The sequence below is a fragment of the Paenibacillus sp. J31P316 genome (assembly GCF_056269105.1).
Map to the genome: position 1 here is coordinate 230,686 of NZ_JBWDNI010000002.1, position 57,671 is coordinate 288,356.

General features: G+C 54.9%; 42 protein-coding genes and 1 pseudogene (2 of these 43 only partly in view). 5 read left to right on the forward strand and 38 right to left on the reverse strand.

All coding sequences use genetic code 11. The features are described from left to right. The 6 genes from AC0YNU_RS06440 to AC0YNU_RS06465 all read right to left on the reverse strand — a co-directional run. Window positions 1-1,649, reverse strand: partial view of an adenosylcobalamin-dependent ribonucleoside-diphosphate reductase gene (locus AC0YNU_RS06440; protein ID WP_475754419.1) — the 5' portion only. Its footprint begins 940 nt before the window's first position; 1,649 of the gene's 2,589 nt are visible here — the first part of the coding sequence; the start codon lies at window positions 1,647-1,649; its stop codon lies off the left edge, out of view. A 354-nt stretch (window positions 1,650-2,003) separates the two neighbouring features. Continuing rightward, the gene (locus tag AC0YNU_RS06445) at window positions 2,004-2,756 is read right to left on the reverse strand and encodes an SDR family oxidoreductase (RefSeq protein ID WP_475754421.1); all 753 of its coding nucleotides are present in this window, start codon (window positions 2,754-2,756) and stop codon (window positions 2,004-2,006) included. Between the two features lie 148 nt (window positions 2,757-2,904). Beyond that, window positions 2,905-3,981: a Ger(x)C family spore germination protein gene (locus tag AC0YNU_RS06450; RefSeq protein ID WP_475754423.1), complete on the reverse strand. Its 1,077-nt coding sequence runs from the start codon at window positions 3,979-3,981 to the stop codon at window positions 2,905-2,907. Continuing rightward, the gene (locus AC0YNU_RS06455) at window positions 3,978-5,072 is read right to left on the reverse strand and encodes a GerAB/ArcD/ProY family transporter (protein ID WP_475754425.1); all 1,095 of its coding nucleotides are present in this window, start codon (window positions 5,070-5,072) and stop codon (window positions 3,978-3,980) included. The genes AC0YNU_RS06450 and AC0YNU_RS06455 overlap by 4 nt, the downstream gene beginning before the upstream one ends. A 23-nt stretch (window positions 5,073-5,095) precedes the next feature. Further along, on the reverse strand, window positions 5,096-6,550 hold the full coding sequence (locus tag AC0YNU_RS06460; RefSeq protein WP_475754427.1) for a spore germination protein: 1,455 nt from the start codon (window positions 6,548-6,550) through the stop codon (window positions 5,096-5,098). A gap of 265 nt (window positions 6,551-6,815) precedes the next feature. Then, window positions 6,816-8,255 carry a PAS domain S-box protein gene (locus AC0YNU_RS06465; protein WP_475754429.1) on the reverse strand — a complete coding sequence of 480 codons (1,440 nt, stop codon included), beginning with the start codon at window positions 8,253-8,255 and terminating at the stop codon, window positions 6,816-6,818. A gap of 260 nt (window positions 8,256-8,515) precedes the next feature. On the opposite strand from AC0YNU_RS06465, the gene AC0YNU_RS06470 reads away from it, so the two are divergent. Both AC0YNU_RS06470 and AC0YNU_RS06475 read left to right on the forward strand, forming a co-directional pair. Beyond that, a complete protein-coding gene (locus tag AC0YNU_RS06470) occupies window positions 8,516-9,751 on the forward strand; it encodes an outer membrane protein assembly factor BamB family protein (protein ID WP_475754431.1) in 1,236 nt (411 codons plus the stop codon). Between the two features lie 150 nt (window positions 9,752-9,901). Further along, entirely contained in the window at window positions 9,902-10,588 is a 687-nt protein-coding gene (locus AC0YNU_RS06475) for an MBL fold metallo-hydrolase (RefSeq protein WP_475754433.1), read from the forward strand. An 83-nt stretch (window positions 10,589-10,671) separates the two neighbouring features. Here AC0YNU_RS06475 and AC0YNU_RS06480 read toward each other — a convergent pair whose 3' ends face one another. The 9 genes from AC0YNU_RS06480 to AC0YNU_RS06520 form a co-directional block, all read right to left on the reverse strand. Next, on the reverse strand, window positions 10,672-11,577 hold the full coding sequence (locus AC0YNU_RS06480) for an alpha/beta fold hydrolase (protein ID WP_475754435.1): 906 nt from the start codon (window positions 11,575-11,577) through the stop codon (window positions 10,672-10,674). A 228-nt stretch (window positions 11,578-11,805) separates the two neighbouring features. After that, window positions 11,806-12,795: a phage baseplate protein gene (locus tag AC0YNU_RS06485; RefSeq protein WP_475754437.1), complete on the reverse strand. Its 990-nt coding sequence runs from the start codon at window positions 12,793-12,795 to the stop codon at window positions 11,806-11,808. A gap of 132 nt (window positions 12,796-12,927) precedes the next feature. Further along, window positions 12,928-14,697, reverse strand: coding sequence for a ribosomal protection-like ABC-F family protein (abc-f, locus tag AC0YNU_RS06490; RefSeq protein WP_475754439.1), 1,770 nt, complete (start codon window positions 14,695-14,697; stop codon window positions 12,928-12,930). Between the two features lie 369 nt (window positions 14,698-15,066). Next, the gene (locus tag AC0YNU_RS06495) at window positions 15,067-15,705 is read right to left on the reverse strand and encodes an HD domain-containing protein (RefSeq protein ID WP_475754441.1); all 639 of its coding nucleotides are present in this window, start codon (window positions 15,703-15,705) and stop codon (window positions 15,067-15,069) included. A gap of 87 nt (window positions 15,706-15,792) precedes the next feature. Continuing rightward, on the reverse strand, window positions 15,793-16,695 hold the full coding sequence (gene sigJ, locus AC0YNU_RS06500; protein ID WP_475754443.1) for an RNA polymerase sigma factor SigJ: 903 nt from the start codon (window positions 16,693-16,695) through the stop codon (window positions 15,793-15,795). A 148-nt stretch (window positions 16,696-16,843) separates the two neighbouring features. Continuing rightward, the gene (locus AC0YNU_RS06505) at window positions 16,844-17,401 is read right to left on the reverse strand and encodes an NADPH-dependent FMN reductase (protein ID WP_475754445.1); all 558 of its coding nucleotides are present in this window, start codon (window positions 17,399-17,401) and stop codon (window positions 16,844-16,846) included. A 317-nt stretch (window positions 17,402-17,718) separates the two neighbouring features. Next, window positions 17,719-18,255, reverse strand: a complete 537-nt coding sequence (locus tag AC0YNU_RS06510; protein ID WP_475754447.1) for a GNAT family N-acetyltransferase — start codon at window positions 18,253-18,255, stop codon at window positions 17,719-17,721. Window positions 18,256-18,276: 21 nt separating this feature from the next. Beyond that, a complete protein-coding gene (locus tag AC0YNU_RS06515) occupies window positions 18,277-18,933 on the reverse strand; it encodes an SDR family NAD(P)-dependent oxidoreductase (RefSeq protein WP_475754449.1) in 657 nt (218 codons plus the stop codon). A gap of 50 nt (window positions 18,934-18,983) precedes the next feature. Beyond that, complete coding sequence (locus AC0YNU_RS06520) at window positions 18,984-20,318, reverse strand: LLM class flavin-dependent oxidoreductase (RefSeq protein ID WP_475754451.1); 1,335 nt, start codon at window positions 20,316-20,318, stop codon at window positions 18,984-18,986. 217 nt (window positions 20,319-20,535) lie between these two features. Between AC0YNU_RS06520 and AC0YNU_RS06525 the strand changes: the two genes are divergently transcribed. Beyond that, window positions 20,536-21,375 carry an amidohydrolase family protein gene (locus tag AC0YNU_RS06525; RefSeq protein ID WP_475754453.1) on the forward strand — a complete coding sequence of 280 codons (840 nt, stop codon included), beginning with the start codon at window positions 20,536-20,538 and terminating at the stop codon, window positions 21,373-21,375. Between the two features lie 297 nt (window positions 21,376-21,672). Here AC0YNU_RS06525 and AC0YNU_RS06530 read toward each other — a convergent pair whose 3' ends face one another. The 5 genes from AC0YNU_RS06530 to AC0YNU_RS06550 all read right to left on the reverse strand — a co-directional run bounded on the left by AC0YNU_RS06530 (window position 21,673) and on the right by AC0YNU_RS06550 (window position 25,118). Further along, window positions 21,673-21,822: a hypothetical protein gene (locus tag AC0YNU_RS06530; RefSeq protein ID WP_475754455.1), complete on the reverse strand. Its 150-nt coding sequence runs from the start codon at window positions 21,820-21,822 to the stop codon at window positions 21,673-21,675. Between the two features lie 17 nt (window positions 21,823-21,839). After that, the gene (locus AC0YNU_RS06535) at window positions 21,840-22,829 is read right to left on the reverse strand and encodes an SDR family NAD(P)-dependent oxidoreductase (RefSeq protein ID WP_475754457.1); all 990 of its coding nucleotides are present in this window, start codon (window positions 22,827-22,829) and stop codon (window positions 21,840-21,842) included. A 61-nt stretch (window positions 22,830-22,890) separates the two neighbouring features. Further along, window positions 22,891-23,274, reverse strand: a complete 384-nt coding sequence (locus AC0YNU_RS06540) for a VOC family protein (RefSeq protein WP_475754459.1) — start codon at window positions 23,272-23,274, stop codon at window positions 22,891-22,893. Window positions 23,275-23,370: 96 nt separating this feature from the next. Continuing rightward, window positions 23,371-24,111, reverse strand: a complete 741-nt coding sequence (locus AC0YNU_RS06545; protein WP_475754461.1) for an MBL fold metallo-hydrolase — start codon at window positions 24,109-24,111, stop codon at window positions 23,371-23,373. Window positions 24,112-24,212: 101 nt separating this feature from the next. After that, window positions 24,213-25,118: a pyridoxamine 5'-phosphate oxidase family protein gene (locus tag AC0YNU_RS06550; protein WP_475754463.1), complete on the reverse strand. Its 906-nt coding sequence runs from the start codon at window positions 25,116-25,118 to the stop codon at window positions 24,213-24,215. A gap of 230 nt (window positions 25,119-25,348) precedes the next feature. Between AC0YNU_RS06550 and AC0YNU_RS06555 the strand changes: the two genes are divergently transcribed. Further along, entirely contained in the window at window positions 25,349-26,338 is a 990-nt protein-coding gene (locus AC0YNU_RS06555; protein WP_475754466.1) for a GntR family transcriptional regulator, read from the forward strand. 67 nt (window positions 26,339-26,405) lie between these two features. Then, window positions 26,406-26,618 carry a small, acid-soluble spore protein, alpha/beta type gene (locus tag AC0YNU_RS06560; RefSeq protein ID WP_475754468.1) on the forward strand — a complete coding sequence of 71 codons (213 nt, stop codon included), beginning with the start codon at window positions 26,406-26,408 and terminating at the stop codon, window positions 26,616-26,618. 142 nt (window positions 26,619-26,760) lie between these two features. On the opposite strand, the gene AC0YNU_RS06565 is transcribed toward AC0YNU_RS06560, so the two are convergent. The 18 genes and pseudogenes from AC0YNU_RS06565 to AC0YNU_RS06650 form a co-directional block, all read right to left on the reverse strand. Continuing rightward, complete coding sequence (locus tag AC0YNU_RS06565) at window positions 26,761-27,036, reverse strand: LexA family protein (RefSeq protein ID WP_475754470.1); 276 nt, start codon at window positions 27,034-27,036, stop codon at window positions 26,761-26,763. A 213-nt stretch (window positions 27,037-27,249) separates the two neighbouring features. Beyond that, window positions 27,250-35,550 carry a GH36-type glycosyl hydrolase domain-containing protein gene (locus tag AC0YNU_RS06570; RefSeq protein ID WP_475754472.1) on the reverse strand — a complete coding sequence of 2,767 codons (8,301 nt, stop codon included), beginning with the start codon at window positions 35,548-35,550 and terminating at the stop codon, window positions 27,250-27,252. Window positions 35,551-36,481: 931 nt separating this feature from the next. Next, window positions 36,482-37,378 carry an aldo/keto reductase gene (locus AC0YNU_RS06575; RefSeq protein ID WP_475754474.1) on the reverse strand — a complete coding sequence of 299 codons (897 nt, stop codon included), beginning with the start codon at window positions 37,376-37,378 and terminating at the stop codon, window positions 36,482-36,484. A gap of 195 nt (window positions 37,379-37,573) precedes the next feature. Then, window positions 37,574-37,950: pseudogene (locus tag AC0YNU_RS06580) on the reverse strand (YciI family protein). 137 nt (window positions 37,951-38,087) lie between these two features. Continuing rightward, window positions 38,088-39,833, reverse strand: a complete 1,746-nt coding sequence (locus AC0YNU_RS06585; protein WP_475754476.1) for an ABC transporter ATP-binding protein — start codon at window positions 39,831-39,833, stop codon at window positions 38,088-38,090. A gap of 326 nt (window positions 39,834-40,159) precedes the next feature. Then, complete coding sequence (locus AC0YNU_RS06590; protein WP_475754478.1) at window positions 40,160-40,828, reverse strand: PspA/IM30 family protein; 669 nt, start codon at window positions 40,826-40,828, stop codon at window positions 40,160-40,162. A gap of 1 nt (window position 40,829) precedes the next feature. Continuing rightward, window positions 40,830-41,312 (reverse strand): hypothetical protein, encoded by a 483-nt coding sequence (locus AC0YNU_RS06595; protein ID WP_475754480.1) that lies wholly within the window; start codon window positions 41,310-41,312, stop codon window positions 40,830-40,832. A 132-nt stretch (window positions 41,313-41,444) separates the two neighbouring features. Then, complete coding sequence (locus AC0YNU_RS06600) at window positions 41,445-42,764, reverse strand: sensor histidine kinase (RefSeq protein WP_475754482.1); 1,320 nt, start codon at window positions 42,762-42,764, stop codon at window positions 41,445-41,447. Continuing rightward, window positions 42,748-43,428, reverse strand: coding sequence for a response regulator transcription factor (locus AC0YNU_RS06605; protein ID WP_475754484.1), 681 nt, complete (start codon window positions 43,426-43,428; stop codon window positions 42,748-42,750). Before AC0YNU_RS06605 ends, AC0YNU_RS06600 begins: the two co-directional genes overlap by 17 nt. 142 nt (window positions 43,429-43,570) lie before the next feature. Continuing rightward, a complete protein-coding gene (locus AC0YNU_RS06610) occupies window positions 43,571-44,710 on the reverse strand; it encodes a GAF domain-containing sensor histidine kinase (protein WP_475754486.1) in 1,140 nt (379 codons plus the stop codon). Window positions 44,711-45,091: 381 nt separating this feature from the next. After that, the gene (locus AC0YNU_RS06615; RefSeq protein ID WP_475754488.1) at window positions 45,092-46,771 is read right to left on the reverse strand and encodes an extracellular solute-binding protein; all 1,680 of its coding nucleotides are present in this window, start codon (window positions 46,769-46,771) and stop codon (window positions 45,092-45,094) included. Between the two features lie 15 nt (window positions 46,772-46,786). After that, the gene (locus AC0YNU_RS06620; RefSeq protein WP_475754490.1) at window positions 46,787-49,120 is read right to left on the reverse strand and encodes a helix-turn-helix domain-containing protein; all 2,334 of its coding nucleotides are present in this window, start codon (window positions 49,118-49,120) and stop codon (window positions 46,787-46,789) included. Window positions 49,121-49,386: 266 nt separating this feature from the next. Beyond that, a complete protein-coding gene (locus AC0YNU_RS06625; protein ID WP_475754492.1) occupies window positions 49,387-50,517 on the reverse strand; it encodes a glycoside hydrolase family 88 protein in 1,131 nt (376 codons plus the stop codon). A gap of 84 nt (window positions 50,518-50,601) precedes the next feature. Further along, on the reverse strand, window positions 50,602-51,483 hold the full coding sequence (locus tag AC0YNU_RS06630) for a carbohydrate ABC transporter permease (RefSeq protein ID WP_475754494.1): 882 nt from the start codon (window positions 51,481-51,483) through the stop codon (window positions 50,602-50,604). A gap of 10 nt (window positions 51,484-51,493) precedes the next feature. Beyond that, a complete protein-coding gene (locus tag AC0YNU_RS06635; RefSeq protein WP_475754496.1) occupies window positions 51,494-52,417 on the reverse strand; it encodes an ABC transporter permease in 924 nt (307 codons plus the stop codon). Window positions 52,418-52,477: 60 nt separating this feature from the next. Then, complete coding sequence (locus AC0YNU_RS06640) at window positions 52,478-54,142, reverse strand: type 2 periplasmic-binding domain-containing protein (protein WP_475754498.1); 1,665 nt, start codon at window positions 54,140-54,142, stop codon at window positions 52,478-52,480. Between the two features lie 594 nt (window positions 54,143-54,736). Then, on the reverse strand, window positions 54,737-56,605 hold the full coding sequence (locus tag AC0YNU_RS06645; RefSeq protein WP_475754500.1) for an ABC transporter ATP-binding protein: 1,869 nt from the start codon (window positions 56,603-56,605) through the stop codon (window positions 54,737-54,739). Then, window positions 56,602-57,671: the 3' portion of an ABC transporter ATP-binding protein gene (locus AC0YNU_RS06650; RefSeq protein ID WP_475754502.1), read on the reverse strand. Its footprint extends 745 nt past the window's final position; only the last 1,070 of its 1,815 coding nucleotides appear in the window; its start codon lies off the right edge, out of view; it ends in the stop codon at window positions 56,602-56,604. Before AC0YNU_RS06650 ends, AC0YNU_RS06645 begins: the two co-directional genes overlap by 4 nt.

A 57,671-nucleotide genomic window follows, 5' to 3' on the forward strand; every position in this document is an offset into this window, starting at 1 on the left:
GGCACCAGCTGCTTGTCGAAGCCAAGGCGGCTTTGGCGGAAGTATTCGAAGGCGAAATACGGCTCGATCCCCGTCGAAGTGCCTACCATCGTCCCCGTGCTGCCCGTAGGCGCCTGCGTAATAACGGTAACGTTGCGGATGCCTTTGGCCAGCACCGCTTCCCCTACTTCGGGGAACTCCGAGACCAAGTTCTTCATAAAGCCGCTTTGCAGGAATTTCTCCGCATCGAATGCGTCGAACGAGCCTTTCTCTGCGGCAATATCCGCGGAAGCCAGATAAGCTTCGCGCGCCATGAAACCATATATTTTATCGAGGAACAGAAGCGATTCCGGACTGCCGTAACGGATGCGCAGCTTGATCATCAATTCAGCGAGACCCATCGTGCCGAGACCTACGCGGCGCTCGCGCTTCTGGTTCCTCTCGTTCTCTTCAAAGTGATAAGGCGTGGTATCGATGACATTGTCGAGGAAACGTACCGACCATTGCGTTACCTTCGCCAATTCTACCCAATCAACATCATGGTTGTCTTCATCATAGAATTTGGACAGGTTAATCGCCGACAGGTTGCAGACGCCCCAGCCCGGAAGCCCTTGCTCGCCACATGGATTCGTCGCGATGATCGGGTTGAAATACCAACTGTTCGACATCTGATTGTAATATTCCATGAAGACGACGCCAGGCTCCGCCGATTTCCATGCGGATTCAATGATCGTATGCCATACTTCGCGCGCGCGAACGGTTTTGTAGGGCACCGCCCGTTTGCCGAGCTTCTTCCAAGCGTCAAGATCGCCGGTCCACAGCTCGTCATATTCAGGGTCCTTCGTATCCGGGAACACAAGCTCCCATTCCAGATCTTCCTTTACGGCTTTCATGAAGGCGTTGCTGACGCAAACCGACAGGTTCGCGTTGGTCACTTGGCCCATGGTCTGCTTCACCGTTATGAAGTCGAGAACGTCCGGATGCCAGTCATTGATCATGAGCATAAGCGCGCCTCTGCGGCTGCCGCCCTGTTCGATCAAGCCAGTCGTATAGCTGAACAGTCCGCCCCAGGACACTGCTCCGCTCGAAGATCCGTTAACGCCGGCCACGATCGCGCGGCGAGGACGCAGCGAAGACAAGTTAATCCCTACGCCGCCCCCGCGGGCCATAATTTCCGTCATTTCTGTTAATGTCGTCATAATCCCGCCGCGGCTGTCCTTAGGCGATGGAATAACGTAGCAATTGAACAACGTTAATTCTTCGCTCGCACCGGCGCCTGCGGCAATCCGGCCGCCCGGCACCAGCTTCCAGTCATCCAGAATGTAGCGGAATCGCTCTGTCCACGTCTGCTGCTTCTCTCCGTCCTTCTCCGCGCCTGCCATCGCATTGGCGAGGCGGTCCCACATTTCCTCCGGCGTCTTCTCTATCGTAAGCGTCAGCTTCTCCACGCTGCTTGTCACCGTATCCCCGCTTCTAAGCCTCACGGTTACTTCGGCGCCGCTCCGCCCGATCACTTCGCCAACCTCTTTGGCCGGGAATTTCGGATCGTCCTTCGTCAGGACCAGGACAACGTCTCCTACTGCCGTATTGCTCGTATCCGCATTCTTCCGAGCATAGCGGTCCAAAAATATTTTCTCGCTCAGACCTTCCAATTTCCGCGTCACTACCATCCGATTGGCCCTTCCTCTCCTGTACCTTTAAATCGCGTGCACATTTGTTACCGATGTTACGGCAACTATATATTGTGTGTACTCCTCATTATACTATACTACATATAGGTTTCCACGCCTAATTCCACCTGTTTCGGCGTTATTCTTCGCTTACATCGCCCATTCTCGAACGATTGCTTGTCCTTTCGCCAATTTTGCTCGTTTTTAACGTATAGGAACGTTTTCGTTTTCAGGTTACAGGGTCGGTCATCCAATAACACTCGGATCGTATTCATCGCTTTGTCAAACGCAAAACCGCCGATCCATTAAGCGATCGGCGGGATTTTCTTGCATGAGTCGGTCGTTTAGCGCGGCTTACGCCGAACCCACGAGCCAGTCCGTGAAGCGCGTCGGAGCAATCCGAGCCTTTGCATTGTCTTCCGGAACAAGCGACTCCGCTTCCAGCACGGAGCCGTAGTATCGTGCTCCGTTATCCGTGACGACCTGACGCGGGTCGCCTTTGGATTCCAAATACAGCCGGACAAGCTCGTCGAAACGCATCCGATCCGGACCGGCCACTTCGACGATTCCGTTCGCCGGAGCCTCTACCGCGCAATCGGTCAGCGCGGCTGCGACGTCGCCCGAGACGATCGGCTGGAACGAGACGGACGGCACGCGGACCGCGTTTCCTTCCGTGAACGAAGCAGCGATGCCGTCGACGAATTCAAAAAACTGCGTCGCGCGAAGAATCGTATACGGGATTCCGGAAGCTTCGATCAAACGCTCTTGCGCAAGCTTCGCGCGGAAGTACCCGTTCTCGGGCAGGCGGTCGGTGCCCACGATGGACAAGGCGACGTGATGCTTCACGCCGGCGGCCGCTTCGGCAGCAAGCAGATTGCGGCTGGACGTTTCGAAGAATTCAAGCACGGCTTGGTCTTCCCAAGACGGCGCGTTCGCCACATCGACAACAACCTGCGCGCCTCTCAGCGCTTCGGCCAGCCCTTCCCCGGTAATGGCGTTGACTCCTCTGGATGGCGATGCCGCCACGGCTTCATGCCCAAGTCCGCTAAGGTTTTGGACGAGTTTGGATCCAATTAATCCGGTACCGCCGATCACTACGATTTTCATCTTCATTTCCTCCCTTATATTCCGCCTCGTGCGAGGCGCTTCGTTGTTTCTTGGCTTGCTTTTCAATACTTCGCACATAGAACGATGAAGGAAACCGTATTGTGACAACGCGCGAATAGGAAATTTCAGGCGTTTGCCTGATAAGTCTTTATTTCCTGATTCCAGTTTCCAATAATTGCACGTGCACCTGCAGAATCACGTTTGCCGTTGGATATTCACGCTTCCACGCCGCTTCGTTCCAGTTCCTCGTCTTGCTCCTTACGATATCGCCTAGTCCGAGCGGATCGATCCCTTTGCTTTGAAATTGCTTGATAAGCGTTCTGCCTGTCTCGGCCAGCTCTTTCTCCAAGCCGTCTTTTATCCGCTGCTGCTCATGGCTGGTCAGCTGGAATCCGCGGGTATCGACGACTTCCCCTTTGAACCGGAGTGTTATCGTCAGCTTCGGACCGCTCGGATCATGACCGACATGATACTTCACGTTTGATCCGACATTCTTGACGGCGGCATACGTTCCGTTATCCAGCTGCGCTTCGAGTATCCCATACTTCGTGTTTTCACGCAGAAGCTTCATCACTTTCATCTGCTTCTCGTTCAGCGATGCGACAAGCCGGTCGTCTTGGAATAACGCCAATCCGGAAATCAGGACATGTCCGTCGTGCAAGGCGAGAATCGGCAAAAAAGGATCCATGCCTTTTCCGAGATAGGCATATTCGAAATCGTTCAGATTTTGGCGGGGCAAAAAGCCGGTCCGGACGTTCGATTTAAGCAAATCGAACAAATACATGCCTTTCTCCACGTTCGAGCTGAAATGGGCATGCAGGAGCTTCTTCGCTTTTCCATCGACAACGGCCAGATAGAGTTTGCGCGAAGCGAGCGCGTCGCGCAAAATCACATCCAGTTCGTCTGCCAATCCCTTTTCCGCCAACGCTTTTTCGAATAAGATCACCGAGATTTTTCCCGTTTTGATAGGACGGTTTAATTGCATGTCCATTAATTCCGCGATGTTTTTGCTTGTATGGCCGGTGTTGGAGATTAGAATATTGCTCACCGAATCCGATTTGCCCGCTTGGAATTTCGGCGGTGCCAGCGTCAATTCGATTTGATCGTCCGGCGCCTCGTCGAAAGCGCCGACGAACGAAATCGTGGATTTCTCCAGAATCTCCTGCTTGACGCACCCCGTCAACAGAACGCTTAGAAGCAGAAACCCGATGAAAAAACGTTTCATGTGGCCGTTCTCACTTTCGTTCTGACCAAGACAACGAGATACAAGAACGGAATGTACGCGTAGATCATGTAAAATCCGAAGCCGGCTAACAGATCTTGAATGTCTTCCACGCGGCTGCGGTCCGGAATGATACAGACGGCAGCAAAGACGATCAATAATAAGAACGGCAGCACCGCCGTTTGCCTTACCTGGAGCATGACTTTGCCTATTCGGCTTGCGGCCCACAGACAGAAGCAGACGATGGGAATGATCCACAAAATCTGCGAGGTGGCGCCGATATATTCGAACCGATCGATAAAAGGAAATTGGATGAATTTGTATTTGGTTAATTGCGGCCAGATTTCAAACGATAATTGTTCGGGTTTGAACAACAATAGGGAGAAGAATAGAATCAACAGATACGATACGGTCGTAAGCAAGTTCGCCCAATGCGCCCATTTTTGCGACGTTTCCGGCGATTTGATAAAGGTGTAACAGAACAGCAGCGACTCCACCCCCATAAAGGGAAAGGTCAATGCCTTGCTCGCTTGAAGGATCTCGCCTGGCGAATGATCGAATACCGGAGATAAATTGTTGAAGTGAAAATAAACCGCCGGAAAAAACATGGCCAGTATGGTGACATAGCGGACCAGGCTGAACATGCAAATCCCCACGACTACGCGAAAGCCACCGGAAACGATGTAATGCACCAGCAGCAGCAGCACCAATGCCAATGACCACGTGGTTAAGTCCGAAAACAGCCATACTTGGATAACTTCAATGAATAACCGCAGTTGGTAAGTGGCAAGGAGCAGAAAATAAACGATAAACGCAAGGTTAAGCCCGCTGCCCCCCCATCTTCCGAATAATTGATGATGAATATGGATAAGATCCGTCCCGCTTCGGTTGAGGATTTGGTACATCAACCAAATAATCACGTGGAGGCTGAGGCCGGAGAGGATGACCGAGATCCAGACATCTTGGCCGGCCCACTGAATGGGCTTGAGCGACATGGAAACATACTCGGGACCGAATTGCATCGCATGAATCAACACGAACACGAGAAAGGACGATATGGTTAAACGCGGATGCTCCGCTGCATTCAGCTTCAATTCTTCTCACTCCCAAAGCGCGTTCATTCGTCGATGTCTTTTTTGGCCGCGGCTTTCTTTTTTCTTTCGAATCTTACGGGGTTCGGCGATCTGAAAAAGGTGAATCGATGATGGAATTTCGAATAAGGCGGACGAATCACCGAATCGTACAAGTCGGCCGTGCGGAACGGATAAATAGGAACCAGGTAAGGCATGCCGAGAGACGTCAATCGCAGCAAGTGGGCAACCAGCGCCAGGGTACAGATGACGATCCCTAGCAGCCCCCAAATTTGCGCGGCGAAAATAAACGGAAATCGAAGGATGCGTATGGTGGCGCTCATGCGAAAGATAGGCGTCGTGAACGAAGCCAACGCCGACAAGGCAACGATGATCAACAAGAAGTTGCTCGTTAGGGCGGCTTCGACGGCAGCCGTACCGAGCACGATACCGCCGACGATGCCGATCGTCTGTCCGATTTTCGTAGGCAATCGGGCGCCCGCTTCCCGCAATAATTCAATGACTAGCTCCATGATGAGCACTTCCACGACCGGCGGAAACGGTACATTGATTCGCGAAGAAACGATCGTAGGCAGAAAGACGTTGGATATGCCTTGACCGTGGTACGTAATGACGGCAACGTATAACGGCGACGCATAGACCGAGAACAGCACGGAGAACATCCGGATCAACCGCAGCAAAGAAGCGATGATCCAGGGCAAATAATAATCTTCGTAAGTAATGAAGAACAACCCCAGATTGACCGGTGCGAAAACCGCAGTCGGGGATCCGTCCTTCAAGACGCATATTTGCCCCGAACAAACGGCCCAAGCCACGTAATCGGGCCTTTCGGTCCCGATCGTCTGCGGAAAGATGGAGTTCGGATTATCCTCGATCATTTGCTGCAGCAGCGTGCTGTCCGTAATTTGATCGAAACGGACATCCTCGATCCGCTGAATGCACGTATTCAGATATTGTTCGTTCGTGATTCCCTTGATGTACACGACCGCGATTCTGGACTTGGAGATACTTCCGACCGCGAGCTCTTTGATCCGCAAATCCGGGTGAGGAACTCGCTGGCGAATCAAGTTCAGATTGGTATCCAATGACTCCACGAAGCCTTCTTTCGGACCTTCCACGGTGAATTCGACTTCCGGAATCGTGACGCTGCGTCCCTTGGATGCAGCAGCATTGATCAGCATCCACCGTTGGCCATCGAGACCAGGCTGAATCGCGACATACCCGCGGTAAATTTTGTCCTGCGTCCGGTCCCAATCCTCGCTTATTTCTTTCTCCGCCACAGGGATGAGCTGGTATAGTTCCTCGAAGCCTGCGTTCGGATTGTCGCTCAGACAGTCAAGAATCTGACGCTGCAGCACTTCCGTCTCCGTGAGTGTTTTGATGTAGCCGATGAACAACGGAACGGCGCTCAAGCGATGTTCGCAGCATACGAAATCCGCGGATTCATAAAGCTCCTTCCATAAGGGAGGGACTGCACTCACATCTGATCACTCTTTCCATTCCTAATTCTTCCGTTCATTTTCCCCTGAAACGAAGAAAACATACGGAGCGCGAAGGGGCCGAGTTTTGATCACGAAGGACCCGAGTTTGAGCACGAAGGAGCCGAGTTTCGAGCTTCGAGCTTCAATTAATCGTAGGTTCCTTTTTATTCGACTACACGAATTTACGCAAAAGAAAAAGGGGCCATTAGCCCCTTTTACATGGTTCCCGTTGATTTTAACTCCATGCTTGTCCGTCTACGGAATCCTACTTCTTAACGATTGGCAACTCAACTTCCACTGTCGTCCCTTTCCCGACTTCGCTTTCGATTCGCATCGTCCCCTTATGATTTTGGATGATCCGCATGGAGACCATTAATCCTAACCCTGTTCCTGTTTCTTTTGTCGTAAAGAAAGGATTGCCGAGCTTGGTAATCTGCTCTTGCGGGATTCCATGCCCAGCGTCTTGAATGCGAATGCAAAGTTTATCGTTCAATTGCTTGGCTTGTAGGATCACTTCTCCGCCTTTAGGCATCGATTCAATGGCATTCTTCAATACATTGACGAAGACTTGATTGATGCTGCTTTGACACGGAATGAACGGTAAATTGGCATCCAGGTCTTTCTTGATTCGGACGTTATACAGGTCGGCTTGTCCTGCGAATAATCGGGTAACGTGATTTAAAATATGTACCACGTCCCTTAGCTCATAGCACTCATTTGAAGGTTTGGCCAGAACCAGAAGCTCGCTTACGATTTCATTGATTCGATCGATTTCCGATATCATGACGTCATTTCGCAATTTCCTTGTGCCATCCCAATCCTCTTTCGCATACATTTGCATAAATCCCCGCAGGCTAGTCAATGGATTTCTGATTTCATGGGCAATCCCGGCCGCGAGTTGACCGACTAAGGAAAGTTTCTCCGATCTGCGGATTAATTCTTCGGATTGTATTCGTTCCGTGATATCCCGTCCCATGCTGATGACATGTTGAATATCCCCTGCCGTATTTCTTATTTTTTTGGAATGCGCTTCTTGCCATATGTAGTGACCGTTTTTATGCCGAATGCGATAAACGTAAATCCTGCTATCCGAATGATCGACGTTCCCCCGCCTTAACCAGCCGCCGTTCCTATCCTCCGGATGCCAATATTCATAAGCATATTTCCCGATAAGTTCGTCTGGCTCATATCCGAGTTGGTTACGGACGGCGGGCGAGACATAAGAGATCATGCCCTCTGGAGTCAGACGCAAGATAACGTCCTGCGAATGATCGGCAATAAGCTTGTGCAGTTCTTCAATCTTCTTGAACTCTTCTTCCTTCTTTTTTTGTTCGGTGATATCTACGATTTGGGAGATGAAAATGTCGTTTCCATGGCTTCCCTGACTGTCCCTCTCTACCGTAACATTCAGAAGCCCCCACATAATGGTCCCCGATTTATGAATATACCTTTTCTCGATTTGATAACCATCCATTTCACCGTGTATCAATTTACGCCATAATTTGAGATCCGCTTCCAAATCTTCCGGATAGGTGCCGGATTCAACGCCGAGATCTATTAATTCACATTCGCTATAGCCTAACATTGCGCATAAAGACGGATTCGCCTTCAAGAAATTGCCGTCAAACGATAACAAAGCCATTCCTATCGGAGATTTCTCGAATGCGCGTAAAAAAAGACTATGGTCATTGAAATGAGACACCATGAGTTCCTCCATTTAAAGCAGTTAAATGATAAATTTGATGATCCTCAATCAGGCATTATAACGCCGTAACGTTTACCATTTCGTTTTCATAGTAACACATATTGGAACTATTCTACCCGTTCGAATCTTTAAATAGGTCGCCAGCACTTATTGGTCGATCTCTTACGTCTTCGTAACGATAATGTGCCTTTAACGGGTTCCAACCGCAGCTTGTCAGCGTATGCTGAAGTTGGACAACACTTCCGTAAAGGAGAATGCGAATGAACCGACGCTTCAAGACGCTGCTTATGCTGTCGTTAACGATTATCATGTGCTTCACTTTCAGCGCCCCCGCTTCGGCGGACACGAAGATTATCCACCTTCCGGTCATACAGATTCCGTGGCTAACGCTGTCTGCGCCATACTTGGCTTGGAAGCAGCCGATCGGAACAGGATCAATCATCGGTCCTGTAGACGCGCAAAACCATTTATTCCTGGCTTCGTCGGACACGAGGAACGGCAATCATGTGTATGCAATGGAGATGTATCCGGATGACAACCGGAATGTTCAGCAGTTTGACTTTGATGAGCCGATTACTTCGCTATCCACTGGCCCGTACGGTACATTATTCGTCGGTACGCTGAACAAGCTATATGCCTATCAACTCCACTACTCCTACGGGGTTAACCCACCGCCGACCCTTCTATGGACGTTATCGATCGGCAATACGATCGACCATGCCGTGTTCGATTCATACGACAATATGTACGTCCTCTCGAATGCGGATGTATACAGTAAATTGACTGCCATCAACCGAAGCGGCAAAGTGCTGTGGACGTATAGGTTCGCCGACTATTTCGGTACTCCCCCTGCCATCGATGAACATAATATCGTCTATGCAGGCTCGCTCTCGGGCAAACTTTATGCAATCAGTACGCGCAACGCCGTGGGAATCCAAGTCCCTGGCACCCATACAATCAAAATTTCGTTCGCCAATCCCGTTCTAGAATGGAAAGTGACCCTAGGAAAGCCGACCGACACGATTTATCCGACGGTCAAAATCTATACGAACGACGTGTATGCGAGCTCGACCACCGGCGGCGTCTTCGCTCTGAACGCTAACGGGTCTGTGAAATGGCATTACCCACTCGCGAATGACGAAGTGAACGCTGCTCCCTCTATCCAAACGGATGACACGGTTTATTTTGGAACCGCAATAACCGGCCAGCTTTACGCCTTATCGCCTAACGGCGCACTGAAATGGAAGTACAATCCGCCAGGATCATTCACGCAAAAAGCCGTCATCGGGACTCCCAGCGTCATTTCGAATGGCACTATTTTCTTCGGAACATCCAACCGTTACGTATATGCCGTCCTGCCGGATGGCACCGGGTTATGGAAATTTCACGCAAACGGACCCATTGCGACCGGGCCTTTAAGCGAATATTACGGGTACCGCACCTATGTGGCGACTGCTAAAGGATATTTCTATTGCCTAGCAACGATCCCGACTTAATCGCGCTCTACCCGTCTTATTAGGAGGTCGGCCAATTTAATTGGCTGGCCTTTTTGACGTATGCGCGCAAGCTTTCAGATAGGGATTGATTTTCATCGGACCTAGAGGAATAATTAGATCGTATACAATTTTAATAAGGCGGTGTTCGAAGTGGTTCAATCTGGCGTAGGTATCAAGAGCATTCAACTTCGCATGGAAAATCGCGGTCAGCCCTTTAATCCGACCGTCCTTTGGGACGATCATGACGTCGTTCTCGTAGATACCGGACTTCCCGGCCAAACGGAATTGATTCGCGCCGCGTTTCAAGAAGCGGGAATCCCGTACGAGAAGCTGACCAAAATCCTCATTACCCACCAAGATATGGATCATATCGGCAGCTTGCCCGCTTTGGTGGAAGCCTTCGGCAATCAGGTTCAGGTGCTTGCCCATGAAGTCGCCGTCCCGTACTTGGCCGGGGAAATTCCTCTCGATAAGAGCAAGAAACTCGTCAGCGCGCCCGTCAAAGTCGACGCAGCCTTGCGCGACGGCGATATCCTGCCTTTCGCCGGCGGCATTCGAGTGGTATTCACGCCGGGACATACGCCGGATCATACGGCCTTCTACCATATTCCGAGCAAGACGTTGATCGCGGGCGATTCCCTCACTGCGCAAGAGGGCGTCCTGCAGTCGTACAGCCCTGCCTACACGCCGGATCAAGCCTCGGCGCTGCGATCCATCGCCAAATTCCAAACGCTGGAGCTCGAAAAAATCATTGCCTATCATGGCGGCGAATGCGTGGACAACCTCCAGGATCGCCTGCAGAACATCTTGGACGCAGGTCCGGTCGCGGTTAAATAGGCTGATTCCGGTTCTCCGCAGTAACTAACATGAAGAAAGGACAGCTTTCCGCGGCTTCGAAGCCATGGACAGCTGTCCTTGTTTTATTTGACGACAAATTCGCGGATAGCGCCGGAAAATTGCTCCGGTTTCTCCACATGCCCCATATGTCCGCATTGATTAATGACTACTAGCTGCGACGCTGGAATTGCTGACGACATCTCGTTGGCCCATCTTGTCCCGCAGATGAAGTCATACTCTCCGACCATGATGAGGGTCGGGGTCTGGATCGTAGGCATAACATCGTGCACATCCCAATTCGCTGGTTGTCGATGGGTATCGATGGTCGCGTCTACCGAAGCTTTCCAGTCATCGAATTCCTTAGGCATGTTCCAATAATCGCCGAAGTACGCGGGCAGCAGTCTTTGCACGATACCGAGGAAGGACTCTCTGTCATTGACGGATACTGCTCCGCTCGTCATATCCGCCCAAGCCTGTTTGGCTTCCTGCGCTTCCGGTTGCGCCGACCATCGCTGTGCGAAGAGATCCATTTGTTTGGTCGCTTCGATGCCCAAATCCATGCCATTGCACGGTGCGCCGTCGTATACGATCAACCCTGCGAGCTCATTCGGATAATCGAGCGCATATTGCAGCCCGACAAAGCCGCCATGCGAATGCCCTAGAAAATAGGCATCCAGTGCCCCAGCATGCTCGAGCACCTTTCGGGAGAAATATGCGTAGGTGGACATCCCGTATTCTCCACCCGGCAGCATTCCTGATTGACCTGTGCCGATTGGCTCTATATATAGCACAGTCATGAACTTCTCCAGCAGCGGCATGCGAAGATAGTTCCAATGGAATCCCGGTCCTCCGGGATGAACGAGACAAACGGGCCCGCTGCCCGCCACGTGATAGACCTGCCGAAGCCCATCAATTGTGATCTCGTGCGTGCCCTGCGTCAGTGCTTCGTTAAATGCCGAATGTGAAGGATTTGCGTATGAACTGTTCATGGATGTACCTTCTTTCGAATGTTAGGATTGCGTGTTGCATCGAGTAAAACCCGCCTTGCTGTCACTATAGCAGGCATACGATTTTTTCATAAGAGGGCACTTTTTTTAAATATGCTTTATACGAATAAAGTTATGCGCCGCTTCGCCACCGAGAGCTGCGTTCGATTCTATGAAAACACGAAAAAGGCAACCGACCTAAGCCGGCTGCCCTATCGCGGTTTCGTATCGTTAGAATACGCTGTCCGGAACATAATAAATTTTTTGCGAGTCTTTCTTATTCACCGTATCTGTCACGATATTGAAATAGACGTTGCCGTCTTTCGTTTGGACGCCTTCGATTTCGTGGGTGCCTACGTTCGTTATTTTCACGAGGGTTTTGTACGCGCCCGCGTTCGACATGAGCGCAATCTGCGGCGTATCGCCTTCCGCGCCGCCCGACGTGTAGATTTCCGTACTGCCCAGCATATCGAAGCCCTGGAAAGATCCGTTCGGCCTGACGATCGCGCTATCCGACTGGGTAATGCTCGCCACGTTCGCGTTGACCGCCGCCGCGCTGTCCATTCTCACCTGTTCGCTGCCGTCGAGAAGCTGGTTCAAGGCTGCCGTGTCATAGATGGACCAGGTCACGCTTCCATCGGCGGTTTGCACCCGGAAAATCGTATAATCGCTGTTGCCGCCGCCATCGACGCGGTAGGTTTCACCGAGACTCGTGCCGGTCTCATCGGCGTAATTCATATAGGTGAACCGGTGAAGATCCGTATAATCGTATGTCGCGCCAGCCGCGTATTGAAGCCTGGCTACTTGCAGCGACCAGTTATACGTTGTCGAAGGGTCCGCTTTCGAACTGAAATAAAAGTAATTGATGCCATTATACGTGTACATATCGAGCGTTTGGCCATGGCCCGCATTGGTGATCGTCATTTCGTCGACGTAGGTGGCGTTCGTCCCGTCCATGAGCAATCTGGACAGATAGACCGTTCCTCCGGACCGCTGCGTGACGTAAAGGTACGTGGATGCGATGTACGATTTCTGGACGGCCAGGTTGTGATGGAGCCCTTTGAGATTGTAGGCGAGCGTCGCCGAAGCGTTTACCGTTTTACCGGGCGTCGCCGCGAAGACGGGCAATACGGACATGCCGAAAATAAAAACCGCGAGACCGACGGAAGCGAGTAGTTTCAATGACCTTTTCATCCGTTCCCATGCTTGAACGCGAAGCATCCGAATACCTCCATTTCTATATTCTTCATGTAGTTGAGTACGATCTGATTATCAAATAATCGACTGCCGCTTTGAATAGTCTGCTAGTACCAAATAATGTTAATGTTGTTTAAACGTTCGCGATCGCGCGACTCAATCGGACGATAGCCGGGCATCCTGCAGCCTCTTTCGATTGCCGAGCAGCTGCTTATACTCTTCGTCGAGCTCCGCATACCGAATGTCGGTCGGCTTCAACAAGCTTAATTCCCCGAGCACCAACGCCATTCGGTTCGCGATTACCAGCTTCTCCTCTTCCAACTGCTGCTCGTTCATCTCGCTAGCAGCATGCTTGCTTTGCTTCCGCTCGCGAAACGCTTCGTAGCCGGATTCGATCCGATGAATACCGCTCTCCTGAAAAACAAGCAGCTTCGTGCAGATCTTGTCGACCAGATATCTGTCATGCGAGACGACGATCAGCGTTCCGCGATACTCCGATAACGTTGCTTCAAGCTGCTCGCGGCTTGCCAAATCGAGATGGTTGGTCGGCTCATCCAGAATGAGCAAATCCTGCTCGCGCATCATAAGCTGCGAAAGCTTGATCCTCGTGCGTTCGCCAAGGCTTAGCTGGGCAATCGGCTTCTGCAGCATGGAAGCATCGAAGCCCATATTGGCCAGCAGCGTCCGCGCTTTCCCGACATCGCTGCGGATTTCAAGGCTCTCCCGCAGCAGGTCGAGTACGGTCCGCCGCTGATCGAGATCCGATACATCCTGCGTCAAATACGCGACTTTGGCAGTCGGACTAACCCATAGCTGACCGGAGTCGACCGGTTTCCGGCCTAGCAGCATTTGGATAAGCGTCGTTTTCCCGCATCCGTTAGGTCCAAGCAGGGCGATTTTCTCCCCGCGCTGCACGTAGAAGGAACTATCGGCAAACAAGGAAAGCCCGCCGTACGACTTGCCAATCCGCTGCGCTTCCACGATTCGTCGGCCGCGTTTGTCCGGCTGATCCCAGCCAAAGGACACCTTTGCTTCCTCGTTGGGCTTTTTCACGCCTTCCAGATCGATCTTTTCCAGACGATGAATGCGGGATTTGATTTGCTTATCCATGCTTTTGGCTTTGCTGCGGTAGAATTCCTTCACGCCTGCCCGCATTTCAGCCATTTTCCCGATCTTGCCGGCTTCGCGATGCGCCTTCGCCGACCAATTCTTCAGCCGATTGATTTCCGCTTCTATCTTCTGCTCGTATTTCTGCTGTTCTTCGTACTGATGGAGTTGGCTCTGGAAGCGACGGGCTTTCTCCTCCCGATAGAACGTGTAATGACCCGGAAAAGACGTCGACACGCCATCTTGCAGCTCGATGATCCGGTCCACCGTTTGATCGAGGAAATAACGGTCATGCGAAATCACGATCGTCGTGCCGCTATACTGTCGAAGCGCTTGAACGAGGTAATCGACGCCGTCGAAATCCAAGTGATTCGTCGGTTCGTCGAGCAGCAGAATATCCGGCTTCGAGGACCAAATATGAGCGATCGCCAGCTTCGTCTTCTCTCCGCCGCTCAAACCTGCCAGACGCGCTCCGTCCCACTCCTTCACCTTATGCAATCCGAAATGACTGGCGGTCTGAAGAAACTGCTCGGTTTCACGGGACTCGGCCGATGGGGCCATCATCTCGCTGAAGGTACTGACTGTATACGAGGTCGACTGCAGCAAATACCCGATGCGCAGCTGATCCCGGTGAAAGGCGAGCTTGCCTTCGTCCGGCTGAATCGTGCCGAAGATCAGATTGGCCAGCGTCGTTTTGCCTGCTCCGTTCATCCCGACCAAGCCGACACGCTCTCTGCTGGCCAGATCGGCGTCTACGTTCATGAGCACATTCGTGTCGCCGAAGCTTTTTTTAATTCCGCGTAGGGTTAGTATTGTCATTCCAATCACCGCTTCTAGTTTAGTTGAACAACTGACAAGGGCTATGATTGTCGAAGACAAAAAAAACCGCAGGGCGCGCCTGCGGCTAAGGATATACGGATAGAGGAATAGCGTGAATACGCCCTAAATAGACGCCGACAAACGGCATCCATCAAGATGGCAGGAGTCGCCTCCAATAGACACACGTAACCTAATCCGCTCCGCGCATAGGCTGAGCTCTTATCGCTTATCGTCATTTTCGAAAATCATGATCGACAGGAAATTAGGTCCACATGATGGCTGATTGGATACCTCCCACAACGTTCAAGTTACCACATTATAGCATGACAAACTCACGTTTGCATGCCGCAGCTCGTAAAAAATCCAACTTTATTCGTCCCACGGGGAATGAAGGACATGATGGCAAAAGTTGGGGCGCACATATCCGGGAAGAAGCAGTTCGCACACGTCGGCGTTGATCGTTCCGTACGTGGTTTCCGGTTTATGCTTGAAGCCTTCCATGAAGGCATGCAGGATGTTGTGTTTGAACTGGTTGCGAGGAAAAGCTTCGACGATTTGCTGCCGCGCTTCTGCCGAGATGAGCTCGAAGTTCCTCCCGACCACGTCATAACCGACGCCGAAATTCATAAGCGCTGCTTCGGCTTCCTTATGTTCGACGATTCCGATGCTCGTATGCAGGGCAACCGCATCCCATACCAGACGAACGGAATCTTCGGGGACGCCGCGGCTCTTGAGAAAATCGCGGGCGGCATTCGCCCCATCGACTTCGAAGCGCTTGTCGGCGCTTCGGAATGCGGGAGTAAGGCCGAGATCGTGGAATAGCGAACTGATATAAAGCAATTCGGAATCGTATTTGATTCGATTCAGGTTCCCCCTCATGGCCGAAAACAGATAGACCCGGTTCGAGTGGTTCCACAGCAGGTCGTCGGCATGCTCGCGCACCAATTCGGCGGCTTCGCGAGCCAGTTTGCTATCGGGAATCTTGATATCAGCGATGTAATTCGTCATCGTTAACTTCCTCCTCCAACGTTTTTTGTTCGTACATTCAAGAAGACAACCGAAGGAGCCTATCTGTGACAAAACCCGCTAATAAATTCAGGATTGCTTTTCGAGCAAACGGACGGCGCGTTGGAGCTTGTCCGGATTCATCATGACGTATACGCGGGAAATGGCCGAACCGTCAGCGTTCATAGCGAAGGCGTATACGGCGAACGGTGTACCGCCAAACATCACCATAAAGCTGTCACGGCCGTTGACGACTACCTTCTTGACGGTCCCTTCCCGGAGATAGTTGGACATGGAATAGGTCAGCATGGCCTCGACGCGATCCCGGCCAATAATCGGGTTGATGGCAGCTCTTACTTTGCCGCCGCCGTCTGTAAGCAAGATGGCGTCTTCACTCAGTAATTCAACGATGGCGGCGATATCTCCAGCACGAAAGGCAGCGCTGAACGATGTGCTAAGCGCCTGGAATTCCGGCTTTATCGGCGCAATCGGCACTCCGGCGTCGTTATTCTCAGCACCCAGCTTGCGTTTTCCGCGACTGAACAGCTGCCGGCAATTCGCCTCGGTTTTACCGAGCCATGCTCCGATTTCCTCGAAGGCGAAGCCGAGCGTTTCCCTCAGCACGAAGACGGCCCTTTCCATCGGCGTCAGACGCTGCATCACGACCAGATAGGCGTAGGCGATGTCGTCTTTCAGCTCAAACGCCTCCTCGGGATTGGCATCTGCCGCTGTTACAATCGGCTCGGGCAGCCAGGGGCCGATATAGGCGGTCTTTGCCTTACGGGATGATTTGAGTTCGTTCAGGCAACGATTGGTGACAAGCTTACAGAGATACGCTTTGATATTCATGATTTCGCTCGTATGCTGTCGTTGCAAGGCGACGAACACGTCCTGAACGATATCTTCCGCATCCTGCGACAATCCGAGCATCCTGTACGCGATAGAGAATAGCAGCGGTCGGTATTGGGCATAAAGGGCATGGTAATCCAGCATGTCGTCCAGTTCCAATCATTCAGAATTTACGAGCCGTTGCGTTGGAAACGACGAATCGTATCGATCTCACGACGAGAATACCACGATTCCCTATAGAATTCCCAAATTTTAAGCATCGTATTTTTTATTTCATATCGCTCATTATTCATTATTTCTCCATAATAGCCTGCGACAGCGCGTCGACCAAGGCGCGCAGCGAGGTCAAGGTCGTATGATCCGTCACATTGCCATTCGGCCCGATCAACTTGCTGACGAAAGGAATGGCCAGCGATGCTTCTTCCGGGATGGTTGCGCTCATCATTTTTAAGGTCAAGGCCAGCGATTGCAATGCTGTCGCACCGCCATCCGGATGCGGGGACGCGCTTATAATCGCCGTTGGCATGTTCATGAATTCTCCCGAAGATACGACCCAGTCCAGCGCGTTCTTGAGCGAGCCCGGCACGCCTCGCGCATATTCCGGCGTACAGATCACAATCGCATCCGCTGCTCGCAACTCCTCCCGCCATTTGCGCACCGCGTCGTTTGGTTCGGCTTCATCGCCATCTAAGTCCGGGCTGAAATGCGGCAGTGTAGCAAGCCCTTGATACATCCGAAATACCGTATCGGCAGGCAGCATGCTCTCGATGGTCGTGAGCAACCGAGTATTCGACGAGTCCTTGCGCAGACTTCCGGATATGCCTAGCACGACATGAGGTTGATGCTCCATTCGGTTCGCCCTCCTTTTCATTCGATAGTCATAGTTTAAACCATCACATTAATGTCATAGTCAATAAAGCTTGGTTTATATGATTAAAATGGATGCGAGTGTCATTTCCCTCCCCTTAAACAAAAAAACAGCAGCCAATTATTTATTCGGCTGCTTTCGTTCACTAGTGCTATTTAAATTCCTCCGCCAGAGATAGACGTAAATTGCCTCGATGTAACGAAGCCGGTATTACCGGGTACTCCCGTCGTGAGTTGGACAGTGACTTGTCGCAAACGCTACAATAATCGCGTTGATTCAACTGTCACCGCCCCTCCCTGCTAAGCTAAGGATTGCACGGGAATTGATTCGCCTGACGTTCGTTCCGAGCGGATTAGCTGCTTCTTCAACAGCACCATCTTGCCGTCATCCTCGGTTTCGAGCTCATAGATGCGTTCGTAGCCTCTTCGCTCATACATCTGCACGAGCCACGGATGGCGTTCGGCCGTACCTAGCGTAACCGCCTCTGCTTTCCACTTGTCGCGGGCTATCTCCTTTTCTACCCATGTGAGAAGACCGTTTCCGACGCCTTGACCTTTGAAAGCAGGCTCAACCGCAAACTTCATGATAAATGGATAATCGGCGAATGCCTTTAGCTGTTCCACCGGCTCGGAGATGGTGACTGTCGCGATGATTGCGCCGTCGCGTTCCAGTACGTAACATTCATGGCTCGCGATCGTGTCCCGCACCATCTCGATGTCCGCGTATGCCGCAGGGAATTTAATGCCCAATTCCCGAATCGTCTCATACGCCCTCAGAATGACGCCCAGCAACTCTTCTGCATCGTCAAGCGCAGCCAATCGATATCGATCACTCATTTTCGTCACCTCGCATGTGTATTAAGACTCGGCAAATACGTATTCGACCAGGTTACGGGCCGTGAACAATTCCCAGTACTTGTCGGCGATGCGGTCCGGGTCGAAAAACGTGCCGGGAGACACGAAGCCGCTGATCGTGACGGTTCCGACGTAGACGTTGCTTGGTTTAAGCTCTTGCGCCAGCGCGTATGCCAACGAGCGAACGCCGGCTTTCCCGATGGAAAGCGAAGCATAATCGGGATTAGGGTACAAGGCCAACCCTCCGCCCGTAATGAGTATGGCGCCTTCCTTCCGCTCGACGAAGCGCGGCACGACTTCTTGGATACTCGTAATCGCGCCGACGACGTTCACCTTGAAATCTTCGATCAACTGATGTTCATCCAATCCCGTCGCGATGGATTTCGTTACGGCCGCGGCGTTGTACAGCAGCACGTCCGGCTCGCCCAGCTGCTCGCGAATGTCCCGGAACGCGATAGCAAGCGATTCCGGGCGCGATGCATCGGCCGTCACGTAATGCGCCTCAATCTCTTGTTCGCGAAGCTCGGCTGCCAAACGGGCCAAAGAAGCGGCGTTTCTCGCGACGAGCGCGACGCGGTACCCGTTCGTTCCGAATTTGCGGGCGACCGCCGCGCTGACGCCGGGACCTGCTCCAATGATGGCTAGTATAGGTTTACTCATGAACATTCTCTCCTTCTCTTGCATGAATGTATGACAACGTCAATCTCCGTTTAATTAGAAGCGATGGTTTGCTTGGCGTAGCGGTTGATCGGGAACGGCAAGCCCAGGTTGCCGCGCAGCGTGTCGTGTTCGTATTCGTCGCGGAACAACCCGCGGGCTTGCAGGATCGGCACGACTTGATCCACGAAGTCGTCGAGAGCGTTCGGAACGCCGGAGCCGATAATGAAGCCGTCGGCCGCGCCCGTCTCGAACCAGCGCTGGATCTCGTCCGCCACTTGTTCCGGCGTTCCGATGAAGCTGCCTCGCGGCGTCGTCGTCGAACGGAGAGCAACTTGCCTCAGCGTCAGGTTGTGCTCCTTCGCCTTCTGCTTGATGCGATCCGTCGTGCTCTTAAAGCCGTTCGAGCCCAATTCGCCAAGATCCGGGAACGGTTCGTCGAGCGGGTATTGGCTGAAGTCGTGATGATCGAAGTAGCGGCCCAAGTAGCGCAGCGCGTCTTCAATCGAGCCCAAGCTTGCCGTCTCCTCGAATTTGCGTACCGCTTCCTCGTACGTCGCGGCGACGATCGGACCTATGCCCGGGAAGATGAGAATGCTGTCCGGCGAACGACCGTAAGCGGCGGCGCGCTGCTTCACGTCGGCGTAGAACGCCTGCGCTTCTTCAATCGTTTCGTGGCCGGTGAACACGGCGTCGGCCGTCTTGGCCGCGAGATTGCGTCCGGCGTCCGAAGAGCCGGCCTGAAACACGATCGGCTGCCCTTGCTTGGATCGCGCGATGTTCAGCGGTCCTTGGACGGAGAAATGCTTGCCATTATGATCGAGGCGATGCAATTTCTGAGGATCGAAGAATACCCCGCTCTCCTTGTTGCGAACGAAAGCGTCATCCTCCCAGGAATCCCACAGCCCTTTGGCAACCTCGAGGTATTCCTCGGCGATTTCGTAACGGGAAGCGTGCTCCGGATGGCCGCCTTTATTGAAATTGGCGGCGGTGCCGACGCCCGGGGACGTTACGACGTTCCAACCTGCGCGTCCTCCGCTGATATGGTCGAGCGAAGCGAACTGCCTCGACACGTTGAACGGCTCGCTGTACGATGTCGAAAGCGTGCCGACGAGCCCGATCTTGGAAGTGACGGCGGCGAGCGACGACAGCAGCGTGACAGGCTCGAATCTGTTCAGGAAGTGCGGAATGGATTGCTCGTTTATAAATAAGCCGTCAGCAATGAACGCGAAGTCGAACTTGCCCGCTTCCGCTTTGGCTGCTTGTTGCCGGTAAAAGCCGATATTGATGCTGGCATCCGATTGCATATCGGGATGCCGCCAGGCCGATACGCTCGAGCCTACCCCGTGTATCGCCGCGCCGAGTCTCAATTTCCGTTGTTTTGCCATCGTCGTCCTCCACTCCGTTTCCATGCTTGGTTAAGTTCCAATTAATTCCGAGTATTCCACTCGTTTTTAATTAATATATAAGTGTAACAATAAGGCAATTATCGATCGTTCGCTAATAGAATTGTTCGAATGACGAATAGGGGATATTGATTGGCATATGCGCGCAGCGGAGTGATAGGTTGATCGTGGACGATTGTCCGGAAGGAGGAAGTCGCGCATGATGATCGATTTTCGTATGAAGCCGCCGATTCCCGCATGGGAGCGGCTGTTCGCGGTAGGACGGAACGCGGTTGGACAATGGCTCAACCTGCAAGGATTGGAGCCGATTCCGTCGGAGACGTTGGAAGAGGTTATCGGAGAGATGGATGCGCAGGGCATCACGCATGCCGTCATTATGGGAAGAGGCAACGAGCCGGGATCGTCGAACGCGGAGCTGGCGGCATTCCTGTCCAGCCAGACAACCGATCGGTTCATCGGGTTCATCGGAGCGGACCACACGGACATCGCTGGCGCGGTGGATGCCGTCGATACGTACGCGGCCACCGGCCTCTTCCGCGGCGTGTCGCTGAATCCGGCAACGCTGCAGCCGCGAACGCCGATCGGGGATCCGTCTTGGGATCCGCTCTTCGAGGCGGCGCTGAGACACGGGCTGCCCTTGTCCATTACGTTAAGCGGGCTGCTAGGCTTGATCGGCGAGACGATCGATTACGATTACCCCAGACCAGCAGGTCTCATTCGCGCCGCGAGAGCGTACCCCGACCTCAAGATCATCCTCTCGCACGGCGCGTGGCCGTTCGTCGGCGAGGCGATCGCCGCGGCTACCGTATGTCCGAATATCTACCTGTCTCCGGACTTGTATTTCCGGTTCCCCGGCAGCCAGCTGTACGTCGAAGCGGCGAACTTCAACCTATCGAATCAACTGTTATTCGGGAGCTGCTACCCGAACGTGCCGTATGACTTCGCGATCTCGCACTTCAAAAGCCAGAATTGGAACGAAGGCGTTCTCCGCAAAATTCTGTACGAGAACGGCGCGAAGCTGCTCGGCTTGCCGCTCTAATGGACAAAAGGCCGTTTTGCTGCTGATGCGATCTTTTCATAGCAATTTGCCACGTGGGACCTGCTGTGCCGCGAATCCGACAACTAAAAAAGCCCGCCATTATAAGCGGACTTCATTCGGACGATAGGCTTGTCACCAGTTATCTCGTGCTCACAGCTATCTAGTGCTCACAGCCAATCAGCATCATACGCTCCGATTGGCTGTAGCACTACTTCCTCGATATGCCTGAAGAAAGAAATCTATTCTGCGACTACTTCGTTGTTCTATGAATAAGTCTATTATAATTCCAAAGTTCGATCAGAAGAACGAGGCTCCAAATATTCCAGCACCCGGCCATCGCGCCTCCCATCGTTTCTCGCTAGGCTTGCCGGTCAGCTCGCGATAGAAAGGCAACGCCTCATCCAATCGATTCACATGGACCGTTGCATAAACGTCCGTGATTTTCATCGTCTCTTCTCCCTCTGCTAAATCTCAAAACGAACGCCCGTTAATTCTTCGCTTACGTTCCACAGTCGGCTGGCGTTCGCGGGATCGACGGCATATGCAAATACGCCTGATGCAAACCGGGTCTCCGTCACGCTTGCGATATCCATTCCATCGCAATACACGCCTCCCTTGTCATCCAACTCGGAGCCGATCGCGCACCATACAATCGTGGCTGCCCCTTCCGGGACGGTCTTGTTCTCGTCGTTGAATTCCGGCAGGACGCGTTCTCCCTTATCATTCATCGCACCAAAGGCACGCATCTCGTCATCGGAGATATGACGGTTTAATCGGGTCATGATCGTTCCCGGATGAAGCGAAAATGCCCGAACGCCATATGCCTTGCCGCGCTTGTCCATTTCAACCGCGAATAAGCTGTTCGCCGTCTTCGACTGGGCATAGGCCTCGTATTTATCATAAGGGCGTTGCTCGAAATGGAGATCATCGTAATCCAAGTCGCCCATCTGGTGACCCCGCGAAGAAACAGCAACGATTCGTGCGCCTCCCGCCTTCTTAAGAGCCGGCCACAACCGTGCCGTCAGCTGGAAATGTCCCAAGTGATTCGTCGACAGCTGGGATTCGTAACCTCTTTCATCGCGCGTCAGCGGATTCGCCATAATGCCGGCAGCGTTAATTAATAGATGAAGAGGACGGTTCGAAGCAACGAAACGCGCCGCGAAAGCATCGATCGAATCCGGAATCATCAGGTCCATCTGCTCGAACTCGATTCCGGAGACATTGCCAAGAACGGCACGAACCTTATCCAGCGTTCTACCAGGAACGACGACCGTCGCCCCGGCCGCAGCAAGCGCTTTAGCCGCTTCCTGGCCAAGCCCGGAGTATCCCCCCGTAACAATGGCTATTTTCCCTGTCAGATCTTGACCTGCTACGATATCCTGCACGGTCGTCCGAGGCCCGTACCCGGTGGGCAGTGGCGCTTGAGGAGTTGTATGGTGATTCGTTGATGTCATGCTAGAACCTCCGTTATCGTTATGAGTGATGAATGCACGGTTCTGCCGCGGTTTTGTACGATTAAGCGCTTTGAATAAACTCGATCCATTCTTTATCTGGTCCGTAAATGTAGAAGTAGCGGGTCCCGCTTGGCATCGTTGCAATTTCCGGATCAACGAATTCAACGCCCGTCTCCCTGAGCCTGTCCCATTCCTCCTGAATATCCGTAACAGACAGCGCAATATGGTGTACCTTGCCTTCCGAAGGTAACCGATCCTTGAAGCCGCGAATCAATTCGATTTGCGTCTCCCCGTCCGACTCGTACCCTAGGAAGCTCACTTCCAGTCCATTCGCGTGCGCGTTGCGATCCTTCACTTGAAGTCCCGCGATCTCCGCATAGAACCGGATGGAGGCATCCATATCGCTCACCATAATTCCCACGTGATCGATCTTATTTATAGTCATTGGCTCACCTCCTTTTATTCCGTGAACATAGGGCACTGTCCACGACGTTCATGCGTCATGCTTCATGCTTCATGCTTCAAGCTTCATACGTCATGTTTAAAGCTCGTAAATTTCGTTGGTTTCGAGAACATTCAGATCGACGCGATCCTTGGCGCTCAGCGTTAATCTCTCCATCAGATTAGGCGTCTGGGTATAGATCGGAGGCTGATGAACGGCATTATAATGAATGGGAATCAGCGCCTTCGCTCCAAGAATCTCGGCAGCCATGACGGCTTGTTCGGGAGTTAGACATATCGGCTGGTCGCTGTGCGGCGCTACGCCCGGAAATTTCGTAATGGCGCCATTTACAGGCAGGCATGCCGCATCGAACGCGCCATACGTTTTTGCCATTTTCCACCAATATCCATGCCACAACGTATCGCCGGCATGAAGCATCTGTTTGCCGCCGCCGCGAACAATCCAGGATACTTGAGGGTCTCCGGAACCATCCACCGCATGTGCCGCATAGATCGTAAACGGTCCGACGGAATAGGGTTCTCCGACAGTAACTCCGGTCACTTGGCGTAAGCCGCTTGTCGAGGCTAGTTCTGCGATCTCTCGAGGAACAAATACAGGGACGTCCGCGCCATAAGCCGAGATGATCGCCTCCGGGTCGAAATGATCCGGATGTTGATGCGTCACCAAGACGGCGTCTGCCGGTCCGAACGACTCGAGAGGGAAAAACGGCACTTGCGGCTTCCCAAGCTTGGAAGGAAAATGATACATCGGATCAATCGCGAGGGCAGCACCGTTGAATTCAACTCTGATCCCGGCCCACGGAAGCTTTTGAATGTTCATGCGCTTCTCATTCCTCTCTATCCTCATGTTTAGGAGCATTTCGTGACAAACGAATGATATGATTACGAGGCGCTCGCCTCACCTCCCTTCAATCGCGCCGCTTAGCCTCTCGGATTATAAGGCGATAATTCCGACTCTCCCCATCTTAACGACGAAGCATTCTCCACTTGGATGGCTTCCCGAATTTCAAACCGGACTAATCTTTCGGCTCCCGGATAGACGGCAGCCTCATCTTTATCCCAAACGATATGCGACATGCCGGTCAAATGAAGGGAATGACCGTGATCATAATCGATAAACAACAGGCCCGAAGAAGGATTCGAGTCCATATTCCCTAAGGTGTTGAACATCGAATTTCCGGAATAATCAGGGAACACAATCGTCTTTTCATTGACCACGTGGACAAACCCCGGGTTTCCTCCGCGATGCGAAGCATCCATCGCTCCCTTCTCGCTTACGCTGCCGATGTAGAACGTATCGGCCTGAGAAATCCACGCTTGCTGCTGCTTGGTCAATGCTATCGTTCGCCGTTCCGACTTTATTAACCTGAAGTCGTCTTGGTCAGGGTCAAGCGATCTTCTCTGGATATATTTAGGACAATTCCCATAAATCTGATCGGCAGTTATGATCAGTTGATCCTTCCGAACTTCGGCACTTCCATTAATCCTCAGCCTGATTCTCCGGTTCGTGTCCATGATAAGCAGCCCGATTGGCTGCCGGACTCCTGTCTTCAAGCCCGAAAGAGGATCGCCTTCCATGAGTTCTGCTCGGATAGCCAACAATCGCTCATCAAGCACCTCAGCAAACCCAGCCTCGCCGACAAGAAAGGTCACCCAGACGCTGCCTTCGCGATCCCTGGACGATAGAACGATAAACGGTTGGAATCTCAGGAATTCCATCATCCCTTTCGTGAACCGGGAACCGATTATTTTGCCGTTTTGGGAAGCGATCGCCGCTTCTCCCGCCCGTTCTTGAACTTGCAGTTCCCCTTCATGAAACACATCCACGCCGCCACTTCCTTCCGTAAAGACACGTTCATCTGAAGGTATTATTCACCAACGCTCACTTAATTATAGTTAATATAAATACTAGTTACCTAGTTATCTAGTTATATAATTTAAATTCCTGATTGTCAACCGATTCAACGCAATTTTAATATAAAGTGAGAGTTGCAATTTTGATAAATGTAAAGATAGCGCTATAATAAACCTAGTCAACTATGAATGAGGTGTTCTTAATGAGCGAAAAAAACTACATGCTTCAAGTTGATCCCCGATTAACATTTAATGTGAATACGCAAATAAAAGAGCAGCTGAAATGGTTAATTCGAACTGGACAACTGGAAATCGGCGATATCCTGCCTTCGGCAAGTCAATTGGCGGATGAGCTCGAAATCAATCGCAATACCATCAACTGGGTTTACAGCCAACTGCGTGACGAGGGGCTGGTTTCCATGCAAAAGGGACGGGGTACCTCGGTACTGAACGGAAGCAAGACGAAGCAGCTAAGGGATGAACGGAAACCGATGCAGCAGCTTCTGGACAATACCATCCGCGAGGCAACAACGTTGGGGTTTGATTTGCAGTCCTTTTTCGTAGCAGGTCTTGCATATACGCTGCTTCACCCTCCCTATCCTGCCGGCAAACTGCGCGTTCTGCTTGTCGAATGCACGGGACATGACCATCCCTTTTTCCGTCAGAGCATCGAGCGAGAAACGGGCGGAGAAGTCGAGACGATCTTTCTGGATGACATTTCGGGGAAAGACGACGTCGCGCGGGAGGCTGCTCAGCGTTCCGACATCATTATCACAACCGTAAATCATGCGGAGGATGTGAAGGCTCTATTTGCACGCCACCACGATACGATTATTGTGATCGGGGCAACGATCGATTCTACGCTGCTGCTTGAAATCGCCAAGCTGAAGCATGGCAGTCATGTGGCCTTCGTTTGTCTAGGTAAAATCGGGGGCGAATGGATGGCCAGCCGGATTCGGGAAGCCGGTATTCATGACCTCCGCTTCGAAACCGTCGGGCTGAATGAACCAGAGCTTTTTAATGCCGCCGTTCTGAGCGCTGATAAAATTTATGCCTCCAATGCCGTGTTTTCGAAGCTTAAAACTATGCATCCCGATAAAACGGAGCTCTTCCCGATGAAGTTGGAGCAAAGCAGCGAGAACTTATTGCATGAACTCGCAACGCAAAAAAGCCGCGATTTGCACGGCCGATAAATTTGCATGCATAGAACCGTTTGAATTGGAGAAAGTAGTATCAATCCCAAATATAGGAGGCATTCAAATGGCTAAAAACACATTAGTGGTACCGCAAGCTTCTCATGCTCTAGATCAGATGAAATTCGAAGTTGCACAAGAACTGGGTATTCAGCTTTCTCCTGACGGGTATAACGGAAACTTGTCCACGTACAATGCCGGAAAGATCGGCGGTTCTATCACCCGTAAATTGGTTCAAATCGCTGAGCAAAGTCTGGGTGGATCGAAAAGCTTTCGGTAAATAAACATCGCAAAGGAACGCTTCGGAGAGAAGCGTCCCTTTGCATGTAATGAAAAAAACTCGCCGCTTCCTGCGCCCCATGTCCGAGCTCCGCGTAGCAGCAAAGTATCGCGTCCGCCCGCCTCGCCCCCCATCAACCGACTTACTTGTAGATATAGTCGCTTTTGTTTTCCTGAAGCAAACGGTTATACTCCCCCCGCACATAATCAGGCTTAAGTATATTCATCGTTTCCGACTCGCCGCGTTCCCAGTTCAACACCCCTTCTTCTTGCAGGATCTTCAGATGGGCATAGACCGTGGATCGATTCTTAAGACCGACATAGTTCCGGATTTCATCTACCGTCGGAGGCAAGCCTCGCATATGAATAAAATTTTGTATCGAGCAGGCAATTTCAATGCTTTTTTGCGACAATCTCATTCGAACACCTCCACACAACACAGAACGTATGTTCTTATAATTAATATAATTCAACGGGAGTTGTAAATCAAGAGCGAAAGCCGGACCGCAGCCACTGATCATGGACTTCGAATGTGGACTTCGGACGAAAAAGCAAAAAGCCGCAGTTACGCGGCTTTTTGTCACTCATACGCCATGCGGATGCAGACTGCATGTCCCCGCCTGCGAACCTCGCTATAAAGTCAGTTCGATCACGTGCTCCCCTTGGTCGTCCTCCAGCGTGATAAACGGACTGTCCTCCAACAGATGCGCGCTCAGCTCGGCTTCCCTTCCATCGATCCGCAATGCGGTACATCCGCTGGATTTATGCGACGGATTGGAAACGATAATCCGGTATGCCGTGCTCTTGTACGTGTACGTAACGGTGAATTCCGGCCATTCGGCAGGAATGCAGGGCTTGATCAACAGCCGTTCCCCTCTTCGCTGCAGCCCCAATATCCACTCGATGCCCGCTTGGTACATCCATCCCGCCGCGCCGGTATACCACGTCCAACCCGCATGTCCGCGATGCGGCGGTTCCGTATAGACGTCGGCCGTCATCGCGTACGGCTCCCCGACGTAAGTTCGGGCTTCGAACGCGGACTTCGCGTGCGTGATCGGGTTGAACATATGGAACAGCTCGAACGCCTTGTTCCCGTCTCCGAGCATGCTCCAGGCTACGATGCTCCAGATGACGCCGTGCGTGTACTGGCCCCCGTTCTCCCGGATGCCGGGCGGATAGGCTTGAATATAGCCCGGGCTTGGCTTGGTTTTGTCAAAAGGCGGCGTCAGGATGTGCGCGATGGCTAGATGGCGGTCGACCAGCTCGCGGTCGAAGGAGCGCATCGCCTGCTGCGCGCGCTCCGGCGGCGCCATGCCGGAGATGACCGACCAGGATTGGGCGATGGCATCGATCCGGCATTCCGCGTTACGGACGGATCCCAGCCAATCGCCGGCGTCGGTGAACGCGCGGCGGTACCAATTTCCGTCCCAAGCCGCTTCCTGCATATCCTTCTCCAGCAACCGGCGAGCGCTCAAGTACCGCTCCGCATGTTCCCGTTCGCCGCGCCGCTCGCAGATTCCCGCAATGCCGCGCAGGACATCGCCCAGGAACCAGCCCAGCCACACGCTCTCTCCGCGCCCTTGCGGTCCGATATTGCTCATGCCGTCGTTCCAATCACCGATGCCCATGAGCGGCAGCCCGTGTTCGCCGAATCGAAGCGCGCGGTCCAGCGCGCGGAAGCAATGCTCGAGAATCGTGCCGCTCTCCTGCGACTGGACGGTCTCTTCGTAGCGCTCGTGCTCGTCTTCCTTCAGGTGCTCGCTCTGCAGGAAAGGCGCGATTTCCGTCAAAATGCTCTCGTCCTCCGTATGTGCCAGATAGCGAACGACGGCATACGGCAGCCAGAGCAGATCGTCCGAGAACCGCGTGCGGATGCCGCGGTGCGTCTCTTCATGCCACCAATGCTGCACGTCCCCTTCGCGGTACTGGTGCGAGGCATGGCGAATGATCTGCTCCCTCGTCATTTCGGGCCGGATATGCAGCATGGCCAGCGAATCCTGAAGCTGGTCGCGGAAGCCGAATGCGCCTCCCGCCTGATAGAAGGCCGTGCGCGCCCACATCCGGCACGACAACGACTGATAGAGCAGCCAATTGTTCAGCATAATATCCATTTCGGCCGAAGGCGTGGCAACCCGGATCGTACCGTTTACGTCTTTCCAGAAGGCGCGCATGTCTTGCAAGGCTTGTTCGCATGCGTCGGCTTCGCCGTACTTTAGGGCTAGCCGCGCCGCGGATTCGCGGGAATCGCCGCAGCCCAGCAGGATATAGACGACGCCGTCCTCGCCGGGTTCGAGCGATACGGAGACTTGAACGGCTCCGCAGGCATCATGCACCGGACCCGTCTCGCCCGAGAGATGCGCCTTGCGCATGGCGACGGGATCTTCGAGGTCGCCTTCCCGGCCGATGAACGACAGACGGCTTCCCGTCCATGACTGGCTCGCCTCCGGCGTCGGCGGATGGATCGCAAGGAACGGCGTTGCGTCGCGGAACGTGTCTTGATACGTGTTCCGCGCAAGCAGAATGCGCTGTTCCGCATCCCATTCCGTGACGATGCTGGAGGCGTTTCCTTCGCGATGCACGCCGATCACCCACTCGGCGTAATACGTCACGGACAGTTTCCGCACGTCGGTCGTATCGTTAACCAATCGAAGCCGGATAATCTTGACGGGATCTTCCGGCGGAACGAACGCGGTCATCTCGTGCCGGAGACCATGGCTCTCGTGCTCGTAGCGCGAATAGCCTTGTCCGTGCGCCACCGTATACGCCGCCGTCGATTCCGTCTTCCGTGAAGGAGCCATGCCCCAGTATTCGCCGCTCCATTCATCCCGTACGTAGACGGCTTCGCCAGGCGGATCAAGGGCAGGATCGTTGGACCATGGCGTCAGCTTGCATTCGCGGCTGTTTCTCCACCAGGTTTGGCCGGTGTACAGCTCGGAGGCCAGGAAGCCGAAATTCGCGTTCGCCACCACGTTGATCCAAGGCGCGGGCAGATGCTGCCCGCCCCGCAGCACGATCCGGTACTCGCCGCCGTCCGGCGAGAAGGCCCCGTATCCGTTGAAGAACAGACCGGCGCTCTCGTCCCGCGCAGGTTTATCGGAATAACGGATGGGCGGCGCAGCGGGTTCCAGCATGGGCGCTTGCTTAGCGAGCTTGGGCTCGCGCGGCAGCAGCTGGGCTCTCAGGCTCGGTCCATCCGCATGCAGCAGCAGCCTCGCCGCGGCGAACAGCAGATGCCTGTCCTCGTCCGGCTGCCCGGATGCCGCGACGATATGCACGCCTGCGCCATTGCCCTGATTAGGCGCGTATTGCTCGATCATCCGCTGCAGCGCATCCCGCAGCTCCTGTTGATAGCCGCCGGAGGACTCGTTCCAAATCACGAGATCGAAGAGCAGCCCTTTCCGACGCAAATATTCATAGCCGACCAACAGCTTGTTCATGAACGGCAGGCTCGACGTATCTTCGATGCGTACCAATGCGATCGGCCTGTCACCGGAAACGCCGTGCGCCCACAGCCCCGGCTGCCCTTTCGCGTTCGCGGCGATGCCGGCCTCTTGCTCCGGCCGAAGCGGCGAGGCGAACAGGATGCGTCCGGCCAGCAGCTGGTAGGCGGATGCATCGGCGTCGGCGATGTGCAGATGCTGCAGATCGATTTGGCTTCGCGTCCATGCCAGCTGGAAAGAACGTTCCGTCTGCTGGGGCGGCAACAAGCTCGCCGCGATTTCCAGCGCCTGCTCCTTGCTGTCGGCAGCGCCGGTTATGGCCGTTAAGCTGACGTGTTTGCCTGGATCCACCTGAACCCGTCTGCGCATGATGAAGGCCGGGTCCGCGACGGAGCCGACCGCGCCGCCAAGCCGCGCGTCCAAGCCGCGAGGGTTGGCGAGCGTATGCCCTCTTCCGATGAAGGCCGCGCGGTCGGTCTCGAATTCCACCTCGCCTTGGATGCTGTCTCCCTCTCCAAGAACGTGAAACGCCCATAGGGATGGCTCGCCTTCATTGCGCGGGCGCTTGCGGGCAAGCAGGCATTGCGCTTCCGGGGCGAACTCCGTTTGAACGAACAGCTTGGTGAAAGCCGGATGGGCCTTGTCCGCGTCATGCGCTGCCATGGACAGTTCCATGAACGTCGTCACTTCGACGATTCGCGCCTCCTGCGTGTTGTTGGTCAAGGTCAACCGGCGGAGCTCCGCGTTATGCTCGGCCGATACCGTTACCTCGAGCTTCGTCAGCAGTCCATCATCCGCGCGCTGGAACGTTGTCCGCTCCTGCATGAACTGCACGCTCTGTTGATCCGCATTCTTGCGGCAGGGTTGATAGGACGGGGACCAGTAGACATTCTTCGCGACGTCCCGAATGTACATGAAGCTGCCCCAAGGATCCGTGACCGGATCCTCCCTCCAGCGGGTCAAGTCAAGGCCATTGTACCGGATGAAGCCGCTGCCGGTTTCCGTCAAGACCGTCGTCAGCGAGCCGTTGCCGTGCACGTTCGCCTCGGGAATGGGCGCCGGCACCGCCTCGAATTCGCGCAACGGGGCGTTATGCGCCGGCTTCGGATCGTTGCCCCTGCTCGTCCTTCCCGGCAGCTCCCGATTCAGAATCGCCGATTTCGACGGGATCCGCTCGATGAGCAGCAGCTCGGCAGCCCGAACTCGTTTATCCGCATGGAAGTAGTCGATCATGCATGCCGGCACCAGCATGTTGGCCAGCGTGAGGAGGCTCATGCCTTGGTGATGCGCCATGAAGCTTTGAATGACTTTGAAGGATTCGCCCTGCGGCATGCGGCCGGCGGTAAAATCGATCGCCTCGTAGTAACCGTATTGCCCGCGCGCGCCGAGTCGATCCAGCCGCTCTAAGTTTCGCAAGCCATCGCGCAGCGCGAACGGGAGCGCCATGATTGCCGCATACGGAGCTACGACCACGTCCTCTTCGAGCCCGCGCTTGAATCCAAGCCCCGGCACGCCGAAGGCGCGGTACTGGTAATTCAGCTGGTAATCGAACGCGTAATAGCCCGATTCCGAGATGCCGAAGGGCACGCCGCGTTCCTTCGCGTATTCGATCTGACGCTGCACGATCCCGCGGTACGTGCTTTCCCAGACCGTACCCGGATAGGTTCGCATGATCAGCCACGGCATCATATACTCGAACATCGTGCCCGACCAAGAGATCAGCGCCGTGTGGCTGCCCTGCTTCTTGGCCGTGCGGCCGATAGCCAGCCAGTGGGAGACCGAGATTTGGCCGAGCGCGATGGCGACGAAGCTCGTTTGCCTCGCCTCCGAAGCCAGTAAATCGTAGAGAATGGTATCCCTGCGGCCCGAATCGGCATGGTAGCCGAGCACGAACAGCTTGGCCTTGTCGTCGTAGAGCTGCCGGAAATCCGTCGAGACGATGAGCCGTTCCAATCGTTCGACGAGCTCATAGCCAAGGCTGATCCAAGCGGTCGCCGCAGGCGGCTGCCCTGCCTTGTCCGGATGCAGCGCCTCTTCGTGCGCATCGTTAAGATCCTCCGGACGGATCTGATCCAGCTCGACGGCAAATTCCGTGCCGACTGCGGCAAAATGGCCCGGTGTCCGCCGCGATCCTTTGCCCCAGCCGTCCTCTTGCAGCCAGCGAAGCAGTCCTTGCTTGACGGTCATCAGGCTGGCCGCGAAGTTGCCGGAATCCACCGTCGAGACATAGGCCGGATGAAGCAGCGCAAGCGTCGTGGTATCGTACCAGTTGTACAAATGGCCATTCCACTTCTCCATCCGTTCGACCACGCCGACTGTACGCTCAAGGCGTTCCACGAGCACCTGCGTCGTGATGAAACCCAGCTCTCTTGCGGCTACGGCTGCCGTCAGGAGAAAGCCGATGTTGGTCGGCGACGTCCGGTGAGCGACGCCGTTCGACGGCTCGATCTGCACGTTGTCCGGCGGAAGGAAGTGGTCCTCTTTCCCGGCAAAGTCCTCGTAGAACTGCCAAATTTCCTTCGCCAGCCCGCGCAGCTGCTCCGCGTCCGCCGCTTCAAGCGGTCGCTCGGCTTCGAGCACGGGCTGATCCAGCCAGCGCACCGCTAGCGGAGCAAGCGCCCAGAAGAAGCACAGGACCAGCCCGAACCACAGGAGACCGTCATTCGGCTGCAGGACAGCCGCAGCCGCGAATAACACGATCAGGGTATACCCTCCGCCGGCGCCTAGAATTAGGCTTCGCCGCGATTGGCCTTGGTTTCGTTCCGTCTCCGAGAAGCTGGTCCATTCCAGCATCCGGCGTTTGCTGAACGCCATGCGGTATACAGTTTTGACGATGGCATCCAGCAGCACGGCCGTCTGGAACGGAAGCGTCCAGAATCCGATGACTGCCAACACGAGCGTCGACAATAGGCGATTCGGATGCATGTCCGCCGGGTTCGTGCCGGCTATCTGCCTGATCAAGGGCAGCAGCAGCGTGGCGAGCAAGAGCGCCAGCCAGCGCGCCGAATAACCGGGCAGAACGGTAACGGCCAGCGCGAACAGCACGAACAGCGCAATCGGCAGCAAGCTGCGCCGCAGATTGTCGACGATCTGCCAGCGCGTGAGCAGGGACAGGTCGATCGGCTGCAGCACGCCGCGCCGGTCGCATAGCTTGGCGCGGAGCCAGCACAACAGCTGCCAGTCGCCGCGAATCCATCTGTGCATCCGTTTCTGGAAAGAGAGAAACGTGGACGGATGCTCTTCGATCAACTCGATGTCGGATACGAGCGCCGCCCGCAGAAATCCGCCTTCGAGCAAATCATGGCTAAGCACGGTGTTGTCCGGAATGCGTTCTCCGAGCAGCTGAGCGAATACGTCGACGTCGAATATTCCTTTGCCCGTGAAAATGCCGGCGCCGAGCGCGTCCTGATACGGATCGGAGACGGTAAACGCATACGGGTCGATGCCCGGATCGGACCAATAATAAGCCAGCCGAGAACGCATGGCAGAGACGTGGCTGGTGCCGATGCGGGGCTGCAGGACGCCGTACCCTTCCACGACCCTTGTTCCCGCCTTGTTCAAGCGCGGTCGGTTGTAGGGAAGATGCAGCGTGCCGATCAGCCGCTGCGCGCTTCCGAGCGGCAATTGGGTGTCGGCGTCCAGGGTGATGATATAACGAATCTCGGGCAGCACCCGTTGATCGCCGTGCTTCAACTCGTAGCTGGTGTTTCCGCTGCCGCGAAGCAGCTCCACGAACTCGACCAGCTTGCCCCGCTTTCGCTCCCAGCCCATGAATGCGCCTTCGCCGGGATTCCACTGCCTGGCTCGCTGGTAATAATGAAAGGTCGTGCCGCTCTCTCCCCCGTACATGCGGTTCAAGCGGTCGATACGGGCTTTGCCCGCGGCGATTAGCAGCTCGTCGGCAGGAAGGCGTTCTTCCTTCGCGTCGGCGAAATCGCCCAGCAGCGCGTAATGAATATTCGGGTCCCGATTGCCCAAATAGTGGATCTCGAGCCGGTCGGTAAGCTCCTCCACTTCTTGGACCGTCGACCATATAGCCGGTATGACGACCATCGTCGCGGCTTCGGGCGCAATGCCGTTCGAATAGTCATACCGCAGCAGCGGCTTAGCCCGGCAGATGCGCTCGATCCCGAAATGCAATCCGGTCATGACCCATTCGCTTACGGGGAACAGCAGCGCGACCAGCACAGCCGCCATACCGGCGGCAGAGATCGTGCGCCAATCGACGACCCAAGCCGCCAAGGCGACCAGCAGCAGCGCGAACAGCCCCAGCAGCGAGGCGAAATAGTTCATGGGCGCGCGTCCGGCTAAACGTTCGCCCGGCATTTTCCGCGGCCTGCTGCATTGCTTCAACGCTTGAACCAAGCGGCTCACGCCAACCGGCTCGAAGACGTAATACGCCGCAAAGGCTTGGCGAGGAAGCTCATCTTGCCCATGAACTCCTCCTGTATCCCCACTTTCGTTGGCTTCCGAATTTGAAGTAGCGGATTCGAAAGCTTGCTTGGCGAGCGCGAGCGATTGCGAAGCTACGAGGCTCTCCGGCACGCGCATCTGTCTTGCCAGCGCTTCGATCCTGTTCAGGATCTCGTTCCTGCTGGCCGCATCCAACCGGACGTAGATGCCCGTGTTGTCCTCGCGCATGGTGCGATCGAGCAGACTGATCTCCTGGAACAGCTCTGCCCAATCCCTCCGCTCGTTGCTGCGCAGGCTCGTGATCAGATTGCCTGCCTTCATTTGATAGGCGGCTTGAAGCTTCGCCTCGTACGTGACGACGCGGTCGAGATCTTCCGAACCGTTCTCGTAATTGCAGATGAGCCATTCGCGCACGACAGCCGAATCGCCCGTCCACTCCCGCAAATGGCTGATGAGATGCGCAGCCCAAGGACCGGACAACGGCTCGCTCTGTCCTGCTTGCCCAAGCGCCGTGCCGATGGAATCGGCGCTTATCTTGGCGGGTTCTATCCGCTTCAGCAGCAGTTGAACCTGGCTGCATACTTCCCGTCTATCCCGCACCAGTGCCATGGTTTCGGCGATCTTGCCGATCAGCGACACCTTAAGCATGATCGGAATCGAACGGGCTTCGGCGAGCGTCAATACGGATATTTCCTGATAGGCGCCAAGGAACGCCCGAAGGGTTCCCTCGTCCAGGATGCCGTCCACCTGATCGAGATACGCCAAACAAAGCGCATGAATGCGCAAACGCTCCTTGCCGCGTAACCGCGGCAGATGGACAAGCGACGGCTTGGACAGATGCAGCTTCACGTCGAGCGCCTGCTCCTCGATGAATTCCGCGTTGTCGAGAAGCCATTCCTCGGCCTGCTGTCCGCAGCCGACCGGCTCGTTCTGCAGCAAAGCGACGAAAGATCGGATGCTCGCGATGTCCGCGTCGAAGTGTTTCTTTATATAACCGGGCTGGCCGGCCGCGGCTTTGATTTGTTGCTCGAGCGCCAGCTCGTGTGCGTACTGGCTGAGTTGTTCGATTGTGGTAGGCATGATAGGCTCCTCCGGAGAAATCGGTGTAGAATCAGCGAACGCGATTATTTCGTCCGGTGCGTCTGCAAATCTAATGACTACCCAATTATTGCCATCGAGGCGGGATTTTATAAATCGGCTGCGTAACTTCGACGTTTATCCGCCAAACGCCAAAAAACCAGAGGCCGCCATGAAGACGTCATCTGGTTTCGGTCGCTATAGTCGAAATTTCAATGGATCGCTTGCAATGGAGGCTTGCTGCAGGTTGAAGACGAGTTTTGCGGGAACATTCTCGGACCGACGAGAACCTGCGTATTCAATCGATGTAAACCGGCCTCTGGCTGCCCCCGCCTCCTTCTCATTGCTATCTCGCGTGGCTTGATACGGAAAAGGACTGGCACATTCGCCAGCCTCAGGCTGTCGAGAAAGATGCCATTCGGTCATCGGGAGCTATTCGGCACGTATAGGCGATATCGAACATGTAGGATTCACCTTGTTTCCGAAATAGATGCAAATCTGCATTTATTTTCGAATTTCAACCGGGTTCCAATGGAATAAACGCAAACGTGCATTTATTTATCCGATTAATCGCAAAATGGGCTCAAAGTCAGTCAATTAGCTGCATATTTGAAGTTATTTCCATTATCCCGACATTAACGTTGAAAATAACGGCAGATTTGCAGTTATTTGATGCAACATCCTTGAATCGACTACTTCGCGGAGCTTGAAGAGTTGACTATAAGGCCGTTTTCCGGTTTCGTGCATCATGCTCGATGATGGAGAACGGAGGGCGTAACCGGAGCAAACTCATTCCTAAGCTTATTTATGGGCTCCAAAACAAAAGAGAAACCGGCCGTTTTGAAAAAAACGGTGGTTTCTCTACAATCTGAGCCGGCGCATTCGCCAGCCTCCTTTTTCGTTACGCCTCTATTCGGCAGCCAAATCCGGAATCTCAGCCTTGGCCAATCCACTCAGCCTGAGCCTTCGCCTTCCACTGCGCGCGAATCGCCTCATAACGTTCCGCCGACAGCAAGCCCTGCGCCAGCAAACGGGCATTCTCCGTCCAACGGTCCGGCTTCGTCGTGCCGACGATGGCGGCGTTCACGCCCGGTACGGACAGCGTGAAGCGGAGCGCCGTGCCGATCGAATCGCTCATGTCGCCCTGCAGGAAGTCGTAGCCGAGCGTCTGCAGCCGATCCCAGTACGTATGATGGTACCCGGATTCCGGCTTCTTGCCGGTCTTCCAGGCCGCGTTCGCGATCGGCCGTTTCGCGACGACGCCGATGCCTCTCCGCTGCGCCTCCGGAATCGTCAGCGTTATCGCCTCCTGGTCGGCGATGTTGACCGACGTTTCGAGCGAGTCGAAGGCGCCGCATTGCACCGCATAGAGCGCGGCTTTATGGTCGCCGCTGTAGCCGATGTAGCGCGTCTTGCCTTTCTCTTTCGCCCGTTTCAGCACGTCGATGACGTCGCCTTGGCGCAGCAGTTCCTCGGAACAGCTGTGCAGATGCACGATGTCGACGTAGTCCGTCTGCAATCGCTTCAAGCTGCGGTCGATGCTGGCTTCAAGCATGGCCGGATCCCAGTCGGGCTGGTCGAAGCCGGACGCATGGCCGCATTTGGTGAACAAATAATAATCCCCTCGCCGCCGCGCAATCGTCTTGCCGATCAGCTCCTCGCTCGTTGCGTAACATTCCGCCGTGTCGATGACGTTCAGCCCCGCGTCGAGCGCACTGCCGAGCAATTTGTCCGCTTCTTCGGCGCTGACGCCCTCGAAGCCGATTTCCGCGCCGCCGAAGCCGAGAATGCTCACGTTCATGTCGGTTCTGCCGTACTGCCTTGTTTCCATCCTGCATGCCGCCTCTCTTTCGTCGATTGATCTTGGTTTGACGTCTTCTATTATAAACGTTTTGCTAGAGTCTTGAAAAAGTGGAATTTGTATCTTGTGAAGTTAAACGCGCAGAGCGCCGCATTTGATCACCTGATAGCCTTCGGACCGAACAGCCGGCAGGAAGTTGATTTTAGCAGCAGGTTCCCGCCTTTCTTATGAATGCAAGTTCCGCTTCGTTGCCTCGAATACTTGACGAAGTTCAATCTGACCTTCCCCATGTCCTTGGGGTCCGGCATCCGCATGGCCCACTCGATGGCTTCTTCCCTCGACTTCACATCAATCAGAATGAACCCGGCAATCAATTCGTTGGATTCCGTAAATGGACCTTCCGTAACCACCGGCTCTTCCCCTGGTTTCGGATAGGAGAAGCGGATCCCGTTTGAGCTTGGATGAAGCCCTTTGGCCTCAACCCGCACGCCTGCCTTAACCAAGTCCTCATTGTACTTCGTCATGGCATCAATGAGCTCCTGGCTCGGGAGATTTCCGGCTTCCGAATTCTTCGAGGCTTTGACTATCAGCATGAATAGCATAAATCCACCTCCTTGTTTCGATAGTCGTTCTTTCCAACCAAAAATCGGCTTTCACCTTCTCGATGTGAGACGTGAAAGCCGATTTTTCGGTTTGAGCCTTCAGTTGATTTGACTTGATCGTCGTTCAACTCGTCCGATTAGACCAGTCGTTCAATCTGCTTTGCATACAATCGGGCATACACGCCATCACGGGCAATCAATTCGGCATGTGCGCCTTGCTCCGCGATGCCGTCCTCCGTTAACACGATGATTCGGCTTGCATTGCGAATGGTGGACAGCCGATGGGCAATGACTAGCGTGGTTCGCCCTCTGGCCAACGCTTCCAACGACTCCTGGACGAAGCTTTCGCTCTCGTTGTCGAGGGAACTCGTCGCTTCATCCAAGATCAAGACAGGCGGATTTTTCAGAAATACGCGCGCAATACTGAGTCGCTGCTTCTGACCGCCGGATAGCTTGACGCCCCGCTGACCGATCTCGGAATGGTAGCCGTTCGGCAGCTGCCTAATAAAATCATGGGCGTTGGCATGCTTAGCGGCCGCGATGATGGCTTCGTCGCTTGCGTTCGGATCACCGTAACGGATGTTCTCCATTACCGTGCCCGCAAACAAGTAGACATCCTGCTGGACGACGCCGATACTGCTCCGCAACGACTGAAGCTCGATGTCGCGGACGTTGATGCCGTCGAGCAGCACTTCCCCGCCCGTCGCTTCATAGAACCTGGGGATGAGCGAGCATAAGGTCGTCTTGCCGGCACCCGATGGTCCGACTAACGCCACATACTCCCCTGGCCGAATCCTCAGCGTAAGATTGGTGAAGACCGGCTTCAGCTGCGGTTCGTATCGAAACGTCACGTTCTTCCATTCAATCTGTCCCCATACAGTCGACAACGCAACGGCATCCGGGACATTCTCGATGTCCGGCTGTCTATCCATAATGTCCATGAACCGCTGAAACCCGGTAACGCCCTCTTGAAGCTGCGTGCTCATATGCGTCAACCGCTGAATCGGTTCGATCATAAAGCCGACATACAACAAGAACGTGATCAGATCCGCCAAATCCAAGTTGGCGTGGACAATACCGATGCTTCCGAATACGACGACCGTAATGGAAATCAGTTGAATAATCGCTTCAAAATAATTGTAAAACAGTGCTTCTGCCTTATACGTTCCTTTGCGACTGTCAAGAAAACGATTGTTTTCCCGGTCGAATTTCCCGATCTCTACTTGCTCGCGGGCAAACGACTTGACGACGCGGATACCCGATAAACTGTCCTCGACCTGCGCGTTAATGTCTCCGATCCGTTCTTTGTTGCGGCGCAACGCTTGATTCAGCCGTTTATTGAAGTAGATGGACAGCACGCCCATAATAGGCAAGAAGCAAAAAACCGCGATCGTCAAGGGCATGTTGATCATGAACAAGATGACGAATGCACCGCTGAAGCGGACGAAATACTTGAGATAGTCTTCCGGTCCGTGATGATACAGCTCGGAGACGAGCAGCAGATCATTCGTAATGCGAGACATAAGCTGGCCTGTCTTCTCCTTGTCATAGAACCCGAAGGAAAGCTTCTGCATGTGAGCGAACAGCTCTCCGCGCAGATCGCGTTCCATGCGCGCGCCCATCTCATGGCCTTTGTAATCCACGAAATAGTTGCTCACGTTCTGGATCGCGACGAGCACGAGCATGAGTCCGCCGATTTCATACACCCGCGGCAGAGCCGATGTTAAGTCATCGGCCAGCACGTCCTTGGTCATGTAACGAACGAGCAACGGAAACGCCAACGTAATGGCAGATACGACGAAGGCACAGGACAAGACGCGAATGAACAATGGCAAATAAGGCTTGTAATACGAGAAAAATTTTTTCAATGGAAATGAAATCATGGAACTACCCCTTTAGGCGTTATGGTCGAGCGCCTATAAGAGAGCACACCGTTGATTCGTAATTATTACCGTGCAGCACCCTTATAGGTTGGGGTGGGGTGACTCAGCGTTTTTCTCATCGTTATTTCCTCCTTAGATTTCGTTATGTCCATTATACACGACAGGCAAATGCCGGAGATAGCTTTCTGGCAGATCCGAATCACTAGTTTGAAAATGAATCACCATTGCGGTCGACACAAAAAACCGGCAGAAATCTGCCGGTTGTTATTATAGTTTCGCCGCTCCAAGCCCGCTCAGCTTATGCCGACTGCGCTCCGCTCACGCAATTATTCCGCTGTTGGCTGCTGCTTCAATTCCGCCAGCGACGCTTCGATCTCAGCCGTCAGCGTCGGATCGAGATATTGAGGCGCGGACCGTTTGGCCGGCGCGTTGAAATGATTCATGGCCTCCAGCTCCGCCTCGATCATCAGCACCCTCTCCTCTGCGCGGGCAAATCCGCTGACGATGCCGTCCGTCTGAAACGATACGACGCTCTGGTTCAGCTCCTTCAAGGAGCTTGCCACGTTCACCCGGGATTCGAGCAGCAGCCGGCGGTGATTGTACTCCTCCGATTGCACCAGCAGCTGGGCGATGCGCTCCTCGAGCACCTTCGTTTGTTCCTGAATCGTGGCGTACTGCTCGCGGTAGACAGCCAGCTTCTTCTCCTGCAGCAGCTTCTCCTGCAGCGCCAGCTTCGCGATCTGATCCTCGCCTTGAGCCACCGCAAGCCTCGCTTGGCGGTCCCGCTTCTCGACTGCCGCCTCGGCATTCCCGATCAGCGCCGCTTGCCGCTTCTCGATAAACAGCTGACGCGCAAGCGCATGCTGCCCTTTCTCCAGCTCCGCGCTGAATTCCCGCATATATTGGTTCACCATGTTGAGCGGCTTCTCGCATTTATCGATCAGCCCGTTCGTTTCGGCTAGGAACACGTCTTTGACACGTCTGAAGATACCCATCTTACTTCGACTCCTTCGCTTGATTTTGCTGCATTTCCCATTGGTCCAGGAAATCCGATGCCGACGGAATGCCGGCCAGTGCATTCGGGCCATCCGCGACTCTCGACCGCTTGCCTCGCTTGCTTATCCAGAACAACAGAAGTCCTGCGAGTAGAATCATCAGGCCCACCACAATGCCGTGACCAAAATGGCGTTCATGACCCAGATCGATGCGCATGCCGCCCTCTCGGAGCATTGGCGCTTGCGGCGGACCTATCAGGCCTGCATCCGCGCCGCGCGGCGCCGGCACAGCTCCTGCCTCTCCGCCTCTTAGCTCAAGCTTCATATCGCCTGCGGGACTTCCGTGAAACTCCTGACTCACCTTCACCACTTTCGATACGTCACGACCGCGCTCTCCGGCCACCATGCTTAAGCCGGCTCCGACAGCTATGATGATGACGGATGCGAGCAGCGCTTTTTTCACCCAAGGTCTAATGCGTTTCACGCTTTAATCATCCTTTCCTATCCATGGTCTCGTCTTTACAGGACTAACTATATCGAGCATTGGTAAAAGTACGGTAAAGGGCAGAAAAATTCCCTTTCTCTTCATCTTGTAAGGGAAAGGGATACTCGCTTTCTATAGGTGCGCGGTGGGAAACTCGACCGAAAACGTACTTCCTTTCCCAGGTTTGCTCTCGAGAACGACCGAGCCCCGATGGGCGATCACGATCTGCTTCGCGATCGCGAGTCCAAGTCCCGCGCTGCCTTCTTCGCGAGAGCGATGCTTCTCGACCCGGTAGAACCGGTCGAAGATGCGCGGCTGATCCGCTTCGGCAATGCCGATGCCGCTGTCCCGGACGATGATTCGCCATTGCTTCGGATTTGGATCAAGACCGACGTCGACCTTGCCTGCCTCGGGCGTGTACTTGATCGCATTGTCGAGCAGGATATAGACCAGCTGCTTCAGCCGCTCCGGATCGCCCTTCACGACCAGCGTATCCGGCAGCATCGTCCGCAGCGTAATCGCCTTCTTCTGGGCAACGCCTTCGAAGGCAAGCACCCACTGACGAAGCTTCGGCACAATGTCGAAAGCGCCTATCTCGAACTCGACCGAACCGGCGTCGGACCTGGCAAGCAGCAGCAGATGCTGTACCATACGGCTCATCCGGCCGATCTCTTCCTTCATATCGGACACGACTTCCTTCGAATACGGCGTAATGGTATCCTCGTTCTCGAGCTCGATTACCTCGAGAGACGTGTTCATGATGCTGAGCGGCGTCCTCAGCTCATGAGAAGCATCCGCCAGAAATTGCTGCTGCTGCCTGAACGTTTGCTGAATCGGAATCATCGCCTTTTTGGACATCGAGGAGCTGAGCTTGATCGCCGCTGCAATAAAAACAATGAAAATAATGATGAACACGAAGAGCAGATTGCAGAGGATATCCCAGTAAAAGGTAACATCCTTCGCCGCATAGATCGTAGCCGGTCCATTCGTCGTCATAATCCGCTGCGCGCCTATGAAGAGCAGCCGATCATCCGTCCTGATCATAAGATCGCCGTAACGCTGCTGCTGTTCAGGCTGCCAGCGCAAACGGAACGAATCTCCGTCCGGCCGCCAATTCTCGATCTCCGCCCGATTGCTGTCGCTAAGCTGCGGGATGGCATCGCTCTGAGCGAGCACTTGACCGAGATTATCCAGCACATAGAAGAAGTACAAATCATCGCTGTTGCTGTTCTCCAGATCCGGTACGACAACACGGCCTTCCTCGGTCGCGTTCATGGTCGAGCGAAGCGAATTGCTCTGCTCCCGATACGCCATGAAAATGAAGAAGAGCGATACGATGATCGAGAATAACGCCAGAAACAGAATGATAGTCCACGTGTAGGTAACCGTGAGCCTCCTCTGCGTGTATTGGAATAAGTCGCGTTTCTTCCCTTTTTTAAGCGTCCATTTCAAACCGGTAGCCTACCCCCCTGATGCTGTGAATGGCCGGTTCCCGTCCGGAATCGTCCAGCTTGTCCCGGAGCATCTTCACGGTAACGTCGACATTCTTGTAGGAGACGTCGCTGCCGACACCCCAGATGCGATCGAGAATGGCCTCTCTCGTCAACACGTTGCCGGCGTTCTGCAGGAAGAAATCGAGCAGCTGATACTCTCTCGGACTTAGCAGAATCTCCGCGCCGTCCTGCGACAGCTGACGAGACATGCGATTGAGCGTGAAAGGCCCGAACGTCGTGATATCCGACTGCCTAGGCGCAAAATTCCGCCGTGCCAGCACGCGAAGTCGAGCGAGCAGCTCATCCATTTCGAAAGGCTTCGTCAGATAGTCGTCGGCTCCTGCATCGAGGCCGAAGATTTTATCCTGCAGCGAATCCTTGGCCGTCAGCAGGACGATGGCCTGTCCATAATTGTCGCCCCGCAGCCGCTTACAGACGTCGACGCCGTTCATGAGCGGCATCATCCAGTCCAGCAGGAGCACGTCATAAGCCGATCCGCGTGCATAATCGAGCGCATCCTCGCCGTTCTCCACCCAATCGACGTGATAGCCGCCCTTCTTCTCCAGCATGTATTTCACAAGCTTGCCTAGTTTCTTATCGTCTTCCGCCAGCAAAATATTCACGTTTACGCTCACCGCCGCTGCATTTGAAATAATAGCTTAGTATACCAAACGAACGGTAAAAGTACGGTAAAAAAATACCCCATCCGCTATTTTGGCGAATAAGGGCTTGTCATCGGGACACTCGCTAATCCATTACCGAAATCTAATTTGTTGTCCGAAGTCGTTTCAAGGGTACCCTGAACATAAACGAACTGCCCGATTCGCTCGAGCGCTCCAACCAGATCGTTCCGCCCATCAGCTCCACCAGCCGTTTGCAGATCGATAAGCCGAGACCGACTCCGCCGTATTTGGCGGCATGCACATCATCGTGTACTTGAGCGAAGGTTCGGAACAATCGTTTCTGGAGTCCGACGGGAATTCCGATGCCGGTATCCCTCACTTCGAACGCCAGGTCGACCTGGTCGTCCTGGACGGCGATTAATTTGATCCCTAATTCGACTTCTCCGTTTTCGGTGCATTTTAACGCGTTACGGACAAGATGCGTCAGAATCTGATTCAGCTTCGCGCTGTCTCCAAGCAATATCCAATCGCTGTTTATTTCCAATCGAGCCGACAATAGCAACCCTTTATTCTTCGCTTCCTCGGCATGCATGTTGATGACATGGGCAACCGTTTCGTGAACATCGAATGGACTCGTCTCCAGATCCACGCCGGCATCGATTCGCACATATTGATCGATATGATCCATAATCGCAAGCAGATTGCTGCCACTCTTCTCGATCAAGTCGATAAAAACGGTTTGTTCCTCGCTTAGTTCGGTCGTATTCAACAGGCTCACCATGCTTAGCACGCCATCCATGGGTGCTCGGACTTCATGATTAAGCATCGTTAGGAGGTTCGACTTCTCTTCCAGCATCCGGAGGTTCATCTCTTCGGCTGCCTTTAATTGCTGAAACGTAACTTCGACTTCCAGCAACGATGTAAATAAGGCGGAGAGAGAGAGCAGCAGCTGTACGTCTTTCTCCTCGTACCGATAATAGCCTTGATCGAAAGCGCACAAGGATCCGTATACCTCTCCGTCTTCCTTGAACACAGGCACGCCAAGAAAGGAACATCCGCCTACGAATTGCGTCGCGTCCATATCTTTGGTTAAGGGATCGGTCAAATTATTCTCAATGATTAGAGGTCCTCTTGCATGCTCGGTAACAAGCGCGCAATACGATTCTTCGTTATTGATGACAAGGCCTTCTTCCAGGATGACGCCGCTGCGGTTGAAGGCTTTGATTACTTTTGTAGACTGGCTGTCCAAATTCGCGATACAAAACGTATTTGCCGGCATCATATTGCTGGCGCTTTCCATGACCTTGGCGGCCGACTCATAGAGCTTGCTCGAGACGATCGTTAATACATCGATATAGTCTGTTTTCAGGATATGATTGTCCTCCCCTTCATCTCTTCTACCATTATACCATCATAGGCGCTTGCCGGATTGTCTAATCTGGTCAAGACCTCATTTGGTGGACATTGACAAAACGCCTAGACAACAAGCTGGCGACGGTATTCAACCGGAGTCGGCTTGTTTGGTATAGAGGTTACCACAAAAAATCACAGCCGCTTACGACTGTGATTTTGCCGTTTGTGACATTCGATAGCCGAGGCATCGAAATAAGCTTGTTCTTTGTTCGGCTTGTAGGCCAAGGGAGGGGCTACCGCAATTCCGCAGTTACTCCGATACGGGGAGCTCGCCGCGAACGGGCTGGCGGAATCGATCGTATGCCGCTTGCTGAATCTCCACCGCTCGGTCGATGCCGAGCAGCTTCAGCTCTTCGGCATAGGCGACGAAGCCGTCCATCGGCTCGATGCCGAGAATGAACTTTAGCGACATCTCGTCCGTCAGCGTCTCCACGTCCTGCATGATGGCCGAGAGTTCGGCGTTCTCTTGTTCCGTCTTGGGCGTGGACGGCAGCGTATGATCCGAAGCGTCCGTATTGCCCCAAAGCCGAATCGCCTCCTTCTGCTCGGGCATCTCGTAATACTGCTCCATGTAGCGGACATCCTGGACGAACGGCCCGAAATAGCTGGCTCGCGTATACATCGCGAGCGCCTGGGACGGCGCAAGCTTGGCCGGATTGTTCAGGATCAGGTCCGTATAGCGCGGATAGCCGTCCTTCATCTCGTAGCTGACGCCTTCAATGCCGAAGTTAAACAGCATATGGCCCTTCGGGCCGTACCCGTAGTCGAGCAGACGAGCCGCCTGCTCGACATTCGGGCTTGCGTTCGAGATCGCCACCCCGCCGCTTGACCCGACTGCCGGGGCGAGCTGCCCGAATGCCGGCCGATCGCCTCGATGCAGCACGGGATACGGAGCCGCAGCCAGCTCCGCCGACGGGTCGTGCAGCCGGAGCACGGGAAGCCAGGTGCCGATGCCCGCCCCCGCGTTCCAGATGCTCGCGCCGCTCCGTCCCGTCAGCATGCTGACGTCCTGCGTCTCGGAGTCGACCGCGGCGAAATTCGGATCGATCAGCCCTTCGTCATACCAATCCCGGAACATCGTCAAGAAAGATTCGTAACCGGGCTCCTGCGCGCCGTATTTCACCTTGCCGTTCTCGAGGTAGAAACCCTTCTTGATTCCGAAAGCGCCGATGAAGCCGCCGCCTTCGATACCGAATAGCGGATAGGGCACGCCAAGGAACGTGAGAGGAGCCTCGACGCCCTTTCGCTCCTTGAACGCCTTCAGAACGGCATGCCAATCGTCGATCGTCTCCGGGACGCCGAGACCGAGCTCGTCCAGCCAATCCTTCCGCAGGATCGGACCCTGATAGGTACGCAGCCGGTCGTCGTTCTGCACGAACGGGAACATATAGTAGCTGCCGCCCGCCGTTCGGATCTGCTTATCGATGTCCGGATGCTCGCGCAGGTAGGCTTTCAGATTGGGGGCATAGCGGTCGATCGCGTCGTTCAGCCTCAAAATATAGCCGTCCTTGATCGCCTTCTCCGGCCCGCCCGGGAAGTTCGCCCATTCGTACTCGATCATATCGGGCAGCTCGCCCGACGCCAGCATCACGTTGATCGCTTCCTTCGCCTGGTTCGACGGGGGCTGGATGAAGGTCAGCTTCACGCCTGTCTCGCGCTGCCATTCCTGGAAGAACGGCACGTCCTGGAAACGCTGCCTGGCGCTTGCCGCATTCCCGTTCAGCTCGGCCCAATACGTCATGACCGCTTCGCCGCCGCTGCTGCCGAGAACGCTGTTACCGGCTTCGCTTGCCGTGCCGGCAGCCTGCTTCGGCTCGCCGGCTTTTCCGCTTGCCGGCCGGACGCCGGCGCTCTCCCTGCAGCCAACGAGCGCAAGAATCGCGACCGTCGCCGCGGCCGCAGCCATGAGCCGCATGCTTCTTCCTCTCATCGCAAAGCCCCCCGCTTAGTAGATTTCCTTGTATTTGCCCGGCGTGATGCCTTCGTATTTCTTGAACACCCGTATGAAGGTGGCGGGATCGTTGTACCCGACGAACCTGGAAATTTCGTTGATCGACTCGCGTTTCTCGAGAATCATCGCCTTCGCCTCCCGGATGCGCGTCTTATGGATGCAGTCGAGCAGTCCTTCGCCCGTCTGATTCTTGAACAACCGGGACAGATAGCTGCCCTTCAGGTCGAAGCGCTCGCCGATCGCGTTGACGTTCAGGTTCGCGTCCGCGTAATGCTCCTCGATGTACCGGGCGACTTCGGCGGTCAGCTCGCGGAGCGAACCTTCCCGTTCCAGCGAGGCGTTGCTCGCGCGCTTCTCCGCGGCGAACGCGCAGACGTCCCGAAGCAAGGCCTGCAGCGCCTCCTGCATCTCCTGGATCGTGTCGCAGTCGATGACGGCATCCATCCAGCTAGGCTCGTTCTCCCACGAGCCTCCTTCGCCGAGCTCGTTGATCGCCTTGACCATCGTACCGACCAAATTGAAGAGCAAGCAGCGCGCGAGCGTGAGCGGCATGACCCGTCCCCCGAAATTACGGTCCGTAATCTCGCGCATGTAGGCCGAGGCCTGCTCGAAATCGCCGGTCTTGATGAAATTGATGAGCTGCTGCTCGACCTGCAGCGGATAATAATAGCCGGTACCCGCCGAATCGGCCGGGCTAACGCGGATGTCCTCGTAGGCGATGATCCCCTGCTTGCCGAGCACCATCTTGTATTCCATCGCGTCGACCGCTTCCTGGTACGCCGCCGCGATCCCAGCCCAGGACGAATGAATCCCGCTGACGGAGATCGTCAGCTCCATGTCGTACCGGCGCAGGAAGGATTGTGCATCCGATGCAATGGCCTGCATCTCGACGCGGGCATCCGAAGCATCCGGTTTCAGGCATACGAGGCAGACCAGCATGTCATCCGCCTCCGCCACGTAGCCGGCATGCTGGCGCTGCAGCGTCAGCTCCTCGACGACGTTGCCGATAATGAACGGGACGAGCTTCGACTGTTCGTTCAGATCGATGCCCGGCAGCTTGGCGTACAAGCTCTCTTCGTTCTCCAGCACGAACAGGAGAACGGCGAAGTCGTTCGAAGGCAGCGCCATGTGGAAGGAGCGGAATGCCTCCTCGTACGGGACATGCGTCTCGAGCCTGCCCTTCAGCAGCCGGTGGATCATATTGGAACGGAGCGTATGCTGGTGCTTCTGCAGCTGCATCGCGATCCGTTCCTTCTCGCTTCTCGCGTTCAGAATCGCGCGTTGAATGAATCGGAGCTCGTTGCCATCCTCCCGTTCCACGGGCGCGTTGCGGTCTGTAAGCGATTGCATAAGTTCGTGAATCGGCGTGTAATTCCGGCGCGTGAAGAACCATGTCAGCATGCCGGCACCGACCAGGCTGAGCAGGATGCTGATCGACGCAAAGCTGCGGACGTACTCGGCTTTCTTCCAATAAACGGCGCTCGGGAAGATAATCGCATATTTCAAATCCGAGACGGCGGACGGCATATAGAACAGCTCCGAATCGCCGATACGCGCATCGCCCAGGCGGACATGCCCGCCGTCAAGAAACGGCTGCAGCTCCGGATCGTCCTGCCGGCTCGACAACAGAATCTCGTTGTCCTTGTTCAGGATCAGCAGGAGCCCTTCGCTGAAATTCGAGATGCCCTCGATCGCCTGCCGAAATCTGGAGGCGTCCGCCATCACGACGATGGATCCGGTCGGCCTGCCGCTCAGATCGTTCGGCAGCCGCGTAATGTAGGCAATCGAGGCAGCCGACTTCCCGGCGCCAAGATGAGGCAGCACCGCGAACCTGTTCGCATCCGTGCCGTGCACCGTCTCCGACCAGGCTTCGTAGGACAAGTCTCCCGTATCGTGAAGCGTGCGGAAAGCGGTCTGCAGATCCCGGATATTGCCCGGCCGCAGGACGGCTCGTCCCTGATCCCAGACGACATAGAATTCGTCGATCGAGGCGTAGGACGTCTTATAGAGGCGGAATTCCTTCGCCAGCTGATAAGCCGTGAACGGCGCCTCCTTTGCCGGCTTGCTCGAATACATCAAGTTTTGCAGCTTGTCGTTCCACGTAATCTCCATGTCCAGCCGCTTCATCAGATCGACTTGGTTGTCGATCGTATACCGCATCTGCTTCAGCAGCGCGTCGTTGGCGCGGTGAATCTCGCCTTTCAACGCATGGCTGGCCTGCGAATAAATAACCAGGCTGATCGCGATCGGAACGAACAGGACCGCGCTGTAAGAGATCACCCAAGTAAACACGATGCTTTTGCGTTTCTGCCATAAAGCGCGAATCATCGGCAAGCTCCCTTCCCCGCAAGTTCGAATTGGTCGTCTGGAAGGACGTGTCAGACCTCCATTATACCGATCGGCGCCGCTTCAAAGGAATGGGGAAAATCGTAAAAACGATTGACAATAGCGACAACAGCGCACCGCGCCGCTGCCGGCCAGGCACGCGAATAGCCCGAAAGGACGACGGATGTCCCTTCGGGTCGTATTGGCGAGCATAATGCGTCATGAATTCGGCGCAGCCGTCCGGCCGATCGATGCCGCGCGGCGCGAGGTCAGAAGATTCGCCGCGTCCAGCCGTTCAGCTTCGCGACCGCTTCCATGAAGAAGTAGTCGCCGTAGATCAACGAGACGTTCACGTTCTGACCGGCAGGCTTGTGACCTGTTCCTTGCGTTAAGATCGCTTCGCGGTCCGGCCGGTCCCACGTCGCGTATCGCGCGTCCAAGGACGACAGAATACGCTCGGCCGCGCTGCGATAGCCCCTGCCTTCCCGATCGGGAAGCGCGTTCGCAAGCTCGAGCAGCCCCGACGCCGCGATCGCGCCGGCCGAGGTGTCGCGCGGCTCGCCGCCGAGCTCTCCGTCCGCCCGGAAATCCCAGGGCGGGACGGCATCCTCCGGCAGGTGGGCGACGAAATAATGCGCCACCTGCTGCGACGCTCGCAAATACGCAGGGTCGCCGGTGTGCCGGAACGTGTTCGCCATGCCGTACAGCACCCAGGCATTGCCCCGGCTCCAGGCGGAATCCGGCGCCGCGCCTTGGCCGCCGAGGGCTTCCGCCCGCTCGCCCGTCTCCGGGTAGAAGCAGACGATGTGGTGCGCCGAGCCGTCCGCCCGGATGAATTCCCGCAGCACCGTGTCCGCGTGCAGCTTCGCAATATGCGCGAAGCGGGGATCTCCGCTCTCCTTCGCCGCCCAGAACAGCAACGACAGGTTCATGGCCGTATCCGCGATCGCCCAGCCGATCCGGTCTCCGTTCCAGGCGCGGATGAACCCGCCCCGCGGATTGAAGCGGCCGGCCAGGAAGTTGGCGGCGAACAGCCCTCGCCGCCGCGCGTCATCGTCGCCGGTCAGCGCGAATTTGTACACCGCCGTCGGCAGGAACTGGAAGCCCACGTCGTGGTCGAAGCGGTTCTCCTTCAGCATCAGCCGCTCCAGCCGCTCATCCCAGCTCCAGGCGGCTTCCCGGTATTTATCCTCGCCGCTCCTATCGTAGGCGAGCCACAGCATGCCCGGCCAGAAGCCGGACGTCCACCAATCGAGCGGCAGATTGTCGTATTTCCCGTTATCGCCGGCGACATGCGGCGAACGATCGCCCATCGCTGCCCGCATGGCGTCGACCTTGGCGAGAATTCGCGTCCAGGCGGCGGTGCTTACGGTTTCGTTCCATACCGTCGTTTCGATCATTTCTTCAATACCTCCTGTGCATATGCCGCGCAGGCTTGCCCCGCGCGGATCAGCCTTTCAACATCGTTTCATACCATCCTTCATTCAGCCTTTCAGCGAGCCGACCATGACGCCCTTCACGAAGAACCGCTGCACGAACGGGTAGACGCACAGAATCGGAACCGTCGCGACCATGATCGTGGCGTACTTGATCGTTTCGCCGATCTGGAATCGGTCGCCCGCCGAAGCGCCCGTCGACATGCTGTCGGTCGAGTTGGAGATCAGAATTTCCCGCAGGACGAGCTGCAGCGGGAACAGCTCCCGGCTCTTGATGAACACCGAAGCGTAGAACCAGCCGTTCCACTTGTCGACCGCGTAATAGAGGATCATGACGGCGATGACCGGCATCGACAGCGGGATGATGATCCGGAAGAGGATCGTGAAGTGATTCGCGCCGTCGATCTTCGCCGACTCCTCGAGGCTGTCCGGAATGCCCATGAACGCCGTTCGCATGATGATTAGATTAAAGGTGCTGACCGCGAACGGCACGATCGTCGACCAGAGCGAGTCGAGCAGGCCGACGCCCTTCACGATCAGGTAGAGCGGGATCAGACCGCCGCCGAAAAACATCGTCAACACGATGATGAACATGAAGAAATTGTTCCACAGGACGTTTTTGCGGGACAGCACGTAGGCGCCCAGCGCCGTCATGAATAGGTTGACGATAACGCCGGCGATGACGATGAAGAGCGTGTTGCGGTAGCCGGTTGCGATGCCCGGATTCGCGAGTACGCTCTTATAAGCGTCGAGGCTGAAGCCGAGGGGCTTCCATAGCATGCCTTTGTACACGATCAACCGTCCGGCATCGCTGAACGAAGCGAACAGTACATACAGCAGCGGGTAGAGCGTTGCTACGACGAGCAGCAATAGAGTGGCATAGATCGCGACATCGAACGCCCGGTCGAAGAAGCCCGTTTCCGTTTTCATTCTTCTCACCTCACCATAAGCTGCTCTTGCTCACTCTTCGGCTAATCGCGTTGGCCGACACGAGCAGAAGCAGATTGATCGCCGAATTGAACAGGCCGACCGCCGAGCTGTAGCTCCAGCCGAACTCGAGCAGGCCCTTCCGGTATACGAAGGACGATATGACATCGGCCGTCTCGTACGTGACCGGGTTGTACAGCAGAATGATTTTCTCGAAGCCGACGTTGAGCAGATTGCCCATCCTCAGAATCAGCATGATGGCGATGGTCGGCATAATGCCCGGCAGCGTGATATAGACGATCTGCTTGAACCGGCTGGCGCCGTCCATCCGGGCCGCCTCGTATTGCTCCTGGTCGATGCTCATGAGCGCCGCGATGTAGATAATCGATTCCCAGCCGATCCGCTGCCAGATCTCCGATGAAATGTAGATCGGGCGGAACAGCCCGGGCTTCTGGAGCATTGCCTGTCCATCGTAGCCGAGCCAAGTAAACAAGCGGTTGATCAGGCCGTCGGCGTTGGAGAAGTCGGTGATGATGCCGCAGATGACGACCAGCGAGATAAAGTACGGCATGTACGTGATCGTCTGAACGACGCGCTTGAACATCCGGTGGCGCACCTCGTTGATGAGCAGCGCCAGGATGATGGGCGCGGGGAATTCGAACAGCAGCGAATACAGGCTGATGAGCAGCGTGTTCTTCAAAATGCGCACGAAATAGTAGCTGCGGAAGAACGCCTCGAAATGCTTTAGGCCGACCCAATCGCTCCCCAGAATGCCTTTCATCGGTGAGTAATCCTTGAAAGCGATCAGCGCCCCGTACATCGGTGCGTAATGAAACACGACGTAGTACGCGAGGACCGGCAGCATCATCAGGTACAAGTATTTGTTGAGCATGAAATCCCGTACGAATCGATTCTTGACCGTTGACGGTTGTGCCATGACGCGATGCGTTCACCTCTTTTCGGAGGGGAGAGGATTCCCCTATCCCCTCCCATTCTCTTACCTGCTGTTGTAACGCTCCAAGGCGGCCGTCTGAATCTCGATCGCGCGGTCGAGGTTCAGGGACTTCATCTTCTTGAGGTAATCGTCATACTTGTCGACCGGTTCGGTGCCGAGAATGATCTTGAGCGTCATCTCGTCGACGAGCGTGTCGATATCGGTCATGATCGTGGCATACTCCGAGCTCTCCTCGGGCGTCGGGGTAAGCGGGGGCAAATTGTACTTGGCCGCGTCGGTTTTCGCCCAGACGCCGATTGCGTCGCGCTGCGTCTGAAGCGCGAAGAACTGCTCGGCATAGCGCTTGTCCTGGACGAACGGACCGTTGTAGCTGCCGCGGGTGTACATCGAGATCATCTGCGCCGGCGCGAGCTTATCCGGGTTCTTCATCAGCAGGTCGGTGTAGGTCGGATAGTCGTTCACCATATCGTAGCTGACGCCCTTCGTCCCGAAATTAAAGAACATATGACCTTCCTCGCTGTAGCCGTAATCCAGCATGCGGACCGCAAGCTCCGGATCCTTGGCCGACGCCGTGATGGCGACCGTGCCTTCGGAGGAGTAGGCCTGCTGACGCTGGCCGAACTTCGGCGTCTCGCCTTTCTTCAGCACCGGATACGGCGCGGCGACCAGCACCGCCTTCGGATCGTTCGCCTGAACGAGCGGCTGCCACTTCCCGATGCCGCCGCCCGCGTTGCCGACCGTAGCGCCGGTCGCGCCGGAGGCGATATTGCTGTCGAGCGCCTTCGAATCCGCCGTCGCGGCGTTCTTGTCGATCAGCCCTTCCGCATACCAGTCATGGAACAAGCGCAGGTATTCCTTGAACCCCGGCTCCGCCGGACCGAACTTGATCTGGCCTTCTTCCTGATAGAAGCCGCGATTCACGCCGAACGCGCCGATGAACGCGCCGTTGCCGGATTCGTTAAAGAACCGCGGCTTGCTGACGAACGAGAGCGGCGCAGCCGCGACTTTCTTCTCCTTAAACGCGCGCAGCGTGTTCGTCCAGTCGTCGATTGTCTCGGGCATCGGCAACCCGAGCTCGTCGAGCCAGTCTTTGCGGATGATCGGCCCCTGGAAGACGCGCAGGTACTCGTCGCCTCGAATGAACGGGAACGCGTAGTAGCTGCCGCTGTCGGTCTTGACCATATTGTCGATATCGGGATTGTCCTGCAAAAATTTCTTCAGGTTCGGCGCGTTCTTGTCGATCAGGTCGTTCAGCTTCAGAATGTAGCCGTCGCCGATCGCTTTCTCCGGTCCGCCGGGGAAACCCAGGAAGTTGTACTCCAGCATGTCCGGCAGATCGCCGGAGGCGAGCAGCACGTTGAGCGCTTCCTTCGTCTGGCCCGCGGGCGGCGCCGTGAATGTAAGCTTCACGCCGGTATTCTTCTGCCAATCCTGGAAGAACGGGACTTCATCATGCGACGCTTTGACGCCGATCAGATTGCCGGTGATTTCGCCCCAATAAGTCAACGTCTTGTCGGTCTTGATCGGATATGCTGCCGCTTCGCCTGACCCTGCCGCCGATCCGGCAGTCCCTTCTTCAGCGGTTCCGTTCCCCGTACCTTCCGCGCCGCCGTTCGCGTTCTCCGCGCCTTCGTTGTTCGACGAGCAGGCAGCGAGCAGCGAGCCGAGCAGGACGACGCTCAAGCCGGAAGCCAACCATTTCCTCATGTTCTCACCCTCCGTTGATTCGTATCGTAGCGAGAGGCAAGCTTGCGCTCTCACCACTCAAGACTAACGGGCCGGCCTTCTGCCCGATATGCGCAATATCGCCAATCCGATGTCGATTTCCTGCGAGTTCGTTGACGATTTCGCCAATGCGATCGATGATTTCGCGCAGAACAAAAACAGGAGAGACCCGTGGTCCCTCCTGTGAATGTTGAAACGCAACTGCATTGTAAAGGAGTTCAGCAAGCACCGAAAGCTGCCGATCGTCCAACGTGAATTTGGACTGACGCCTAACGGTTGTCAGCGTTGCTATTCCGCAAAAAATACGGCGAAATAATCGCTATCGGTTGTTACTGACGTTATTAGCCGTATCAGAGCTGATTTGCACGGAAAATTCTCGCAATAAGCCTCCTGACAACCATAAGCGATATAAAACGGGCATCTTGAACCGAATAGACATTCGTACAACCGTTAGCTGCAGGAAGCTTAGGTTGATTCGCAAGCATGACTATAGTTGCTTGCATCTGCAATCTGCAACGCAATAGCGTTCACCTACAACATTTATAGGTTCATTTTCATTTATAATGCGTCAACTGCTTACTGCACGTAATACTGCGCCTGCGCGTTCCACAGCTCGTGATACTTGCCGTATTCGTCCGCGACGAGCGCATCATGGCTGCCGCGCTGAACGAGCGTGCCCTCGTGGAACACGGCAATATTGTCGCAGAATCGGCAGCTCGAAAGCCGGTGCGAGATATAGATCGCGGTTTTGCTGCCGACGATTTCGTTGAATTTCGAATAGATCTCGAACTCGGCGACCGGGTCGAGCGCCGCCGTCGGCTCGTCGAGAATGATGAACGGCGCGTCCTTGTACAACGCGCGGGCAAGCGCGAGCTTCTGCTCTTCTCCCCCCGATATTTCGACGCCCTGCTCTTCGAAATCCTTATAGAGGTACGTTTCGGCTCCGTCCGGCATTCCGCTGTACGGCGTTCGGAAGCCCGCTTCCATGACCGCCGCTTCGACCTTGGCCTTATCGTAGTCGACGGTCGCGGCGACGTTCTGACCCAAGCTGAACGAGAACAGCTTGAAGTCTTGAAATACGACCGAGAAGATCGACATGTACTCGGCATAATTGTATTTCTTAATATTAATGCCATTAAGTAATATCTCGCCCTCCGTCGGGTCATACAGCCGGCACAGCAGCTTGATGAACGTCGTTTTGCCGCTGCCGTTCATGCCGACGACGGCAAGCCTTTCGCCGACCCGGAACGTCAACGACAAGTTGCGCAGCGTAAAGTCGTCGGCCGCCGGATACTTGAACGATACGTTGCGAAATTCGATCTCGTACTCGTTGTCTCCGTCTTCGCACATCGCCCGCTTCTCTACCGGGAGCGTGCCCTGGTACATCTGGGAAGGAAGCGCGAGATAGTCGAAATACAACTTCAAATTCTCGTTGTTCGCGCGAAGCGTAGCCAGCTGACTCATGAAATTCGTGAACGCGACGGTAAACTCATTGATGCTCCCGACGTATTTGACGATCGCCCCCACGCTGATCAAGCCCGCGAGCGCCTTCAAACCGACGATCAGATAGATCAACGTCGAGATGAGCACCGTGGAGATCGTCGTGATGCTCGTGTATTTCAATTCATTGCGCGACATTTTGTTCAGCGTGACGTCCGCACCGTCGAACATCGCCTGCGCTTCGCTTGCGATCAAGGGCTTTTGATCGTAAATGCGAATGTCTTTGCCGGCATGATAGGCAGTCAAATAGTTGTTCAAATAATAATAGAACAAGCGATTGACAACGATAATCTCCCGCATGATTTCATGAAGCTTCTTGCTCACGGTCGCATTAGCATACATGCCGAGCATGACGTTGGCCAAGATGCATATCCCTAGAAACAGCGAAAAGTATGGCGATCCCACCCATCGATAGATCCCCGTCATTTCCGGATGTCCGTTCGCCATGAACAACGACACCGTCAGCGAGACCGAGAACACGATGCCGAACAGAAACTTGGTCATCTCTTGAAAAGAATGCATCAACCTCCAGATGCCGCCCTCGTTCATATTGCGAATTTCGTTGATACGCCGCAGCAGCCGGTGCGTTTCGGGATCTTCGATGCTCGCGTAGTCCATATCGATGATCTTCAGGCTCATGACCATCTCGTAGTTATGGTTAAGCTCCAAACGCATCGTATTGTAGCGGCGCGACATATAACGAATCGCGAGCGATGCGACAGCTTGCAGAAGAACCGTCATTGCCGCGAGCGTGATCAGTTGGCGAAAGGTATCCCCTCTCGCAATGCCGTCAATGATCTGCGCCGACATATAGATCGCGATAAACGGCGCAAGCGCCTCGCAGGTGCCGCGCAAGAAAGCGAGCGATAACAGCCACGGCCGAAGCCTGCGAATCTCGCGCAATCCTTTGCCGATGCAAGCGATGTCCTCAAGCCATCTGCTCATACGCTCACCGCCTCCTTGTAATAATAGCTTTGCAGCTCGAACATCTCGGCGTATTTGCCGCCCAGCGCCATCAGTTCAAGGTGCGTACCCTCCTCGGCGATCAGTCCGTTATCCAGAAACAGAATCCGATCGCAGAACCGCGTGCTGGACAACCGGTGCGAGATGAAGATCGAAGTCGCCGAGGCCGTTAGCTCATTGTACTTCATATACATTTCGTTCTCGGCAATCGGATCGAGCGCGGCGGTCGGTTCGTCAAGCACGATGATGCTGCCGCCTTTGTACAGCGCCCTTGCGAGCGCAAGCTTCTGCTTCTCTCCGCCGGACAAGTCGATCGCATGATCGTGGATGCTCTTGAGAAGGAGCGTTGCTTCCTTATCGGGCAAGCTTTGCACTTTCTCGTAGAGTCCGGATAGCCGCAGCACTTGTTCAAGCCGCGCGTTGTCGATCTTATGCGCTTCGCAGAGCGCGACGTTCTTCGCGATCGAGAACGGCATCACGTGAATATCCTGGAAGACGACGGACAAGAGCTTGTAATAGGCGTCGCGATTGTATTCGGCGATATTCCTCTCCCCTACTTCGACGAAGCCTTCCGTCGGCCGATACAAACCGCATAGCAGTTTGACGAGCGTCGTCTTCCCTGCGCCGTTCAAGCCGACGATCGCAATTTTCTCGCCTTGCTTAATAGAGAAGTTAATGCCGTTAATCGTATCGGATTCGCTGCCATCATGACGATATCGGACATTCTCGAATCGGATAGCCGGCGAGCTTGCCGGCAGCGCCGCCCCTTCCCCGCGGTTGAACCGGTCGGGCATGTCCAGGTAATCGCGCAAATCGGAGACCGCGAGACTCGTCTTGTGAAGGTCGTTGTAGCTCTCGACAATGCCGAGCAGCCAACCCGAATATTGGGCGATGAGGGCGAAGAAGAACACGAATTCCGCGGCCGTGATACCGGCGTGCGTGACCTGATAGATGAGAAACCCATACGCGGCACCGTCCCTGACGACCGTCATCCCCACATTCAGGACGTCCACGGCGAAGCCGCGCCGTTCGGTCTTCCGGCTCCATC

Bases quoted from the DNA above. Each gene is read 5' to 3' on its own strand.
- AC0YNU_RS06445 (WP_475754421.1), bottom strand. From the start codon at position 2,756: ATGAAAATCGTAGTGATCGGCGGTACCGGATTAATTGGATCCAAACTC.
- AC0YNU_RS06450 (WP_475754423.1), bottom strand. From the start codon at position 3,981: ATGAAACGTTTTTTCATCGGGTTTCTGCTTCTAAGCGTTCTGTTGACG.
- AC0YNU_RS06465 (WP_475754429.1), bottom strand. From the start codon at position 8,255: ATGGTGTCTCATTTCAATGACCATAGTCTTTTTTTACGCGCATTCGAG.
- AC0YNU_RS06470 (WP_475754431.1), top strand. From the start codon at position 8,516: ATGAACCGACGCTTCAAGACGCTGCTTATGCTGTCGTTAACGATTATC.
- AC0YNU_RS06480 (WP_475754435.1), bottom strand. From the start codon at position 11,577: ATGAACAGTTCATACGCAAATCCTTCACATTCGGCATTTAACGAAGCA.
- AC0YNU_RS06485 (WP_475754437.1), bottom strand. From the start codon at position 12,795: ATGCTTCGCGTTCAAGCATGGGAACGGATGAAAAGGTCATTGAAACTA.
- abc-f (WP_475754439.1), bottom strand. From the start codon at position 14,697: ATGACAATACTAACCCTACGCGGAATTAAAAAAAGCTTCGGCGACACG.
- AC0YNU_RS06495 (WP_475754441.1), bottom strand. From the start codon at position 15,705: ATGACGAATTACATCGCTGATATCAAGATTCCCGATAGCAAACTGGCT.
- sigJ (WP_475754443.1), bottom strand. From the start codon at position 16,695: ATGCTGGATTACCATGCCCTTTATGCCCAATACCGACCGCTGCTATTC.
- AC0YNU_RS06505 (WP_475754445.1), bottom strand. From the start codon at position 17,401: ATGGAGCATCAACCTCATGTCGTGCTAGGCATATCCGGAAGTCTGCGC.
- AC0YNU_RS06510 (WP_475754447.1), bottom strand. From the start codon at position 18,255: ATGAGTGATCGATATCGATTGGCTGCGCTTGACGATGCAGAAGAGTTG.
- AC0YNU_RS06515 (WP_475754449.1), bottom strand. From the start codon at position 18,933: ATGAGTAAACCTATACTAGCCATCATTGGAGCAGGTCCCGGCGTCAGC.
- AC0YNU_RS06520 (WP_475754451.1), bottom strand. From the start codon at position 20,318: ATGGCAAAACAACGGAAATTGAGACTCGGCGCGGCGATACACGGGGTA.
- AC0YNU_RS06525 (WP_475754453.1), top strand. From the start codon at position 20,536: ATGATGATCGATTTTCGTATGAAGCCGCCGATTCCCGCATGGGAGCGG.
- AC0YNU_RS06530 (WP_475754455.1), bottom strand. From the start codon at position 21,822: ATGAAAATCACGGACGTTTATGCAACGGTCCATGTGAATCGATTGGAT.
- AC0YNU_RS06535 (WP_475754457.1), bottom strand. From the start codon at position 22,829: ATGACATCAACGAATCACCATACAACTCCTCAAGCGCCACTGCCCACC.
- AC0YNU_RS06540 (WP_475754459.1), bottom strand. From the start codon at position 23,274: ATGACTATAAATAAGATCGATCACGTGGGAATTATGGTGAGCGATATG.
- AC0YNU_RS06545 (WP_475754461.1), bottom strand. From the start codon at position 24,111: ATGAACATTCAAAAGCTTCCGTGGGCCGGGATCAGAGTTGAATTCAAC.
- AC0YNU_RS06555 (WP_475754466.1), top strand. From the start codon at position 25,349: ATGAGCGAAAAAAACTACATGCTTCAAGTTGATCCCCGATTAACATTT.
- AC0YNU_RS06560 (WP_475754468.1), top strand. From the start codon at position 26,406: ATGGCTAAAAACACATTAGTGGTACCGCAAGCTTCTCATGCTCTAGAT.
- AC0YNU_RS06565 (WP_475754470.1), bottom strand. From the start codon at position 27,036: ATGAGATTGTCGCAAAAAAGCATTGAAATTGCCTGCTCGATACAAAAT.
- AC0YNU_RS06570 (WP_475754472.1), bottom strand. From the start codon at position 35,550: ATGCCTACCACAATCGAACAACTCAGCCAGTACGCACACGAGCTGGCG.
- AC0YNU_RS06575 (WP_475754474.1), bottom strand. From the start codon at position 37,378: ATGGAAACAAGGCAGTACGGCAGAACCGACATGAACGTGAGCATTCTC.
- AC0YNU_RS06585 (WP_475754476.1), bottom strand. From the start codon at position 39,833: ATGATTTCATTTCCATTGAAAAAATTTTTCTCGTATTACAAGCCTTAT.
- AC0YNU_RS06590 (WP_475754478.1), bottom strand. From the start codon at position 40,828: ATGGGTATCTTCAGACGTGTCAAAGACGTGTTCCTAGCCGAAACGAAC.
- AC0YNU_RS06610 (WP_475754486.1), bottom strand. From the start codon at position 44,710: ATGATGCCGGCAAATACGTTTTGTATCGCGAATTTGGACAGCCAGTCT.
- AC0YNU_RS06615 (WP_475754488.1), bottom strand. From the start codon at position 46,771: ATGAGAGGAAGAAGCATGCGGCTCATGGCTGCGGCCGCGGCGACGGTC.
- AC0YNU_RS06620 (WP_475754490.1), bottom strand. From the start codon at position 49,120: ATGATTCGCGCTTTATGGCAGAAACGCAAAAGCATCGTGTTTACTTGG.
- AC0YNU_RS06625 (WP_475754492.1), bottom strand. From the start codon at position 50,517: ATGATCGAAACGACGGTATGGAACGAAACCGTAAGCACCGCCGCCTGG.
- AC0YNU_RS06630 (WP_475754494.1), bottom strand. From the start codon at position 51,483: ATGAAAACGGAAACGGGCTTCTTCGACCGGGCGTTCGATGTCGCGATC.
- AC0YNU_RS06635 (WP_475754496.1), bottom strand. From the start codon at position 52,417: ATGGCACAACCGTCAACGGTCAAGAATCGATTCGTACGGGATTTCATG.
- AC0YNU_RS06640 (WP_475754498.1), bottom strand. From the start codon at position 54,142: ATGAGGAAATGGTTGGCTTCCGGCTTGAGCGTCGTCCTGCTCGGCTCG.
- AC0YNU_RS06645 (WP_475754500.1), bottom strand. From the start codon at position 56,605: ATGAGCAGATGGCTTGAGGACATCGCTTGCATCGGCAAAGGATTGCGC.